At 71.8% G+C, this 57671-nt stretch carries 36 protein-coding genes (2 of these 36 cut by a window edge); 13 read left to right on the forward strand and 23 right to left on the reverse strand.

The window, feature by feature from the left end; translation table 11 throughout:
• The 23 genes from BLU82_RS15345 to BLU82_RS15455 form a co-directional block, all read right to left on the reverse strand.
• Positions 1-1271, reverse strand: partial view of an AAA domain-containing protein gene (locus tag BLU82_RS15345; RefSeq protein ID WP_157741006.1) — the 5' end (the start) only. It extends 2407 nt beyond the left edge of the window; 1271 of the gene's 3678 nt are visible here — the first part of the coding sequence; the start codon lies at positions 1269-1271; its stop codon lies beyond the left edge, outside the window.
• Positions 1243-5061 carry an AAA family ATPase gene (locus BLU82_RS15350; RefSeq protein WP_172885622.1) on the reverse strand — a complete coding sequence of 1273 codons (3819 nt, stop codon included), beginning with the start codon at positions 5059-5061 and terminating at the stop codon, positions 1243-1245. Before BLU82_RS15350 ends, BLU82_RS15345 begins: the two co-directional genes overlap by 29 nt.
• 29 nt (positions 5062-5090) lie before the next feature.
• A complete protein-coding gene (locus BLU82_RS15355) occupies positions 5091-6515 on the reverse strand; it encodes a triacylglycerol lipase (RefSeq protein WP_172885623.1) in 1425 nt (474 codons plus the stop codon).
• A 505-nt stretch (positions 6516-7020) separates the two neighbouring features.
• A complete protein-coding gene (locus BLU82_RS15360; protein WP_092621971.1) occupies positions 7021-7842 on the reverse strand; it encodes an IclR family transcriptional regulator in 822 nt (273 codons plus the stop codon).
• 16 nt (positions 7843-7858) lie between these two features.
• Complete coding sequence (locus BLU82_RS15365) at positions 7859-8626, reverse strand: SDR family NAD(P)-dependent oxidoreductase (RefSeq protein WP_092621973.1); 768 nt, start codon at positions 8624-8626, stop codon at positions 7859-7861.
• Positions 8623-10122, reverse strand: coding sequence for a M81 family metallopeptidase (locus BLU82_RS15370; RefSeq protein ID WP_092621975.1), 1500 nt, complete (start codon positions 10120-10122; stop codon positions 8623-8625). The genes BLU82_RS15365 and BLU82_RS15370 overlap by 4 nt, the downstream gene beginning before the upstream one ends.
• Positions 10122-11318, reverse strand: coding sequence for an aspartate aminotransferase family protein (locus BLU82_RS15375; RefSeq protein ID WP_197682969.1), 1197 nt, complete (start codon positions 11316-11318; stop codon positions 10122-10124). The genes BLU82_RS15370 and BLU82_RS15375 overlap by 1 nt, the downstream gene beginning before the upstream one ends.
• A gap of 227 nt (positions 11319-11545) precedes the next feature.
• Positions 11546-12229 carry an RraA family protein gene (locus BLU82_RS15380; protein WP_092621979.1) on the reverse strand — a complete coding sequence of 228 codons (684 nt, stop codon included), beginning with the start codon at positions 12227-12229 and terminating at the stop codon, positions 11546-11548.
• A 16-nt stretch (positions 12230-12245) separates the two neighbouring features.
• Positions 12246-13028: an IclR family transcriptional regulator gene (locus tag BLU82_RS15385; RefSeq protein WP_092621981.1), complete on the reverse strand. Its 783-nt coding sequence runs from the start codon at positions 13026-13028 to the stop codon at positions 12246-12248.
• Positions 13025-14005, reverse strand: a complete 981-nt coding sequence (locus BLU82_RS15390; RefSeq protein ID WP_092621983.1) for a succinylglutamate desuccinylase/aspartoacylase family protein — start codon at positions 14003-14005, stop codon at positions 13025-13027. Before BLU82_RS15390 ends, BLU82_RS15385 begins: the two co-directional genes overlap by 4 nt.
• Positions 14002-15087 (reverse strand): pyridoxal-phosphate dependent enzyme, encoded by a 1086-nt coding sequence (locus tag BLU82_RS15395; RefSeq protein ID WP_157741008.1) that lies wholly within the window; start codon positions 15085-15087, stop codon positions 14002-14004. Before BLU82_RS15395 ends, BLU82_RS15390 begins: the two co-directional genes overlap by 4 nt.
• Entirely contained in the window at positions 15084-16109 is a 1026-nt protein-coding gene (locus BLU82_RS15400) for an ABC transporter ATP-binding protein (protein WP_092621987.1), read from the reverse strand. The genes BLU82_RS15395 and BLU82_RS15400 overlap by 4 nt, the downstream gene beginning before the upstream one ends.
• Positions 16106-17098: an ABC transporter ATP-binding protein gene (locus BLU82_RS15405; RefSeq protein WP_092621989.1), complete on the reverse strand. Its 993-nt coding sequence runs from the start codon at positions 17096-17098 to the stop codon at positions 16106-16108. Before BLU82_RS15405 ends, BLU82_RS15400 begins: the two co-directional genes overlap by 4 nt.
• Positions 17095-17994 carry an ABC transporter permease gene (locus tag BLU82_RS15410; protein ID WP_092621991.1) on the reverse strand — a complete coding sequence of 300 codons (900 nt, stop codon included), beginning with the start codon at positions 17992-17994 and terminating at the stop codon, positions 17095-17097. The genes BLU82_RS15405 and BLU82_RS15410 overlap by 4 nt, the downstream gene beginning before the upstream one ends.
• Positions 17991-18962, reverse strand: coding sequence for an ABC transporter permease (locus BLU82_RS15415; protein WP_092621993.1), 972 nt, complete (start codon positions 18960-18962; stop codon positions 17991-17993). Before BLU82_RS15415 ends, BLU82_RS15410 begins: the two co-directional genes overlap by 4 nt.
• Before the next feature lies 1 nt (position 18963).
• The gene (locus tag BLU82_RS15420) at positions 18964-20595 is read right to left on the reverse strand and encodes an ABC transporter substrate-binding protein (protein ID WP_092621995.1); all 1632 of its coding nucleotides are present in this window, start codon (positions 20593-20595) and stop codon (positions 18964-18966) included.
• Between the two features lie 32 nt (positions 20596-20627).
• The gene (locus tag BLU82_RS15425) at positions 20628-22616 is read right to left on the reverse strand and encodes an exo-alpha-sialidase (RefSeq protein WP_092621997.1); all 1989 of its coding nucleotides are present in this window, start codon (positions 22614-22616) and stop codon (positions 20628-20630) included.
• Positions 22613-23773 (reverse strand): sialidase family protein, encoded by a 1161-nt coding sequence (locus BLU82_RS15430; protein ID WP_092621999.1) that lies wholly within the window; start codon positions 23771-23773, stop codon positions 22613-22615. The genes BLU82_RS15425 and BLU82_RS15430 overlap by 4 nt, the downstream gene beginning before the upstream one ends.
• Positions 23773-24696: a dihydrodipicolinate synthase family protein gene (locus tag BLU82_RS15435; protein WP_092622001.1), complete on the reverse strand. Its 924-nt coding sequence runs from the start codon at positions 24694-24696 to the stop codon at positions 23773-23775. The genes BLU82_RS15430 and BLU82_RS15435 overlap by 1 nt, the downstream gene beginning before the upstream one ends.
• A 150-nt stretch (positions 24697-24846) precedes the next feature.
• Entirely contained in the window at positions 24847-25236 is a 390-nt protein-coding gene (locus tag BLU82_RS34195; protein ID WP_157741010.1) for a RidA family protein, read from the reverse strand.
• Positions 25233-26324: a Gfo/Idh/MocA family protein gene (locus BLU82_RS15445; RefSeq protein ID WP_092622005.1), complete on the reverse strand. Its 1092-nt coding sequence runs from the start codon at positions 26322-26324 to the stop codon at positions 25233-25235. Before BLU82_RS15445 ends, BLU82_RS34195 begins: the two co-directional genes overlap by 4 nt.
• Positions 26317-27345 (reverse strand): Gfo/Idh/MocA family protein, encoded by a 1029-nt coding sequence (locus BLU82_RS15450; protein WP_197682970.1) that lies wholly within the window; start codon positions 27343-27345, stop codon positions 26317-26319. Before BLU82_RS15450 ends, BLU82_RS15445 begins: the two co-directional genes overlap by 8 nt.
• A complete protein-coding gene (locus tag BLU82_RS15455; RefSeq protein WP_197682971.1) occupies positions 27342-28121 on the reverse strand; it encodes an SDR family NAD(P)-dependent oxidoreductase in 780 nt (259 codons plus the stop codon). Before BLU82_RS15455 ends, BLU82_RS15450 begins: the two co-directional genes overlap by 4 nt.
• Positions 28122-28222: 101 nt before the next feature.
• Between BLU82_RS15455 and BLU82_RS15460 the strand changes: the two genes are divergently transcribed.
• The 13 genes from BLU82_RS15460 to BLU82_RS15520 all read left to right on the forward strand — a co-directional run.
• Positions 28223-29215 (forward strand): Gfo/Idh/MocA family protein, encoded by a 993-nt coding sequence (locus BLU82_RS15460; RefSeq protein WP_172885624.1) that lies wholly within the window; start codon positions 28223-28225, stop codon positions 29213-29215.
• A gap of 565 nt (positions 29216-29780) precedes the next feature.
• The gene (locus BLU82_RS15465) at positions 29781-32327 is read left to right on the forward strand and encodes an exo-alpha-sialidase (protein ID WP_092622009.1); all 2547 of its coding nucleotides are present in this window, start codon (positions 29781-29783) and stop codon (positions 32325-32327) included.
• Between the two features lie 217 nt (positions 32328-32544).
• On the forward strand, positions 32545-35157 hold the full coding sequence (locus BLU82_RS15470) for an exo-alpha-sialidase (RefSeq protein ID WP_092622011.1): 2613 nt from the start codon (positions 32545-32547) through the stop codon (positions 35155-35157).
• A gap of 236 nt (positions 35158-35393) precedes the next feature.
• Positions 35394-36263 carry a DUF5050 domain-containing protein gene (locus BLU82_RS15475; protein ID WP_157741012.1) on the forward strand — a complete coding sequence of 290 codons (870 nt, stop codon included), beginning with the start codon at positions 35394-35396 and terminating at the stop codon, positions 36261-36263.
• A 245-nt stretch (positions 36264-36508) separates the two neighbouring features.
• Entirely contained in the window at positions 36509-39352 is a 2844-nt protein-coding gene (locus BLU82_RS15480) for an exo-alpha-sialidase (protein ID WP_172885625.1), read from the forward strand.
• Between the two features lie 44 nt (positions 39353-39396).
• Positions 39397-42273 carry an exo-alpha-sialidase gene (locus BLU82_RS15485; protein WP_092622017.1) on the forward strand — a complete coding sequence of 959 codons (2877 nt, stop codon included), beginning with the start codon at positions 39397-39399 and terminating at the stop codon, positions 42271-42273.
• Positions 42270-44480: a discoidin domain-containing protein gene (locus BLU82_RS15490; RefSeq protein ID WP_157741014.1), complete on the forward strand. Its 2211-nt coding sequence runs from the start codon at positions 42270-42272 to the stop codon at positions 44478-44480. Before BLU82_RS15485 ends, BLU82_RS15490 begins: the two co-directional genes overlap by 4 nt.
• A 39-nt stretch (positions 44481-44519) precedes the next feature.
• Positions 44520-48038: a sialidase family protein gene (locus tag BLU82_RS15495; RefSeq protein ID WP_092622021.1), complete on the forward strand. Its 3519-nt coding sequence runs from the start codon at positions 44520-44522 to the stop codon at positions 48036-48038.
• Between the two features lie 28 nt (positions 48039-48066).
• Positions 48067-50334 carry a hypothetical protein gene (locus BLU82_RS15500; protein ID WP_092622023.1) on the forward strand — a complete coding sequence of 756 codons (2268 nt, stop codon included), beginning with the start codon at positions 48067-48069 and terminating at the stop codon, positions 50332-50334.
• A gap of 23 nt (positions 50335-50357) precedes the next feature.
• Positions 50358-53393 (forward strand): exo-alpha-sialidase, encoded by a 3036-nt coding sequence (locus BLU82_RS15505; RefSeq protein WP_092622025.1) that lies wholly within the window; start codon positions 50358-50360, stop codon positions 53391-53393.
• Between the two features lie 20 nt (positions 53394-53413).
• On the forward strand, positions 53414-56377 hold the full coding sequence (locus BLU82_RS15510) for an exo-alpha-sialidase (RefSeq protein WP_157741016.1): 2964 nt from the start codon (positions 53414-53416) through the stop codon (positions 56375-56377).
• Positions 56378-56384: 7 nt separating this feature from the next.
• Positions 56385-57491, forward strand: coding sequence for a zinc-binding dehydrogenase (locus BLU82_RS15515; RefSeq protein ID WP_092622027.1), 1107 nt, complete (start codon positions 56385-56387; stop codon positions 57489-57491).
• A gap of 66 nt (positions 57492-57557) precedes the next feature.
• Positions 57558-57671: the 5' portion of an SDR family NAD(P)-dependent oxidoreductase gene (locus tag BLU82_RS15520; RefSeq protein WP_092622029.1), read on the forward strand. It continues 672 nt past the right edge of the window; the window shows 114 of its 786 coding nt (coding positions 1-114); the start codon lies at positions 57558-57560; the stop codon falls past the right edge of the window.

Genomic DNA, 57671 nt, shown 5'->3' on the forward strand with positions numbered 1-57671 from the left:
GTGGCATAGCCCTCCGCACCCGTCAAGGAGTGCACGAGGTAGGCGTCCTGGAGTTCCTGCTCGTAGAAGGCCTTGAGCTCGTCCCGGCCGGCCGCATCGCGCGGGCTACGTGAGATCCAGCCTCGTTCCTTGTAGATGGTGTCCGCGGACTCGTCCGGCATGAAGGCGACCAGGTAGGGCCGGCTGGCCCTGCCCTCCCAGGCACTGCGGATGACGTCCCAGGACCGCTCGATCATGATCGCGAGGTCGTAGGACGACTCCCGGCCGTCCGGTTCTGCCGCGAGCATGTTGGCGAGCACCGCTTTGAGTTCGGCCGGGACGTCCGGCGAATCGCGCAACTTCCGGCGCATGGCCGCGTGCAGGTCGGCCAAGGCTCGGATCCGCTGGCCTGGTCGGGCGGCCGCGACAGCGGACAGTTCGTCCGGTAACTGTTGCGGGATCCCGCCACAGAACAGCTCCCATCCGAAGACGCCGAGGCCGAAGAGGTCGGTGCTCTCCCAGTCGCGGCGGCTCCGGTGGTTCTCGTCGAACAGAAAGGGATGGATCTCCGGTGCCAGGTAGGCGAGATGCCGTGCGCCGGCCTCCGAGTCGAGTGCGGCGTGATGGGCTGGGTCGAGGTAGAGCTTGCGCGTCACCCACCGGATCTCACCGGTGTCACCGGTCACGACGCGACGGATGAGGTTGCTGATCAGAGCACTCATCTCGAACCGGCTCAGCGACAACTGCGGCCCGGCGACGCCGTCATTCCGCCACCGGAGCGCCGTTGGAAGCATTAGGCGGTGCATCACACGCGCGCCGTGTAGCCGCTTGAGCGCATCGAGCAGCAGGCTGAACTGTTCGAACGCCTCGAGTGGTCTGTCCGCCGCCCAGTTCACGGCCTCGTTCAAGTCCAGTAGGCCGCCGAGCGATCGAGTGATGGTGAAGGCGATGCCCTCACCTGGTCGTTGCTTCGAGGCTTCGATGACCGGCAGGGCCGGATGATCAAGAGCCCGGAGCCGTAGCAGCGTATGGGCCGATCGTTCCCAGAGTTCGCCGGCGAAGCCCTCGACGCGATCGAAGATCGTGACGTCGTACTGCGCCGAGTGACGCTCCAACCGGGCGCGCGCCAGCACTCCACCCACGAGGACCTCGACGGGCGCCACCCGTTCGAATCCTGGGAAGGGCGAGGTCTCGTCGTGACAGAAGAGACGCTCGACGAGTTCGGTGTAGTCGCGAGTGTGCCCGACCGGCGTCATCGACGGTTCACGTGGCTGGTTGCCCGGACTGCCCACGTGGGTTCCCTCCCTTCGATCCGTAAAGGACGTCGTCCTCCATCTCGATCTCGATCGTCCCGCCGTCGAGCACCACGACGAACCGTCGGAGGTTTTCGGCCGGCGTCAAGCCCCGGATCGCACCGCCGAGGTGCAGCTGGTGCCGGATGCCACCCGACCATGGGTCCCAGAGGCAGATCAGGCCGTCGTCACCCCCGCTCACCAGAACGGCGTGGCCTTCGTCGAGCTGTAGCGTGAGCAGCGCACGGACCCAGTCCCGGTGCTGCCGCAACGGCGGCCCAGCCGCCTCACCGGTGTCGGCCCGCCAGGTGTGGATGTCGTTCGAACTGCTGGTGGCGATGGTCACCGCGCTCTCGCCGGTGATGACGGCGGCGCAGCGTAGCTTGTCCGCCTTCAGCGGCAGATCCGTGGCCGTGTTGGTCTCCAACCGGCACCTGAGCAGGCCGGAAGGGGCTCGCATGAGAGTGACCGCGCGACCATCGGACGTGGTGAGGTCCCAGCGCGCGGGAGATTCGCGGTGGTTAGCGCTGCCCGGCTGCCGTGCCGATGCGGGCTGAGCCACGACGACGGTCGTCCAGATCTTGACCTGCCCGTCGCGCGAACCGCTGGCCACCAGCGGTGCGCCGTCCGGTGAGCGAAGGGCGACCAGATCGGTGACGACGTCGTCGTGGCCCGTGAGATCCGGGCCCACGGATGCCCAGGTTGCGCCGTCCCAGAGGCGCACACGACGGTCGGCGCCGCCGCTGGCGACGATGATCCGACCGGCGTCGTCGGACAGCAGCGCCAGGGCACGGACCGGTCCGTCGTGAGCGGCGAACGACTCGACCACATCGAGGTCGGCATGGTTCCAGACCGTCACCACGCCAAGGGCGTCACCGGTCAGGATCAGCCCGGCCCTCTCGATCACCGCCACTGACCACAGCGGCGTGGACCAGATCTCCTTCTTGCGGCGCCGGCCATGCGGGAGACTCCACCGTCGGAGCGAGCCGTCGACACTGACGGAGACGAGCTCCCGTTCGCCACCGGCGTCGAACATGGCCAGACCGGTGATGCGCGCCGCATGCCCGGTGAGCGGCATTGGTTGCTGACCGGTGGCCCGATCAGGATTCACCAGCCGCAACCGGCCGCTGGTGGTGCCGATCGCGAGTAGTGACGTGCCATCGGCAGTCGGGCAGGCCTCGACCGCACAGCGGGTGCCGCCATCGCGCCCGCGTAGCTCGGACGCCTCGCCCTCGCCATCAAGTGGCCACAGCCTGGTCGGCTGTCTCGTGCCGACCGACGCGAGACTTGTCCCGTGGGATCCGCTCAGTGTGGCCAGGCCAAGGATCTCACCGCCCGTGCCGGTGGTGACGTCGGTCGTGCTGCCTTGCCAGGGGTTCCACAGCCGTATCTGACCGTGGTCATTGCCGTAGGCGACGACGACTGTGCCGTCGGCCGCCGCGCAGACGGCGAGGGAGTTGACCGGGATGGGTGGACTCGGCAAGTCCGTCTGGTACGACGGGTCGCGGACGATCTGGGCTGCGGCGACCTGCCAGGCGGCACCGGCCACCGGTTCGATGGTGGGCAGATAGTGACCGGCTGCCCTGGCCGCGCCCAGTTGCCTGTATCCGCATCGGTCGCCGTCCGTGCCGTCCAACGCGAGATGTGCGGTCCTGCGGACGTCCAGAACCGACGGGGGAAGGTCGGCCGCCGGTGATCGCCAGCTGTCCGCCACGAGCGTGGCCAGGTCCAGCCGGTCGAGTACCTCCGGTGCGCCCTCGAGGACGGACCACCCGTGGCGCCCGAGCGCGGCGGCGTGCCCGGAGAGGTGACGGCGCAGATAGGGTGGAGAATCAGGTGCCTCCAGCGTCAACCGGACGAGGGCCTCCAGCACGGCCGTCCGCGTCTGCCGGTCCAGCCGAGCCAGCAACTCCTCGGTGAAGGTCCGGTGAGCAAGACGGAAAACGCTGCGGCCGGCCTCGGCGTCCAGCATGACGTAGGGCCCCGCGACTCGGAGCACCTGGTCGATGTCGGCCTCGGTGAAGGTCTGACCCGGAGCGAGGACGCTCGCCACGGTGGCCCAGATCCGGTCGGCTCGCGGGAGCCCACGGCCCTGCGCGCAGGCGAGGGCGAGTAGGAGGGGCTCCACCTGCGGATGCGCGCCAGCCAGACGCTGCATGGCCCGGCGGAAGAGCGCGGACCGGCCGAGCGCCATCGTCCGGCGGCGCTCGGCGGTGAAGGCGCCGGTGAACAGTGCGGGCGTGGCCAGCAGTTCAGTTACCAGGAGCCGAACGTGAAGGAAGTCCCAGCCGGCGTCAGCGTCCGCGTCGGCCCCGCCCGCCAGCCGTTCGCTGAGATCCGCGAGCACGTCGCCCAGGTCTTCCTCAGCGGCGGCCAGACCGGCGGAGCGCAGCTGTGCCACAGCGAACTCCAGGGCCGCGGCCCGGTCGTCCTGGAGCGCCAGGACCGTGACGTCGAGACCGGAACCGAGCCCTGGGCCTTGCAATAGCTCAAGGAGCCCGGCGCCGTTGGGACCAGACCGCGGCCGGGTGGCCAGCACGATCCGCACCCCCGTGAGTTCGGCGAGCTGCCCCAGAAGTGCCGCGATGTCGGCGGGGTCGCGCGCCTCGTCCAGGGCGTCCGCGAACAAGGTCAGGGGCGCCTCCCGCTCGGCCAGCAGTCGCACGAGCTCCGTCACCTGCTCCGATGGAGGTCGATCGGCCGGCAGTTCGATCTCCGCGATGCGGGCGAGGCGGGTCACGACATCCGCGGTCGCCGCCCCCGTCAGGAGCAATGCTCCGTCGACGGGCGGGAGAAGACGCCCGCCGGCCCAGTCGTCAATCAACTGCGGAGCGTGCTCGAGCGCTCGGCGCAGAGACGGGACGGCGTGCAGCATGAGGTGCGCCAAGAGCGCCGACTTGCCGCTCCCCGGCCCGCCGGTCAGCACGAACATCCCCGTGCGGTGGGTCGCCAACCAGGTGGCGATGGCCGAGCGTTCGGCGACCCGCCCGAAGAGGCGGCCGCCGATCTCCAGCAGATCGGACCCGAGGCCTTTGCGGGCGAGCTGTACGAGCGTGGACTCGGGCAACTTGGTGAGAACGTCTCTGACGTTGGGATAGATGTCGACCGCCGTGGTCAGTGTCGGGGTCAGGTCGCGGCGCGGAGTCAGCGTGGACCGGCCGGATAGTCCCATCGCTCGCACGAAGCCAGGCTGGAGAACGTCCTCGAACCGGTTGGCGAGGTCCCTGATGCTGATCAGCTTGTCGTTCGACCAGTAGGCCGCGCAGATCTCCTCGAGCGCCCGCCGGAACGTCCCGAGGTAGCCCTCACCGCGATCCTCGCCGGAGCCGATCAGGAGCACGCCGTTTCGCACCCGGCGCCGAGCGAGCTCCGACTCCATCATCTCGGCGAATCGGATCCCGCCACATGCTTCGACCACGACGATCACCCAGTCGGGCTCGTCCCGCAGCCGGTGTTCGTCGGCGACGTACTTGGCCAGCTTCGCAGGTTCCAGGCCTACGTCGGTCGCACCGGCGGGCACGTGGAGCTCGACGTCATCCTCATTGCTGGAACCGTGACCGATCCACAGCAAGAGGGAACTGCGCGAGACGGCCGGCTGCGACCACGACTCCAGCCGTGCGAGTGCGGTCCCGACGTCCCGCTCGAGGGCGTCCACGTCCCAGGGGCGCAGGTCGCCGCCCCAAGGAGACAGGATGGCGGCCACGCGCTCGGCCTCGTCGTCCGCTGTCGGTAGATCGGGGTGGTTGTTGTAGTGGCTGATGACGATCGGGACGACGTCGAAGGCGTTCACAGAGGGCCTGGGCCCAGCACCGATCTCGCTCATCTGTCGCCGATGGGGTCGGCGCCGACCAGGACGAGCTTGGTGACCTCGGCGTTGCCGGCGGAGACCCGGACGCGGTACAACCCTGCGACCTCCAGATCGGTACGCACGATGAAGGCGCCCTCATCGCGCCGGCCACGGACGAGCGGGCGCCGGACCACGGCATCCCGCCGTGCGGTGTCCTCCACGGCACATGTGATGTCGGCCGGAGTGTGGTCGGAGCGAATCCGGATCTCCAGCGGTTGGTTCGGACGGATCTCGTCCTGGGTCTCAAGGCCGAGTGGTGTCTCGTTCAGGGCCTGCCCGAGCACGGTGTCCAGGTCCGTGGCGCCGGTGATCACCTTCTGCACGATGTGCAGAGACGCCCGGTTCACGGCGAGGGACTGGTGGTGCTGCGCCACCGGTATGCCTTCTGTGGCCGCCGTGCGGGCCGAGTACTGGAAGACCGTGCCGTCGCCGTCGAGGTTCTCGGCAACCAGCCGTCCGGACTCCCGGATCAGGTCGTCCTGGCTGTTCCGCCGGTATCCCCAGGCGTGGGTGACGACGTCGCTCCCCCTGAATTCCAGGCTCTGGGGCGTCTTTTGCCCGATGCCGACCACAGCTCGATGACCCGGCAGTTCGCCGGAAGCCGTACGGGCTCGGCGTTCGAACGCTTCCCGCACGAGCTGCGGTGCGCCGCCAAGACCAACGACGTCCGACCGGCCGAGCGCCACCACGTCGTCGCCCCGCAGCAGGCAGCGGTACCACGGCAGGAGGTCGTAGAGCCCGGGCATGGACCGGCAGGCCTGCCGCGTCGCGTCGGCGGGCATTCCACGCGGTCCGCCGTCGCCTGTCGCCAGCATCCCGATCGTCTTCACCGATCCTGCGAACGGCGTGCCCAGGGTCACCACGGCCCGGGTGTCCGGTTGCTCGACGGCAAGTCCGGACATCGCCCTGACCAGCAACCCGCCCATCGAGTGGGCGACGAAGACGAGGCGGGGCTCGCGGTCGTCATTGCGGCGCGAACGCACCTCGCTCAGTCGCTCGTGATCCCGCCACCGCTTGAGATGGGCGCACGCATCCCGGGCGAGGATCCTGGCGTTGTGCTCGACATCCAGTCGCCAGTCATAGGCGAAGGGAAGGACGGCGTCCGGATGCAGGACCGTTCGGGTGACGGCCTCGACCAGCCGTTTGTAAGGCTCCATGCCGCCAAATCCGGGCAGCCATTCCGGCAACATGAGCAGGCCCGTCGGCACCACCCTCCGGAGCTCGCCGCTCAACTCCGGATCCCGAACTCGAAGCGCGTCGATTCTCGACCCCGAACCGATCCGAGCAGCGTTCTTCAGTGCAGAAGAAATTCCCCAGATCTGACGGCCACCCGACTCGTGGACGAGACTCAGCGTACTTCCCATGATTCCCGGCACGATCACCACGGCGTCGAACACAGCGACGTTATCTGGCCGCCGATCAGATGAGCGAATCTCTCGCATCGTTCCCCTGGGTGCTCGACGGACGATCTCGAGTCGGCGTGGGTACGTGGGTGTCAGCCAGCGTACCCAACTTCCACCCATTTGCGGATCTTCTGATCAAGTCAAACCGGACGTACTTCACGAGGGTTTGGCGCTCCAGAGCCAGGCGCGTCCGACGACGTGGAGACGGCATGCCTCGAGAAGCCCTCGGTGCTCCCATGCCACCGCGCGCGGCCGCCGCCTGTCGCCGATGGCAATCGCCCATTCGGGGTTCTGACCCGTCACGATTCGGGGCCGGCGACAACCAGAAATGCTCTCACCCGTGTGGCGATACATGGGTGAGGGCCCGTCTCCTGGATCGCTGGAAGGTACGCATGCGGACGAACACGTCACGCTGGTCCTGGCGATGCCGCATCCAGCACTGAATTCACTGCTACGGCTACGTCGAGCACGCTCGGACCGGTCGCGGACTCTGGCGGCCTCAGCCCTCGTCGCGCTGGGCCGCCCGTGGATCGCTCATGAGCCGCTCGGCGGCGTAGGTCAGGGTCCTGGCGATCCTCGGGATGTCCTTGACGGGGAAGCGGCTGGCCGGGGCGCTCAGGCTCAGCGCGGCCGGGACCCGGGTGCCGGTGATGCCGACGGCGACGCAGCGGCCATCCTCCTCGTTCTCCTGGTCGTCGACGGCGCGGCCGCGCTGGCGGACCAGCTCGAGCTCCTCGAGGAACCGGTCGAGGGAGGTGATGGTGCTGGGGGTGCGCCGCGGCATCTCGACCTCGTGCAGCAGCTCGCGCACCCTGGCCTCGGGCAGCTGCGCCGCGATGGCCTTGCCCAGCGCGGTGCAGTAGAGCGGGTCGCGGGCGCCGGGCGCGCTCACCATGCGCACCTGACGCAGGCTCTCGGCGACCTCGACGTAGCGCACGGTGTTGCCGTCGAGGACGCCGAGGTTCACCGTCTCGCCGGTCTCGTCGCGCAGCTTCTCCAGCCACGGCCGGGCGCGCTCCTTCAGCATGTCCAGGTCGCGCGACTGCATGCCGACGAAGCCGAGGCCGAGGCGGTAGCGCCCGTGGGCGTCGCGCTCGACGTAGCGGTGCCGCTCCAGGGTCCACAGGTACCGGAAGGCCGTGGCCTTGGCCATGCCGATGGAGCGATGGACCTCGACCAGCGCCATCGGCTCCGGCGACTCCTGTAGCACGTTGAGCATCGAGACGACCCGCTCGACCGAACGGTTGTTGTACTTCCTGATCTGCTCCGGCGTCGCCGTCGCGGGATCGGGCGCGCCGGTGATGTCGATCTCGTCGCTCATGGTTCTCCCCCTGCCTTCATCGGAACACCCAGCCGCCGTCGACGGTGACGACCTGGCCGGTCACGAACGCGCTGTCGTCGCTGGCGAGATAGACGAAGGTCGGCGCGAGGTCGTCGGCGTAGCCGCGGCGGCGCAACGACTGCTGCGCCACCACCTCGTCGAAGAGCGCCCGCTCGTCCGCGAACAGCTCCGTCTCCTGCTCGGTCCGGATCGCTCCGGGCATGACGGCGTTGACGCGGATGCCGTCGGCCCCGAGCTCGCGGGCCAGCGCCCGGGTGATCCCGATGATGCCCGCCTTGCTCGCGGTGTAGTGCAGCGATCCGGGCTGCCCGGTCTCCGCCATGATGCTGGTGACGGTGACGATGGAGCCGTGCCCGGAGGCGGCCAGATCCGGATGCGCGGCCCGGGCCAGCAGCCACGTCGCGCGCAGGTTGACCGCCAGCACGTGGTCCCATTGCTCGACGGTGATGTCCTGCCAGTGCGCGTGCCCGCCGGCCGCGGCGTTCGCCACGACGATGTCGAGCGGACCCAGCGCGCGCCGCGCCTGTTCCACCAGGTCCGACGGCCCGCGCGGGTCGCCGAGGTCCGCCTCCGCCGTGACCACCCGCGCACCGCCGGCCGCGAGCTCGTCGGCCAGCTGGGCGGCCTCCGTCTTGCGGTCGACGCGTGGCTCGTGGGCCAGGACGACGGACGCGCCCTCGGCGGCGAAGGCTCGGGCCGCCGCGGCGCCGATGCCGCGCGACGCGCCGGTGACCAGTGCGACCCGGCCGGCCAGGCGGCTCATCGGACCGTCTCCGGGTCGAACCGGGCCTCGGGCTCGAACGGGTACATCGGCCGGCGGCGTTGGTGGAAGCCGAACACGGAGAGGTCGGCGCTGGTGGAGCCGGGGGTGTCGGCCCAGATCAACTGGCTGGCGATGGGCTCGAACGCCGCCCGCGGGGCATGGACGCCCTTGGCGACGACGATCGGCACGCCGGCCGGGTCGATGCCGAGGGTGCTGAACTGCATCCGGCTCCAGGTGCCTTCGGGCCGCGAGTGCAGCGCCAGCAGATAGCCGTCATCGGTGCGCACCCCTGCCGAGGTGCCCAGGTCGAAGACGCGGGCGCCGCCGTGGGTGGCCGACGGGTCCTCGAACCGGCCGTCGGTGACGGCGATGACCTCGCCACGGATCGGGAACGGGCTGCCGTGCCGGTCGTCGACCTTGCCGCCGACCGTGAGCTCGACCCGGGCGCCGACGCCGGCGGCCGCGCACGACAGCGCCACCGCGGGGTCGTAGACGCACTGCGCCACACCGGTGACGCCGAGCCGGCGGGCCGCGTGCAGCAGATGGGTGGAGTCGCCGGGGCTGCCGCCGCCGACGTTGTCGCCCATGTCGAGGACGACCACGGGGCCGCCGTCCGCGGCGCCGGCCTGCCGCATCGCCTCGTCCGTACCGGGCGCCGTTCCGACGAAGTCCGCGCGACGTTCCCAGGTCGCGGCCGCGACCGACCGGGCGGCGTCGGCGGCGAGCGCCGGGTCGCCGTCGGCGACGGCGACCACCGACATGCCCATCTCGGCGACGTCGGCGTACGGGAACCCCTCGACCAGGCTCACCGAGAGCACCCCGGGACGGCGTTCCTGCTCGCGGGCGCCGGCGAGCAGCCCGCGCATGGGCTCCTGACCCGTGCCCATACGCAGGATGCCGGCCGCTAGGGGCAGCTCGGCCAGCGCCATGACCGGCCGGATCTCGCCGCGGATCGTCCGGCCCAGCAGCCGGGCACAGGCCAGGCCCTGCTCACGCGCGTCGACGTGCGGGTTGGTCTGGTAGACGGTGATGACGTCGGCGTGGTCGACCAGCCGCCGCGAGACGTTCGCGTGCAGGTCGAGCGTGACGCCGATCGGGACGTCCGGGCCGACGGCCGCGCGCACCCGCCGCAGGAACTCGCCGTCGGCGTCGGGGTGGCCGTCCGCGACGGCCGCGCCGTGCTGCGGCAGCAGGACGCCGTCCCACGGTCCCTGCTCGCGCAGCCGCGCCAGCACGAGACCGGTCAGGTGCTCGAACGCCTCGGCCGTGCTGGCGCCGGTGGGCGTGATCCAGCTGTACACCAGCGGGACGACCTCGACGTCAGGTTCCTCGGCCGCGTAGGCGAAGTAGCCGGCGAGGATCGACTCCGACCGCTCGTGACGCTGCCGGATCGCCTCGCCCTCGAGGATGCCGGCCCGCTGCCACGCCGCCAGCGTCGCCGTCGACGGGGCGAACGTGTTCGCCTCGTGACCGAAGCCTGCCATCGCCAGACGCATCAAGCGGACACCTGTGCCGCGGCGGCGTCGAACCGCTCCAGCGTCGCCGCCATCTCCTTGTCCGCGTGCGCGGCCGAGACGTACCAGATGCCCCGGGCGGCGACCCAGACGCCGTGGTCGGCCAGCGTGTGCGAGAACGCCGCGTAGCGGTCGAGGTCGAGGCCGGCCAGGCCGGCGTAGTCGTGCACCGGCGCGGGGTCGCCGAAGGACACGTGGAAGGCCATCGGCAGGCCCTGCGCACGCAGCGGCAGACCGTGGTCGCGGCCGATCTCGACGATCGCGTCCATCAGCGAGTCGCCGTACTCCTCCAGCCGCGCGTACGGCGGGTCCTCGCGCAGCGCCTTCAGGCTGGCGATGACGGCGGCGCAGGCCGGCACGGAGCCGTTGAAGGTGCCCGCGTGGACGACGCCGTCGGCGAACCGGTCCATCAGCGCGGCGGAGCCCGCGAGCGCCGACACCGGCCAGCCGCCGGCCATCGCCTTGCCGTAGACGGCGAGGTCGGGCCGCACCCCGAACCGCTCGGCGGCGCCGCCCAGCGCGACCCGGAACCCGGTGATGACCTCGTCGAAGATGAGCACGACGCCGTGCGCGTCGCAGAGCCGGCGCACCTGCGCCAGGAACCCCTCGGCCGGCGGGATGGCGCCGTTGTTGAACATGACCGGCTCCACGATCACCGCCGCGATGTCGTCGTGCTCGGCCAGCGTCGCCTCCAGGGCGGCGGCGTCGTTGAACGGCAGCACGTACGCCTCGGTGACGCTGTGCGACAGCTGGCCGGCGCTGCCTGGGGCAGGCTTGCCGTCGACCATGGAGATCAGGACGTTGTCCAGCCAGCCGTGATACGTGCCGGCGAAGCGGACGAACCGGTTGCGGCCGGTGGCCGCGCGGGCCAGCCGCAGCGCCGCCTGGTCGGACTCGGTGCCGGTGACGCCGAAGCGCACCCGCTCGGCCCAGCCGACGGTGTCGAGGAACAGCTCCCCCGCCTCGTTCTCGAGGACGTGGTTGGCGCCGAACACCGATCCGCGCCGCGCCTCGGCCGCCACCGCGTCGTTCACCCGTGCCGGCGCGTGACCGAGAAAGTTGGGGCCCTGCCCGAGCAGGTAGTCCACGTAGTCATTGCCGTCGGCGTCGTAGAGCCAGGCGCCCTCGCCCCGCTCGAAGAAGATCGACGGCGCGCTCAGACGGACATTCGAATGCACCCCACCCGGCGTGAGCTCGCGGGCACGGCTGGAGAACGCAGCGGAGCGCTCGAGAACGGTGGACAACCTCGCCTCCCAGGCGGTGACGGGAAACCGAGCGGGCTGCCGGCGAATCGGCAGATGTTCCACTGACTGGAACGCTCGGTTCTAACTGTTGAATCATACGGGACGAAAACGGTCCTGCCTACCCGGCATCGCGGCGGGTGGGCAGGACCGTCGTCAGTCAGCTACTCGTAGGCGGCGAGGAAGTCGCCGAATCTCTCGACGTCGAGTCGTCCCTGCCTGACGTGGCCGATGATCTCCCGCTCGGTCGTCTCCACCGCGTGCGCCGCCGCGGCGACCTCCCCGGCGATCGCGCGTGGCACCTCGACGACGCCGTGCGCGTCGCCGTGCAGCAGCGCGCCGGGCTCGACGACCATCCCGCCGACCCGCACCGGCACCCCGACCTCGACCAGGTGCGCGTGGGCGTGCGACACCAGCACCGAGCTCGCGTAGAAGCGGAAGCCCAGGGAGCCGACCTCGTCGATGTCGCGGACGCCGCCGTTGGTGACGGCGCCGACGCAGCCGTGGGCGCGGTGGATGTACGCCATGACCTCGCCCCACAGCGCGCCGACCGGCCGCTCGTCGAGGTCCTCGACGACCACGACGCGCGGCTCCGGCAGCTCCGCGATGTGCCGCAGCAACTCGACCAGGGGCACGGCGTCGTCCGATCGCTGCGCCGACCGCATGCGCGCGGTGGCCGCGTACGCCGTCCACGGGCCCGGCCCGCCGGCGACGTGCCGCACGGTGGCGTCGAGGAAGCCTTCCGACCGCGGCCGGACGTCGAAGGTCTCGATCGCGTTGGCGATCGTCGGTGTCGAGTACCGCTCCATCTCGGCCAGCCAGCGCATCGGCACCGGTTCGACGCTCATCTGCCGTGTCCCTTCCCTAGGGCGTGTCTGCCTCGTCCGGCTCGGACTGGTCCCGCGGCCGGGTGGAGAGCGCCGAGAACTCGCGCGCCGCCTCCGTGAGCGCCTCGGCGACCAGCGGGACGTCGTCCATGCTGAGGCGGGACAGCGGCGCGGACAGGCTCATCGAGATCGGCAGCCGCAGGCCGTGCACCGGCACGGCCACGCAGCGGCTGTCCGGCTCGCCCTCGCGATCGTTGATGGCGTAGCCGCGCTCCCGGATCCGGGCCAGTTCGCGCAGGTAGTCCTCCGGATCGGTGATGGTGTGCTCGGTGTAGCGCGGCATGCCCTCGCGCTCCAGCAGGGCGCGCACCTCGCCGTCCGGGCGCCAGGCGGTGAACACCTTGCCGAACGCCGAGGCGTGGATCGGGTACCGCATGTTCGGCCGCTGCACCGTCCGGGTGGCCCGCTGGCTCTCGACGATCGCCAGGTAGTAGACGCCGCCGCGGTCGAACATGCCCAGGCTGACGGTCTCACCGAACTCGTCGCGGAGTTTCTCCAGGTACGGGCGGACCCGCTGGGTGAGGACGTCGAGCCGCTCGGAGTTCAGCGCCAGCCCGACGAGGAAGCGGCCGTCCTCGCCGCGCTCGACGTAGCCGCGCGCCTCGAGCGCGGTGAGGTAGCGGAACGCCGAGCTCTTCGGCAGCTTGGTGGCCTTGGTGACGTCGACCAGCGTCAGCCCGTCGGGCCGTTGCTGCACCAGGTCGAGGATGTCGCAGACGCGCTCGACAGCGCGGATCGGGTAGGAGGAGTCGTTGGTCATCTGAGTGCTCCAGACGGGACGAGCGCGTCGGACGGCAGTCCGAGCTGTGCCGGTCGGGCGGCGGCGATGCCGGCGACCGGGGTTCCGGGATGGACGTGCGCGGCACGTCGCAGGGTGACGACGTGACCGGACGCGGCGGCGTGCACGTGCTCGAGCACCTGCGCGCGAGTGTCGACGACCGTCCCGACCAGCTGGCCGGCCTCGACCCGGTCCATCAGTGCGACCTCCGCGTGGAACATCCCGCCGACGGCGACCTGAGAGAACATGTCGACGTCACCGTCGCCGTGCACCCATACCGGCACCGTAGCGCCCGGAGAGGTCTCATCGGGGAGCATCGCGAGATCGGCCAGTACCCGCCGCACACCGGACACGTACGCGTCGAGGTACCGCTCGTCGAGCACACCGCCCACCGGCGACTCCGCGTAGATCGCCGGGATGCCGAGCTCCTGGGCCACCGTCAGCGTGCGCCCGGGGCCCAGCGCGCCGTGCGTCCACACCACCGGCGCGCCGAACGCCAGCGCCAGCCGCACCGCGCGGTCCGCAGCGTCCGACCCGTCGTCGAGGCAGCCCGCGAAGAGCGGCATGTCCGTGTCGGGGCTGGACGTGTGCAGGTCGACCAGCACATCGGCGGTGCGCAGCAACTCCTCGGTCACCAGGTGCGCCAGCCGTTCCGTGGCCGACCCGCCGGCCCGCCCGGGGAACACCCGGGCCAGGTTGAGTCCGTCGCCGGGGCCCACCCGGGTGTCCGCCTCGTACGCCGCCTCGTGCGTGACGGGGACGACGCGCAACCGGCCGGCGCGCAGCGGCAGCGGCAGCCGGGTCAGCCGGGCCGCGGCCAGGATGCCGCCGACCTCGTTGCCGTGCACGCCGCCGAGGATCACGACGGCCGGCCCGGGTGCGCCGCTGTCCAGCTCGTGGACGTCGATCCCCGCTCCGCCCGGGCCCGTCAGCCGGTGCTCCCGCCACGCCGCGGTCATCGCGTCCGCCCGAGTAGCGCGTCGAGCCGGGCGGGAACGTCGCCGGCCGAGATCACCGGCGTGTCGTCGGCGGGGGCCATCCGCCGCAGCGCGTCGCGGTCCTTGTAGCCGGCGCCTGTGAGCACGATCGCCACCCGGTCGTCGCGCCGCAGCCGCCCGGCGCGGGCGTCGGCGAACAGCCCTGCCAGCGCGGTGGCACCGGCCGGCTCGACCAGCAGGCCGCACCGGGCCAGCTCCTCCTGCGCCTGCCAGATCGCCTCGTCACCGACCTCGACGGCGTGCCCGCCGGACTCGCGCACCGCGCCGACAGCGCCGTCGGTGTCGTAGAGCGCCGCCATCTGCAGTCCCGACACCGTCGTCCGCACCGTCCCGGCGATGCCGCCGGGGAAGCCGTCGAGGGCGCGGCGCAGCGCCGCGGACCCGGACGGCTGGACGCCGACCAGACGCGGGACGCGGCCGAGGTCGCGGTAGCCGCGGTGCACGCCGGTGAGCAGGCCGCCGCCGCCGACCGGCAGGTACAGCGCCGTCAGCTCCGGCGCCTGCTCGGCCAGCTCGAAGGCGATCGTCGACACCCCCTGCATGGCCTCGGGCGCGTAGTGGAACGCGGTCAGCATCGGTGCGAACCCGCGCTGCTCCGCCTGCTCGGCGATGGCGTCGGCGACGGCGCGGGTGGACGCGGCGTCGTGCCCGACGCCGGCCACGCGGTGCACCGTCGCGCCCATGACCAGGATCTCCCGCAGCTTCACCGGCGCGGTGTCCGTGAGCGTGAAGAGGATGGCCCGCGACCCGGCCGCCGCGGCGTAGGCGGCGGCCGCCGCGCCGCCGTTCCCCGAGGACGTCCCGACCGTCCCGGCCAGGCCGCGCTCGTTCACCAGCGAGTACGCGACCGATGCGATGCGCGCCTTGAACGAGCCGGTCGGATTGCGGTCCTCCGCCTTCGCCAGCACCGACGCCACGCCGAGCCGGCGGCCGAGCGCCTCGGTGAGGTCCAGCACCGGAGTGCCGCCCTCGCCCAGGGTGACGATGCTCTTGGGCGCGACGGCCGGCAGACGGTCCGCGTAGCGCCACATTCCCTCGGTCACGTCGCCGTCCTCCCGGCCGGTCCGCTGGTCAGCTCCGCCTCGGCGGCGAAGTGGCAGGCCGTGCCCGCACCGCCGGGCGTCCGGATCTCCAGCACCGGCCGCTCCGCCCGGCACCGGTCCTCGGCCTTCCAGCACCTGGTGTGGAACGGGCAGCCGGCCGGCGGGTCGGCCGGGCTCGGCAGGTCGCCGCTGAGCAGGATCCGGCGGTCGAGGTCGCGCAGCCGCGGGTCAGGCACCGGCACGGCGGACAGCAGCGCCTGGGTGTACGGGTGCGCCGGCCGGGTGAAGACGGTGCCGGCCTCGCCGTACTCGACGATGTGCCCGAGGTACATCACCGCCACCCGGTGCGCGAGGTGCTGGACCACGGCCAGGTCGTGCGCGATGAACAGGTACGCCACCCCGAGCTGACGCTGCAGCCGCGCCAGCAGGTTGATCACCTGGGCCTGGATCGACACGTCCAGCGCGGACACCGGCTCGTCCAGGATGAGCAGCCGCGGCTCCAGCGCCAGTGCGCGGGCGATGCCGACCCGCTGCCGCTGCCCGCCGGAGAACTCGTGCGGGTAGCGGTTGACGGAGTCGGCACCCAGGCCGACCAGCTCGAGCAGCTCGACGACCCGGGCCCGGCGCGACCGGCGGTCGCCCACCCCGTGGATCTCCAGCGGCTCGGCCAGGATGTCGCCGACCGGCATGCGGGCCGGCAGCGAGGCGAACGGGTCCTGGAAGACGAACTGGATGTCGCGGCGGACGGCACGCAGCTCGCGCGCCTTCATCGCGGCGAGGTCGCGGCCGTCGAACCGGACGGTGCCGGCCGTGGGCGGGTGGAACCGCATGATCGTCTTGCCCACGGTCGACTTGCCGCAGCCGGACTCGCCGACCAGGGCCAGCGTCTCGCCCCTCCCGATCTCGAACGACACGCCGTCGACCGCGCGGACGGTGGCGACCTGGCGCTGCAGGACCCCGCCGCGCACGGGGAAGTGCTTCACCAGCCCGTCGACCGCCAGCAGCGGATCGTTGCCGCTCATGCCACCTCCTCCGCCGCCAGCTCGCTGTGGAAGTGGCAGGCGCTGACGTGGCCGGCGGCGACCTCCGTCAGTGCCGGCTGGAACCCGCACTCCGCCCGTCCGCCGGACAGCTCGCAGCGCACCCGGAAGGCGCACCCGTCCGGCAGCCGGCGCGGGTCCGGCGGCTGCCCGCCGATGGCGGGCAGCTCGTCGCGCCGCTCCCCCAGCCGGGGCAGGCTGCGGAGCAGGCCCCGGGTGTACGGGTGCCGGGGACGATGGAAGATCGAGTCGACGTCGGCGGTCTCGACCACCCGGCCGGCGTACATGACCACCACCCGCTCGGTCATCTCGGCGATCACGCCGAGATCGTGCGTGATCATCACCAGCGCGGCGTCGTGCTCGCGCTGGACCCGCCGGAGCAGGTCCAGGATCTGCGCCTGGATGGTGACGTCCAGCGCCGTCGTCGGCTCGTCGGCGATGATCAGCCGGGGACGGTTCGCCATGGCCATCGCGATCATCGCCCGCTGGCGCATGCCGCCGGAGAACTGGTGCGGATACTGCCGCGCCCGCTCCTTCGGCGAGGGGATGCCGACCTCGGCGAGCAGCTCGGCCACCCGCGTGGCCGCCGCCCGCCGCGAGATCGGCGCGTGCCGGCGCAGGCTCTCGGCGATCTGCTCGCCGATGGTCATCACCGGGTTGAGCGCCGTCATCGGGTCCTGGAAGACCAGCCCGATGTCGCGGCCCCGGATCTGCTCGAGCTCGCGCTCGCGCAGCGCGAGCAGGTCGCGCCCGGCGAACCGGGCGGTCCCCGACACCACCCGGCCGGACGACGGCAGCAGGCCCAGCACGGACGCGACGGTCACGCTCTTGCCGGAGCCGGACTCCCCCACCACCCCGACGGTCTCGCCGGGCATGACCTGGTAGCCGGCGCCGTTGACGGCCGGGACGGTGCCGCCCTCCACCCGGAACTCGGTGACGAGGTTCTCGATCGACAGCAGCGGCTCGGTCATCGGGCCGCCCTCGGGTCGGCGGCGTCGCGCAGGCCGTCGCCGACGAAGTTCACGGCGAGGACGGTGAGCGCGATGGCGATGCCCGGCGGCAGCCAGAGCCACGGCATCGACTCCAGGATGGTCAGCGACTGTGCCTCGTTGAGCATGTTCCCCCAGCTCGCGGTCGGCGGCGGAACGCCGAGGCCGATGAACGACAGCGCCGCTTCCAGCAGGATGGCCTGCGCCACCTCCAGCGTCGCGACCACCGTGAGCGGCGCGACGACGGCGGGCACGACGTGCTTGCGCAGCACCCGCGCCGGTCCGGCGCCCAGCCCGGAGACCGCCTGGATGGAGTCCTGCTCGCGCAGCGACAGCGTCAGGCCGCGGACGATCCGGAACGCGACCGGCCAGTGGAACAGGCCGATGCCCAGGATCAGCGCCGTGACGCTGGGTCCGACGAAGGCCACCACGACGATGACGATGATCAGCGTCGGGAACGACAGGACGACGTCGGTGATGCGACTGAGCACGGCGTCGACCCAGCCGCGGAAGTACCCGGCGACCGCGCCCAGCACCAGCCCGATGGTCGTCGTCAGGGCGGCCACGCTCAGCCCGACCAGCAGCGACACCCGGCCACCGGCGACCAGCCGGGCCAGCACGTCGCGTCCGGCCGAGTCGGTGCCGAGCAGGTGCCCGTCACCGGGCCCCTGCCGGATCGCCGTCGGGTCCACCGCGTTCGGGTCGTCCAGGAAGAACGGCAGCACGATGGCGGCCAGGCCGAACAGGACCAGCACCACCAGCCCGGCCACCGCCACCTTGTGCCTCCGGAACCGCCGGACGGCCAGCTGTCCAGGCGACAGCGAGCCCTGCCCCTCCGGCGGCCCGGCCGACGTCGTCATGGTGTCCAGTGCGGTCATGCGCGTGCTCCAGACAGTCGGATGCGTGGATCGATGATCGCGTAGGCGATGTCGGCGATCAGGTTGCACAGCAGCACCAGCACCGCGACCGCCATCACGAACCCGAGCAGGATCGGGTAGTCGCGGGCGCGCACGGCGTCCAGCGCCATGCGGCCCATCCCCGGCCAGGCGAAGATCTGCTCGATGATCACGGCGCCCGCGAACAGCGTCGGGATCTGCACCGCGACGACGGTGACCAGCGGGATCAGCGCGTTGTGCAACGCGTGCCGGCCGATCACCCGCCGTCGCGCCAGGCCCTTGGAACGGGCCGTCGTCAGGTAGTCCTGGCCGAGGACCTCCAGCATCGCCGCCCGTGCGTAGCGCACGTACGGCCCGGCCAGCGCGAGCCCGAGGATCGCGGCCGGCAGCACCAGGTGCCGGACGGAGTCGGCGAACCCGCCGCCGCCGGCGCTGTTGATGCCGGCGGTCGGCAGCCAGCCCAGCTTCAGGCCGAACACGTAGATCCCGATGAGCGCGACGAAGAAGCTCGGGATCGAGATGGCGATGAGGCTGAGCACCGTCGCGCCGTAGTCGACGGCGGTGTTGCGCCGCATCGCCGCGAGAATGCCGACCGGGATGCCCACCAGCAGCGCGATGACCAGCCCGGTCCCCATCAGCCGGGCCGTCGGCCCGAACCGCTCCAGCATGATCTCGGTCACCGGCCGCTGGGTGCTGTAGGAGAAGCCGAGGTTGCCCTGGACGAACTCCCCGATCCAGCGGATGTACTGCACGAACAGGGACTGGTCCAGGCCCAGCTCCTCGCGCCGCTGCTGGACGGCCGCCGCCCGGTCGCCGCTGAAGCTGAAGGGATCGACCATCATCTCCGCCGGGTCCCCCGGCATCAGCTGCAACAGCACGAACAGCAGCACGCTGATGCCGGCGAGGACCACGACGGAGATCGCCAGGCGGCGGACGATGAAGGCGAGCACGTCAGCTGCTCACGGTCCAGTCGGCCGCGTTCCAGAAGGCGTCGACCACCGACGGGTTCAGCTCGAACCCCTGCAGCCGGTCGCTCGTGGCCGCGAGCGTGTTCGGCACGTAGAGCACGAAGATCGGCACCTCCTCGTTCACGATCTTCTGCGCCTGCGCGTAGATGGACTCGCGCTCGGCCTGGTCGGTGGTGGCGATGCCCTGCTGGAGCAGCGCGTCCAGCTCCTCGTTGCAGTACGCGGAGATGTTCGCGCCGCCGACCTGGGCGCACATCAGCCGGGCGTTCATCGACGCCGGGTCGATGGTGAACAGACCGTAGCCGGAGATGAGCAGGTCGAAATCGCGGTTGCCGATCGACTCGGACAGCTGTGCGGCCTCGTATGGCTGCACCTGGGCGTTGATGCCGACCTCCTGCAGCTGGGCGGCGACGATCGTCATCGTGGTGTCGCGGTCGCGCTGCCCGGGGACGATCTCGAGGCGGACCTGCGTCGCCGGGTCCCAGCCGGCCTCGGCCAGCAGCTCGCGCGCCTTGTCCGGGTCGTACCCGTAGTGCGTGAGGTCGTCGGGCATCGCCCACTCCGGCCCGTGCACCAGCGTGTCGACGACCTTGCCCTCACCGGCCAGCACCTCCTCGACCAGCGCCTCGCGGTCGATGGCGTACATGATCGCCTGGCGGACGCGGGGGTCGGCGAGCTTGCCGGAGTCCATGGCGGTGTGCAGCGCCAGCACGCCGGGGCCGTCGGCGCGGTGCAGCGTGACGCCGTCGAGTCCCTCGATCCGGGCAACGTCGGGCGCCGCCACCTGGGCGTAGTCGATCTCGCCGGTCTCCAGCTGGGCCGTCGCGACATCCGTGGTCACGTACTGCGTGAAGACGCGGTCCAGGCCCAGCTCGTCGCGGTACTCCGGGTTGGCCGCGAACTCGACCTGGTCGTCGGTGACCCAGCGCTGGAACACGTACGGCCCGAGGCCCACGGTGGGCTCGCGGAAGAACGGGTTGTCCGCGAGGCCCTCCAGCGGCAGCTCGCCGACCACGTGCTGCGGCAGGATGAACAGGATCGGCTGCACCAGTTCGTCCAGCAGCGCCACGTTCGGCGCGTCGAGCTGGATCACGAAGGTGTGCTCGTCCGGCGCCTGGAAGCCGGCGACGGCGTCGGCCGTGCCGTCGGCCAGCGCGGCGGCGCCGTTGACGGTGCTGAACTTGCCCGCGTAGGCGCTGCCGGTGGCCGGGTTGGCGTACACGTTGTAGGTGAACAGCACGTCCTCGGAGGTGAACGGCTCGCCGTCACTCCACAGCACGTCGTCGCGCAGGTGGAAGGTCCAGGTCGTGCCGTCTGGCGAGACCTCCCAGCTCTCGGCCAGGCGCGGGCCGTACTCGCCGTCGGCGGTCGCCGACACCAGCGAGTCCCAGTGCAGCTGCTCCATCAGGTGGTCCGGGCCGATCGACGCGAGCAGCGGACTGAACCCGCGCGGCGCCTGGTAGAGCTGGACCGTCACCTCGCGGTCGCCGGCGGGCGCGCCGGACTCACCGCCGGTCGAACCGGTGTCCTCGTCGGGACCGGAGCAGGCGGCCGCCGCCAGCAGGGCCAGGCCGGCCAGTGCTGCGGCGACCGACCGATTACGTCGTCCAATCACGGTAGTGCCCCTCCAATGTCGAGCCGGGCGCCTCAACGGCGCCGGCTGGCGAACTCCACGTTGACGTCAGCGCGCGCGTCGGCCAGCACGAAGCTGTACGACGTGGTCGTGTGCGGCTGATGGATCTTCAGGTAGCGGTCGGTCACCGCGAGGCCGTCGAACCGGTGCACCACCCGGCCGTCCTCCACGCGGGAGCTGAACGACCAGCCGGTGATCTCGGTGTAGGTCTCGTTGTCCGGGCTGCTGTACAGCCGGTAGTCCGCGCCGGTGAGCCGGGTCGCGGCATCCCGGTCGCGCAGTTCGACGGCGCTGATGCCGTGGGCGGCCGGGATGCGCACGTCCAGGCCGAGCGAGCGGGCCCGGTAGTCCAGCGCCAGTGACGCCGGCGCGCAGGCCCGGTCCCAGCCGTAGACGTGCCGGGTCTGCGGCGCGGTGTCCAGTTCGGCGAAGCCGACCCGCCACGGCCGGCTCGGCGGCGGCCCGCTCAGTCGCAGCACCGATCCGTGGCCGACCCCGGCCGCGGCCAGGGTGTCCGACCGGTCCAGGATCCGGCCGTCCAGGGTCAGCCGGAGGCCGGGGCCGGCGCAGGACAGCAGGCCGGCGTCCGCGTCGATCACCTCACCGACGGTGGTCGTCGCCGGGTGGTTGAGCTTGCGGCTGGCGAACGGCCAGGCCCACTGGTCGCGGTCCGCTCGGTCGACGAAGAACGTGGGTGACGTCTGCGCCGTCGCGGCCGCGGCGTCGGCCTGTGCCTGGCAGGTCGCGGCGTCCGAGGCGTCCTCGACGACGTTGGCGACGACCTTCGACGGCTGCCCGGGCAGGAAGACCTGGAACAGCACCAGCAGCCGGTCGTCGTCCAGACGCAGGAAGTCGGGCTCGCCGGTGGCGGCGCCCAGGTTCGCCGCACCGGACGGGTCGCGCAGCCGCACCTTGCCGGTCCACGTCACGCCGCCGTCGAAGGAGACGTGCAGGGCGGCCTGGCCGATCCGGGTGCCCGCGGCGTCGAGCTCGCGGTGACCCATGATCAGCTTGGCCTGGCCCTCGGCCAACCGGTCGGTGCACGGCGCGTACGTCAGCGACAGCGCCTCCGCCTGCTGGCCGGTGGCCACCGGGTCCGTCCAGGTCGCGCCGGCGTCGGCGGAGTAGGACAGGTACACCTGCGCCCGGTTCGGCCCGACCCCGGTGGCGTAGCGGATCACCGCGACGATGCGGCCGTCCGGCAGCTCGTGCAGGGCCAGCTCGTTCGCGCCGCTGGTGTACTTGGCGCTGTGGAACGGCGGGAACTGCGGCGGGTTGTTGGGGTCGTAGGCGATGGTCCGGTAGTCGGACCAGGTCTGACCGCCGTCGAACGAGCGCAGCACGCCGGAGCGCCAGCGCATCGGGTCGGTCTCCCAGCCGTCGACCAGCTCGAGCGCGCCCCAGATCGGCAGCAGCAGGGTGCCGTCCTCCAGCTCGAGGATCCGGCCGCCGCCGACGTGCGCCTCGCGGATCGGGATCGGCAGCTCGACCGGCTCGTCGCGCCCGGTCCAGGTCTGCCCGCTGTCGGTGGACCGGGCCACGAACAGCACCGACTCGCGGTTGTTGTAGTTCGTGTGGTTCACCGCGTCGTTGTACGGCAGCAGGATGGTGCCGTCGGACAGCGTGGCCATGCCGCGGGTGGCCGCGATGCTGCCGCGGTCGCCGAAGAGCCTCGGCTCGGCCACGACCTCCGACGGTCCCCACGTCCGGCCCTCGTCGGCAGACCTGATCATCCGCAGCTGACCGCCCGGGTGCGCGTCGCCGGAGGTGTTGAACGCGGCCAGCAGGTCGCCGTTGGGCGCGCGGGTGAGCGCCGGACGCTGGGCCGGCAGCGTCGCCTCGCCGGGGAAGGTCTCCGGGCCGGTCACGTTCCAGGCGTCGACGACGCGCAGCGCCGGGTCGGGCGCCTCGGCGGCGCCGGCGGCGATCGGAGCGGGCGCGACGCCGACGAGCGCGAGCGCCACGCCGGTCGCCAGAGCGAGGAGAGCGGGCGAACGCGTCATCGGGTTCCTCCCGGGTTCAGGGTGTTCCAGGCCAGGAACCGGCCTCGGCCGGGTGCGTAGCTGTAGAAGACGGTGAGCACGGAGCCGTCGGCGAGGTCGGCCATCGCCGGGTAGCCGCACTGGTACTCCGCGGTGTGCTGGTAGCCGTGCGGGTCGCGCAGCGGCAGCGGCGCGGACCAGGAACCGCCGCCGTCCTGACTGACCCGCACCTCCACGCCCGGCGGCGTCGGACCGCCCTCGGGCGCGAACCGGCGGGTGGCCAGCAGGATCGAGCCGTCCGCCGCGCGGTGCAGCAGCGGCGACATGCCGGCGAAGCCGATCAGCTCCGGCGTCGTCCAGGTGGCGCCGTCGTCGGCCGACTCCGAGCGGAACAGCTGCATGGTCTCGTCGCCCTCGACGCCCTGCTGGCGCAGCACGGCCAGCATCCGGCCGTCGCCGGTGGGGACGACCGTGGTCTCGGTGAACCCGTCGATCGGGCTGTGCGGGCGGAAGTCGGGGTCGGCCGTGCGTGCGACGTCCGGGTTCCCGTCGTCGCCGAGACCGCCCTCGGCCGGCGTCGCGTACGCGCCGGCCAGCCGGGCGTCCGGGTCGTAGCCGATGGTCGGGCCGACGGACCAGGCGTGGCCGCCGTCGGCGGACTCCAGCAGCGCCGACCGCCACCGCTCGTCGGCGCTGCGCTGACCCCAGACGGGCCAGAGCAGCCGGCCGCCGGGCAGCTCGATCAGCCGTCCGTAGACGCACGGCCCGTGGAAGCCGAGGTCGATCGGCGCGCCGCCGGTCCAGGTCCGGCCGCCGTCGGCCGAGCGCAGCAGGTGCAGGCTGATGACCCGGCCGCCCACGCCCGCGCCCGGCGTCCAGCGCACGCCGTTGTACGGCAGCAGGACGGTGCCGTCGCTCAGGGTCGTCATGCCGACGGCGTTGAGCACGGCGTCGAGGCCGCCGACCGGCTCCGCGACGGTGTGCGGCGCCGACCAGCTGCGGCCGCCGTCACCGGACCGGACGACGCCGACGGTGCCGCCCGGCCAGCCGTCGGGCACCGTGGAGTAGCTCGCCAGCAGCTCGTCGCCGGCCCAGGTGAGGCCCGGGAACATGGCCGGCACGGCGTCGACGACCACACCGCTCCCGGTGACCGCCCAGGCGGTGGTCAGCGTCGTCATCAATTCGTCCGCGACTGCTGGACGATGTCCGTCACCGCGGCCACGAACACGGCGTCGGGCTGCGTGAACGGCGCCGTCGTGCCGGGCGCCGGCAGGTCCAGGACGACCGCGGCGGCCACCTTGATCGCGGCGATCGCCCGGGCCGAGAACCCGGCGCCGTCCAGCGGCACGTCGAGGATGTCCAGCAGCCGCTGGTACGTGCGCTGGGCCTCGGCGGCGCGGGACGGGTCACCCGAGCGCGCGGCGTCGAACACCGCGACCGCGGACCCGGGCAGGATGTTCGCCAGCCCCGGCACGATGCCGTCGAAGCCGAGGTACGCCGCCAGGTCGAGGGTGATCTCCGACCCGAGGTAGGTGGCGAAGCCGTCGACGTGCTCGGTGGCCGCGCACAGCTGCCGGCCCGCCGTCAGGTTGCCCGACGAGTCCTTCAGGCCGCGCAGCACGCCCTCCTCGGCGAGTTCGCGCACGAGCGGCACCGGCAGCTTGCGCGGCGCCCGCGCCGGCACGTCGTAGGCCAGCACCGGAATGCCGATGGCCGCGGCGATCGTGCGGAAGTGCTCGGCCATCTCGGCGTCGCTGGTGTCGAAGAACAGCGGCGGCAGCACCAGTGCGGCGTCGGCGCCGTCGGCTTCGGCCTCCCGCGCGGCCGTCACGGCGTCGGCGGTGCCGAGCCCGGCGACCCCGGCCCAGACCGGCACCCGGCCGGCCGCCGTCTCGACCACGACGCGCAGCACGGCGGACCGCTCGGCCGGGGCCAGGTTGCCCAGCTCCCCGGTCGAGCCGTTGACCAGCAGGCCGCGGACGCCCGCCGCGATCTGGTGCTCGACCAGGGCCTTGGTGGCGGCGCGGTCCGGTGCGCCGTCCTCGGTGCGGAACACCACCAGCGGAGTCACGACGCCGGTCGGTAGGGCACGGTCGGTCATGTATCTCTCCACACGAAGATTCGGTCGGACGGGGACACTTCAGGTCTTGCGAAACCGACACCTGCGTTCCACCAATCAGAACGCGCTGTTTCAGTAGTCTGTCGACCCGGGCTCTGGTGTCAAGAGTTCCGGGCGCACGAAATTGGACCGTTACGTTTCGCTTACTGGAACCTCGTCGTCACCGACGTACGCGACGCACTCCAGCTCGACCTGGAGGAAGTCGAATCCCATCGACGACGTCGTCCGCGCCGGCCGCGGGTGCTTGAACGTCTCGCGGTACAGCTCGTTGTAGCGGGGCAGGCTCGCCTCGTCGCGGACGAAGGCCGCGATCTTCACGATCTGGTCCTCCCTCCCGCCGGCCTGCGCCAGCACGCGGCGCAGATTCTCCACGCTGCGCATGAACTCCTCCTCGAAGGTGCCCGGGATGAACGCACCGGTCTCCGGATCGGTCGACGCCTGGCCGGAGATGAACAGCCAGCCGCCCGCCCGTACCGCCGGCGAGTACGACGCGTCGGGATCCGGCGCGAAATGCTCAATCAAGGTGGTCCATCCTCTCTCGTGGGTGGCGAGACGTTCGCCACCGGACTCGGTGCCCTCCCGGTGTCCACCCGGGCCGGCGCGCCGCTGGCCAGCGAGCGGTAGACGGCGTCGATGGTCGCCACCGCGATCGCCGCGTCGGCGCAGTCGTAGCCGAGCCGGCGCCCGGTGAGGATGCCGGCCAGCAGGTCGTCCAGGACCGCCACGACGGGCGGCCGGTCGATCGGGATCGGCTCGGCGCCGGAGCCGGAGTACAGCCGCACGGCCGGCTCGCCGACGTCGACCTCGGCGTGGCCGTGCGAGCCGATCACCCGCAGGGTGTACGTGCCCGGCCCCGGACCCGGCGCCACGGGCACCCGGCCCACCACGATCGACGCGGCCAGGCCGTGGGTGAACCGCGCCGAGACGACGGCGACGTCCTCCACGCCGTGCGACCGGTGCGTGTCCCAGAACAGCGACCCGGCCTCGGCGAACACCTCGACCGGCTCACAGCCGGTGACGGCGCGGATGTCGTCGACGGGGTAGCCGAGGACGTTCATCACCTCGCCGCCGCCGGACAACCGCGGGTCGGTCAGCAGTTCGGGCCGCTCGACCGAGGCGGAGAAGTGCGTCCCGCTGGACAGGAACTCGGCGTCGACGCTGCGCGGCAACCCGAGCCGGCCATCGTCGACCCAGGCGCGCAGCCGGCGCACGGGCGGCGCCAGCGCGCGGGTCACCACGGCGCAGTGGCGTCCGGCCGCGCGGGCCGCCTCGACCACGCGCCGGGCCGCGGCGACGTCGGTGGCCAGCGGTTTGTCAACGAGGACGTGCAGGCCGAGCCCGAGCATCCGTTCGGCCAGGACGGCGTGCCGCGTGGGTTCGGAGCAGATCACCGCGACGTCGGCGTGATCCGCCCCGACGTCCTCCAGCCGCCACAGCGGCACCGACGTCGCGGTGGCGAGGGCCCGGGCGTCGGCCAGCGCGTCCGCACCGGCGTCGTCGCTCTCCGCGACGCCGGCGAGGGCGTAGCCGGGATGGGAGGCCAGCAGCTCGGCGTAGCCGGCGGCGTGCCGGACCGCGCTCACCAGCACGGTCCGCAGCGGTTCAGGCATCGAGGTCGCCTCCCCCGGGCTCGACGTCGACCGGCCACCCGGTCTCCAGCGACCGCTGGGCCGCGATCGCCGCCGCCAACGCCCACCGGGAGTGCCGCAGGGCGACGATCGGCTCGGCGTGCCCGGCGACGACGGCGGCCGCGTGCTCGGCCTGGCGCTGGACGGCGTCCCCGACCGAGGCGAGCGGAACCGGCGGCCCGCCACCCGACGGCGCGGCGTCGTCGGCGGTGTGGTGGGCCAGCGTGCCCTCGGTGCCGCAGAGCACCATCCGGCGCAGCACGTCGCCGGGCTCGCGCAGCCCGTAGGAGACCTCGATCATGGCCAGGCCGCCGCCGGCGAAGCGGACGGTCAGGTGGAAGCTGTCCGGCGTCGGCAGGTCGGGAGCGTGGGTGCACCAGCCGCGGGTGAAGACCCGCTCCGGCCGGGTCCCGAGCAGCCAGATCGCCAGGTCCAGCGGGTGCATGCCGTTGTGGACGAGGTGCCCGCCGGACTGCCGCGGGTCCAGCTGCCAGCTGCGCCACGCGCCCGGCCAGACGTGCCCGACGTACCAGTTCAGGTGCAGCAGCCGCGGGTCGCCGACGCGCCCGGACCGGCTGGCCGCCTCCAGCGTCGCGACGACCGGCTGGAACCGGACCGTCTGCCCGACCATCAGCCGGACGCCGGCCGACCGGGCGGCCCGCACCATGGCGTCGAAGTCGGCGACGTCGCGGGCCGGCGGCTTCTCCACGACGACGTGCTTGCCCGCAGCGACGGCGGCCAGCGTGCGGCCGGGATGGTCCTCGGTCCGCCCGCACACGTACACGCCGTGGGTGTCCGGGTCGGCCAGGACGTCGTCCAGCACGGTGGCGGCGCGGGCGCCGGGCGCCAGCGCAGCGACCTCGGCCGCGCGGGCCGGGTCGGAGCCGAGCACGTGGGTGACGCGTACCCCCGGCACACGGCCGAGCGCGGCGACGTGCGCGCGGGCGATGCCGCCCGACCCGAGCACCGCGATCCCGGCCGGCCCCGGGTCCGGCCCGGTCACCGGGCCGTCCAACCGCCGTCGACCGGCAGCGTCACCCCGGTGACGTAGGCCGACGCGTCGGACGCCAGGAACACCAGCGCGCCGGTGACGTCGTCCTCGGCGGCCATCCGGCCCAGCGGGACACGGGCGGAGTAGGCGTCGACGAAGGCCTGGCCCTGCCCGCTGTACAGCCCGCCCGGGCACAGGCAGTTGACCCGCACCCCGGACCGGCCGAGCGCCGAGGCGAGGTACCGGGTCAGGCCGACCATGCCGGCCTTGTCGTAGGCGTAGAACAGCGGCGAGGTGATCTCGGTGCCCTCGTACATCGGGAAGTCCGGGCCCACCAGTCCGTAGATGGAGCCGATGTTGACGATGGACCCGGAGCGCCGGGCGGCCATCGTCTCGGCGACCGCCTGAGTCAGCAGGAACAGCCCGCGCGAGTTGACCGCGGAGGTCGCGTCCCAGTCCGCCGCCGTCGTGCCGGCCAGATCGCCGCCGGCGCGGTGCACGGCGTTGTTGACCAGCACGTCGATCCGGCCGTGCACGTCGACGACGCGGCGGTGGAACGCCTCGACGGAGGCGGGGTCGGCGAGGTCCAGGGGCAGGCCGCTGGCCGACCAGCCGCGGTCGCGCAGGTCACCGGCCGTCTTCTCGGCGGTCTCGGCCTGCCGCGACGTCACGACCACGTGCGCGCCGGCCTCGGCCAGCGCGGCGGCGAAGGGCTGCCCGTAGAGTCCGGACCCACCGGTCACCACGGCGACCCTGCCCGTCAGCCGGAACCGCTCCAGCACGCTCATCCGCCGTCCACCTCTCGTTGACGTGGCAATGGCGGGATGGTAGCAGTGAGTTCCAACAGTCAGTATGGATGGTTTCATTCGCTGGAACTTGGAGGCGGCAGATGCCGGTGGCACGGGTGGCGGTCAGCGGGCTTGGATCCATCGGACGGCAGCACGTCGACGTTCTCCTGGCACGCCCCGGCGTCCGGGTCGTCGCCTTCGACCCCGACCCTGAGCTGCGCGAACGCGCGAACGACCGGGGCGTCGAGCGCACCGTCGACGACTTCGGCGCGCTGCTCGACCTGCGCCCGGACGCGCTGGTCATCGCCGCGCCGGACCGCTTCCACCTCCCCCAGCTCGAGACGGCCACCGGCCGCGGCATCCCCACCCTGGTGGAGAAGCCACTGGCGCCGCGCGCGGCCGAGGCCGCCGCCGCGGCGGAGCGCATCCGCGCGACCGGGACACCGGTGCTCGTCGGCTACGTCCTGCGGCACCGGCCGGTCGTGCGGGCGGTGCGGGCGGCGCTGGACGACGGCCTGGTCGGCACGCCGACGTCGTTCCAGGTCATGCTCGGCGCCTACACGACGATCACCGCCGCGGTCTCGCGGTTCGCGACCCCGGAGCCGGACCGCCTGTACCGCGACTACTCGCACGAGTGGGACTACCTGCGCTGGTTCTTCGGCCCGGTCGCACGCTGTCTCGCCGTCGCCCGCACCGTGACCGGCGTGCCGCACGTCGAGGAGCCGAACGTCGTCGACGGCCTGCTGGTCCACGCCGCCGGCGTGACGGGAGCGTTCCACCTCGACTACGTCGAACCGCGGGGCACCCGGACGATCCACGTCCTGGGCACCGGCGGATCGCTGCTGGCCGACGTGGGCCGCGGCACCCTGACGCTGCGCCGCGCCGGCGACGACTTCGACCGGCGGCAGAGCTTCACCGAACCGCCCGCCGCCGCGCTGGGCCGCCAGCTCGACCACCTGCTCGAGGTGGCCGCCGGCACCGCCACACCCGTCGTCGGACTGGACGACGGCGTGGCCGCGCTCGCCGTGTCCGACGCCCTCCGTCGGTCGGCGGCGACCGGCGACTGGACCACCGTGGAGCCGGACCGGAGCTGACGGCGCGGGAGCAGCGCGGCGGCTGCCGCCGATCCCCACATCCCGACGATGGCGCCGACGCGCTTCGACCACTTTCGGCGGCGTCCACAGACAGTCCCACACGCATGGTCGACCGTCTCGCGACAGGACCCACGGGTCCAACCGGAGCCTTGACAATCCTCGTGGTTCCGTCCATGCTCACCCACAGTGAAACACCTAGTTCCACTGTATGGAACTCAGCTCAGTCGGGTGAGAACGGCCTACAAGCGTCTGACACCTTGACGGCCTCTGGCCCCCATCGGCACATCGCGTTCACGCAGTGCGGCGGCGCTACGCACGCCCTACCGGATTGACGAACGCGACAAGCACTGGCGAACACAGGCGATCTTGTTCCAGTCCATGAACCCGGGCGACGCGCGGAGGTCTGATGTTTCTGTCTCGGATGCGATGGTGGAGAAGTGGTCGGCGCATCGCCGGCGGCGGTGTCGCACTCGCCGCATCGGCGGCCCTGACACTCACAGCGCTGGCAGGACTACCGAGCGCCGCAGCACAAGACGACCCCACCGACGAAGAACGCCTCACCACCATGGTCGGCTGGCTCGGCGCCGACACCGACCCCGCCACCGGCCCACTCGCCCAGATCGGCGGCACCGGCGGCTTCGCCCTCGACCGCGACCGCCGCAGCGTCGGCGCCTTCCTCGCCACACCCGCCCGGATCAACCGCCTGGAACTGACCGCATCCGGCAGCACCAGCACCCGACTGGCCGAACAGGACTACACCCTGTGGACCAGCGACGACAACATCACCTACCAACAACTCACCGGATGGTCCTTCCAGGCGTCAACAACCGACGGCCACCCCGTCCACACCTTCACCAACCTCGACACCACCACCCGCTACATCAAAATCAACACCCGATACACCGACACCGCACACACCTTCGTCATGACCAACCGCGCCGCCGACCTCGCCGTCTACGGCACCCCCGACGACCCCTCCCAACCCGACGAAGGCCTCACCGTCACCGACAGAGGCGTCGCCTACGCGGACCCCGCGGGGGCGGCGTACCGGCCGGCGATCACCCGCGCGCCCAACGGCGACATCCTGGCCACCTTCAACACGACCAGCGATGTCAATCCGGGCGGGACGATCAACCTCATCCGGTCCACGGACGACGGCAGGACATGGGGTCCGGCGGTCGTCCTCAAGGAGGCGTCGGAGTGGGAGAACGGTTCGATCTACTCCAGCCGCGGTATGACCACGCTCTCAGACGGCACGATCCTGTTGCCGTTCAACGAGGGCGTGAACCACTCGCCGTTCAACAACCGTGAGAGCAAGTTGTTCGTGGCCCGTTCCACGGACTCCGGGCACACGTGGGAAGGGCTCGACACGCCGATCGAGATGCCGGTGGAGACCCGTGAGCATTGGGCGTGCTGCTCCCGCATCCTGGAGCTGGACGATGGTTCGCTCCTGCTGCCTCTCTGGGGGACCAAGGACCTCGTTCCCGACTGGGAAGCCGACCCGCAGCGATGGCGCGCCGCACTGGTCAAGTCGTACGACGGCGGCCGCACCTGGACCGACTACTCCACCATCGCCTACGACCCCAACAACCCGGCGCGCGCCAACGGCGCATGGCCCGACGGATTCAACGAACCGAGCATCGCGCAGCTGCCCGACGGGCGATTGGTCGCGATGTTGCGCTACGAGTCGATCACCCCGGACCTCAGCTCGCCCGACCGGTTCCGGGTGTACGTCTCGCATTCCTCGGATCGTGGAGCGACCTGGTCACCGGTCAAGGTGACGTCACTGCTGGGCGCCACCCCGTCGGTGGCCATCGCGCCGTGCACGAATGAGCTCGGTGGTGAAGGGACCAAGCTCGTCTTCGGCTATCGGGACCGGTCCACGATTCCCGGCACGTCGACGCTGCTCAATGCTCCGGCGGTGAGCGTGTCCTTCGACGAGGGACTCACGTGGACCGGGCACATGCTGCTCCAGCCGCCCGACGGCGGCGCACCGGAGAGCTCGTTGGGCAGCGAGATGGACTTCCTCCCGCTCGACGGCTCGCGGCTGTTGACGCTGTTCCAGTACCGGTCCGCCGACGGTGGCGCGTACAAGCTGGGCTACAACGTGCTCCAGGACGCGACCGGCGGCGAGTGTCGAACCCAGCTCGAGCAGGCGCGCGAGACGGCCGAGAAGAACCTGACGCTCTTCGTCGAGCGCGGCGACCGCGACGACTGGCCGATGCGCCTCGCGGTCGGGCAGCTGACGTTCCCCCCATCGACGCTGGTCGGCGAGGTCGTGTCGGCGGCGGCGGATGCGGTGTCCTGCTCGTCGAGGGACGGAGCGTACGTCGTCGACGAGGAGGGCCGGCGACTGGACGCGACCACCTCGTTGACCGATGCGGGAGTGGGCCACGGCGACGTCCTGACGGTGTACTCGGATGATCAGGCGAACTCGCACCTCACCGCGGGCCACGCCGAGCAGGACGGGTTTCCGCAGACGCGGCATGTGTACGCATGGAGCGACACCTGTGACTACCGGCTCCCGCTGGACTCCGCATCGCGCAGCCTCGGCCTGCACGTCGAGATACCCGACGGCCAAGCCATCAGATCGGTGAGCCTGCGCGACACCGACGACACCTCACGCCTCACCAGCGACAACTACACCCTGTGGGCCAGCCAGGACAACGACGACTACCACCAGATCACCGACTGGTCCCTGACCACCGACGTCATCGACGGCCGACTGGTACACACCTTCACCGGACTGTCCGTGTCCGAGCCCTACCTGAAGATCCACCAATCCCACGCCACCGGCACCGAGACCTTCGTCATCGACAGCATGCGCGACGACGTCGACGTCAGCTTCGACGCCTGCCCCGACGGACACTCCACGGAAACCACCATCGCCTTCGGCGCCGCCGACTCCGGCGTCCCCAACTACGACCAAGGCGACGGCTGCACCTTCCTCGACCAACTCTGGGCCCAAGCACCATTCGCCGACCACGCCACCTTCGTCCGCGCCGTGCGCGACCTCACCGTGACCTGGCGAACCGACGACCTCCTCACCCGCTACGAGACCGCCCAGGTACTCGCAGCAGCCGCCCGATCCGGCACACCCCCACAGCATTAGCCCACCCCGAAGCACCGATGTCCTGGTCCGGTCCCGCCCCGAACCCCATGGAGGTTTGATGTTTCTGTCTCGGATGCGATGGTGGAGAAGTGGTCGGCGCATCGCCGGCGGCGGTGTCGCACTCGCCGCATCGGCGGCCCTGACACTCACAGCGCTGGCAGGACTACCGAGCGCCGCAGCACAAGACGACCCCACCGACGAAGAACGCCTCACCACCATGGTCGGCTGGCTCGGCGCCGACACCGACCCCGCCACCGGCCCACTCGCCCAGATCGGCGGCACCGGCGGCTTCGCCCTCGACCGCGACCGCCGCAGCGTCGGCGCCTTCCTCGCCACACCCGCCCGGATCAACCGCCTGGAACTGACCGCATCCGGCAGCACCAGCACCCGACTGGCCGAACAGGACTACACCCTGTGGACCAGCGACGACAACATCACCTACCAACAACTCACCGGATGGTCCTTCCAGGCGTCAACAACCGACGGCCACCCCGTCCACACCTTCACCAACCTCGACACCACCACCCGCTACATCAAAATCAACACCCGATACACCGACACCGCACACACCTTCGTCATGACCAACCGCGCCGCCGACCTCGCCGTCTACGGCACCCCCGACGACCCCTCCCAACCCGACGAAGGCCTCACCGTCACCGACAGAGGCGTCGTCTACGACGCGAGTGATTCGGGCACCGACACCGCGTTCTCGCCGGCGATCACCCGTGCGCCCAACGGCGACATCCTGGTCGCTTTCAAGACCACTGGCGACGTGCAGCCAGACGGTGTGATCAAGCTGGTCCGCTCGACCGACGGCGGGCAGACCTGGAGCCCGCCGGAAACGCTGGTGGAGCCGCAGATCTTCGACGGCGGCGCCATGTACGTCAGCGGTGGCAACCTCGTCACGCTGCGCGACGGCACGATCCTGCTCGTCTTCAACGAGGGCGTGAACTATTCGCCTTACAACAACCGAGACAGCAAGATGTTCGTGGCGAGGTCGACCGACAACGGCCACACCTGGGTCGGCCTCGACGAGCCGGTCCAGCTTCCCGCCGAGATCCAGCGCGAGCACTGGGCCTGCTGTTCACGCGTCAGCGAGCTCGACGACGGCACGCTCATGATGAGCCTGTGGGGGACCCTGGAACTGGCCGACGACTGGGAGCTCGACCCGCAGCGGTGGCGCGCCGCACTGGTCAAGTCGTACGACGGCGGCCGCACCTGGACCGACTACTCCACCATCGCCTACGACCCGCACATCCCTGCCGGCAACAGGGGCAACGGGTCCCGCGGTGGCGGTGTCAACGAGTCCAGTGTGGTTCAGCTGCGCGACGGACGGCTCATGGCCGTCATTCGATACGAGGGCCCGGTCGCGCTGCGCCCCGGAGCAGACCCGTTCTGGCTCTACGTGTCGTACTCCGAGGACGTGGGGCGGACCTGGTCGGAGCCGGTCGTCAGCGAGATCCGCGGCCAGGCCATCCTCATGGGCGAGGCGCCTTGCAGCGCGTCGTTGCCCGAGGACCAGACCAAGGTGATGCTGGGCCACCGCATCATGAGCTCGGCGGGACGCAGTCCTACGCCGGACGAGCCCTATGCCGACCTCGCCGGCGTCAGCGTCTCGTTCGACGGCGGCGCCACCTGGCCCAACCGCGTCGTGCTTCAGCATCCCGCGGGCCTCGCACCGGGCGAGTACCGAGCCGCCCAGACCGATTTCCTCCAGCTCGACGGCAACCGCGTGCTCACCGTGTTCCAGTACCAGGACCAGAAGGTCGGGCCCTACAGCCTGGCGTTCAACGTGCTGCAGGACGGAACCGGCGACGAGTGTGTGCAGGAATGGCAGAACGCCCAGGAGGACAGCCAGTCCACGCTCAGCCTGCACGTCCAGCGGATCGGCCTCGCCGACTGGCCCTACCCGCTCGCCCGCATCCACGTTCGCCTCGACCCGTCGACGCCCGTGGACACACTGCTCGAGCAGGCGGCCGGCCTCATGACCTGCCGGCAGGAGCAGGCCCGGCTGACGGTCCGCCGCAACGGGGAGGACCAGCCGATCGCCTCCGGCCAGACGTTGGAACAGGCCGGGCTGCGGACCGGCGACGTGATCACCGTGAACGGCACCGAGCAGGCCGACGGTCCACTGGTCACCGGCCATGTCGAGTACGACCTGTTTCCGCAGACGCGGCATGTGTACGCATGGAGCGACACCTGTGACTACCGGCTCCCGCTGGACTCCGCATCGCGCAGCCTCGGCCTGCACGTCGAGATACCCGACGGCCAAGCCATCAGATCGGTGAGCCTGCGCGACACCGACGACACCTCACGCCTCACCAGCGACAACTACACCCTGTGGGCCAGCCAGGACAACGACGACTACCACCAGATCACCGACTGGTCCCTGACCACCGACGTCATCGACGGCCGACTGGTACACACCTTCACCGGACTGTCCGTGTCCGAGCCCTACCTGAAGATCCACCAATCCCACGCCACCGGCACCGAGACCTTCGTCATCGACAGCATGCGCGACGACGTCGACGTCAGCTTCGACGCCTGCCCCGACGGACACTCCACGGAAACCACCATCGCCTTCGGCGCCGCCGACTCCGGCGTCCCCAACTACGACCGAGGCGACGGCTGCACCTTCCTCGACCAACTCTGGGCCCAAGCACCATTCGCCGACCACGCCACCTTCGTCCGCGCCGTGCGCGACCTCACCGTGACCTGGCGAACCGACGACCTCCTCACCCGCTACGAGGCCGCCCAGGTACTCGCAGCGGCCGCCCAGTCCGACATCACACACGCCCCCTCAGCACAGCAGGAAGCCGTACCGCGGTAGCGCATCGAGGGCGACGCGAACCACCGGCGGGTGCCGCCGATCCTTCGGCGGCACCCGCCGGATCAACGCCCCACACGCAGGGCGGACGCCACCGCAAGTTGCAGCAGACACCCCTCGAGGGAAGGAGACACCACATGGCTACTCCTGCACACCCGCATGGTCTCGCCGCTCGTGCTCCGGCTCTGAGCCGAACACGCCGCGCGGCGTCGATCGGCATCGTCGGGGCGACGCTGGCGTTGGCGCTGGCCCCGGCGCCGCCGGTCCGGGCGGGCACGTTTCCCGGCGTCAACGGCCCGATCGCGTTCCAGACGGACCGCGACGGCGACTACGAGATCTACGTCATGAACCCGGACGGCACCGGCCAGACCAACCTGACCAACGATGCGGCCATCGACGCATGGCCGAGTTGGTCACCCGACGGCAGCAAGATCGCGTTCTACACCTTGCGCGATGGCGACTACGAGATCTACGTCATGAACTCCGATGGCAGCGGGCCGGCCAATCTCACCAACACCCCAGGAGCGAACGACGGCTATCCGAGCTGGTCGGCGGACGGCAGCAAGATCGCATTCGGCTCCAACCGGGACGGCAATTTCGAGATCTACACGATGAACGCCGACGGTTCCGGGCAACTCCGGCTGACCGACAACGCAGCGATCGACGCCTACCCCAGCTGGTCGTCCGACGGCAGCAAGATCGCCTTCGTGTCGGTGCGCGACGGCAACTACGAGATCTACGCCATGAATCCCGACGGTTCCGGCCAGACGAACCTGACCAACAGCGCGGCGATCGAGACCATACCGAACTGGTCTCCTGACGGCAGCAAGATCGCTTTCGTCACCAACCGCGACGGCAACAACGAGGTCTACGTCATGAACGCTGACGGCACCGGGCAGGTCAACCTCACGAACCACGCGTCGAGCGACTCGTGGCCGAGCTGGTCTCCCGACGGCACCCAGATCGCGTTCCGCTCCATGCGCGACGGCAACGGTGAGGCCTACGTCGTCGACAGCGACGGCACCGGGCTGACGCGACTGACCACCAACCCAGGCGATGACCTGAGCCTGGCCTGGGGACCGCAGGACGTCAGCCGCTCTCGGCAATGACGATGTGCGCGTCGGTGGGGCGTGCGGGCGACCGGCGGCCAGACCGCCGCCTGGCGCCGGATCCCCACGGATCTTGACAACTCGGCACGCCGCATCCCATTCTCGTCCCCACACGTGAAACCTCCTGTTCCAGTGACTGAAACATGGCTGTCCGACAGAGAGGGAACCAGATGATCTCGCCCGTTCGGCGCGTTGTCGCCGCAGGGACGGCAGCGGCCCTTCTCTGGGGTGCCGCCGCCGTCGCCATGTCCGTCGCGGCGGCGGAGCCCGCCGTCCAGGTCGCCGACGAAGCAGAACGCCTCGATTCCGGGGGCGGCCTGCTCAACGCCGACTCCGACCCGGCGACCGGCAGAGTCCCCGCCTTCGGCGGCAGCGGATCGGTGGCGCTGGACTACCAGCGCCGCAGCGTCGCCGCCGACACCGCGGCTCAGCACCGGATCGAGGGCGCGGAACTCGTCCTGAGCGCCTCAGGCAGCGCCCCGATCCGGCTGTCGGCGGCTGACTACACGCTGTGGATCAGCGACGACAACATCACCTACCAGCCGGTCCTCGGATGGTCCTTCGAGTCCCGATCCGAGGACGGCCGGACCATCCACGCCTTCGACGGCTTCGAGGCGACCGGGCGATACCTCAAGATCAACACGCGCTACCAGGACACGGCGTTCACGGCGGTGCTCCGGAACCTCAGCGCGGACGTTCGCGTCTTCGGCCTGTCCGAGCCGCCGCCCGAGGTGGTGAACGACACCGGCTTGGAGGTCGTGGACCGCGGCGTGGCCTACGCCGACGACAGCGAGTCCGCGTTCCGGCCGGCGGCGGTGCGCGCCCCCAACGGCGACATCCTCGCCGTCTTCAACACCACCGGAGACGTTCAGGCCGGCGGGCTGATCCGGCTGATCCGGTCCACGGACGACGGGAGGACGTGGGGCGATCCCGTCACGCTGAAGGCGCCGAGCCTCTTCGAGAACGGGTCCGTGTGGTCGAGCCGCGGAATGACCACTCTGAGCGACGGGACGATCCTGCTGCCCTTCAACGAGGGCGTGAACTACTCGCCGTACAACAACCGGGACAGCGTGCTGTACGTGGCCAGGTCGACCGACTCGGGGCAGACCTGGGACGGGCTTGACGAGCCTGTCGAGCTCCCAGCACAGACCAGGGAGCACTGGGCCTGCTGCTCGCGCGTCCTGGAGCTCGACGACGGCTCGCTGCTCATGTCGATGTGGGGAACCGAGCGTCTCGTCGAGGACTGGCAGACCGACCCCATGCGCTGGCGGGCGGCCGTCATGCGCTCGCACGACGGCGGTCGCACCTGGACCGACTACTCGACCATCGCCTACGACCCGCACACGCCACCCGGCCCCCTCGGCAACGGCTCTCGCGGGGGCGGTGTCAACGAGGTGGCGATGACGCAGCTGCCGGACGGGCGCCTGATGGCCGTGATCCGGTACGACCTGACGGGGGTACAGTCGCCGAACCCCTTCTGGATGTACCTGTCGTACTCCGAGGACCTCGGACGCACCTGGTCCGACCCCGTCGCCACCCCCGTCATGGCGACGACGCCGTCGCTGGCGGCCGCGCCGTGCACCGCCGAGCTCCCGCCGGGCGAGACCAAGCTCATGTTCGGCTACCGCACGCACAGCGAGAACGGCCGGAACCCCACACCGCTCGAGCCGCATCCGGACCTGGCCGCCGTGAGCGTCACCTTCGACGCCGGGGCGACCTGGCGGCACCGCCTGCTGCTGGAGTCGCCCACCGGCGAGTCGTTCCAGGACTTCCGATCGGCCGAGCCGGAGTTCGTGCGACTCGACGACGGCAGCATCCTCACGCTGTTCCAGTACCAGCCCGGCAAGACCGGCACGTACCGGATCGGGTACAACGTCGTCGAGGATCTGACCGGCGACGAGTGCGCCGCGGAGTGGGAGGCCGCGCAGGCGGCCGCCGGCGACGCCGTGAGCGTCCACGTGCAGCGCGGCAACGCGGGCGAGTGGCCCTACCCGTTCGCCCGCCATCAGCTGACGGTCGACCCGGCCACCACGATCGAGGAGCTGGCGGCCGCGGCCGCGCCGACGGTGACCTGCGCCGCCGGAGGCGCCCGGCTGTCGCACGACGGCCGGGTGCTCCCCGCACGCGCCACGGTGGACGACCTCGGCCTGCACGACGGCGATGTCCTGACCGTCTCCGGGCCGCCCGGCCGGCGACCGGCCGACGGCGTCCGCGTCGGGCACGTGGAGTTCGACCAGGCCCCGCAGACGCGGCCCGTCTACGGCTGGACCGGTGACTGCGACTACGGTCTGGCCTGGGACATCCGGGCACAGAGCCTGGGGCTGGACTTCGGGCCCTGGCCGGGACGACAGGTGCGGGCCGTGAGCGTGCGCGACACCGACGGCGACACCGCGCGAACGGCCGCGTCGTACAGCATCTGGGCCAGCGACGACAACGACACCTTCCGGGAGGTCACCGGCTGGTCCTTCGAGGAGAGCACCGACGCACAGGGCCGGGTGGTCCATCGGTTCGGCGACCTCGCCGTCACCGAGCGCTACCTCAAGATCCAGCAGGACTCGGCCACGATCCCGGAAACCGGCGCGACGTTCACGATCGACAGCATGATCGACGACGTCGACGTCGAATTCGCCGGCCGTGCCTGCGACACCACGGTCAGCGGCCCGGCGTTCGGACCGCTGACGGCGGGAGCCGGCGTCACCTGCCTGGACGGAGCGACTCTCTACGGCTCGATGACCGTGCGGAACGGCGCCGTCCTGCTCGTGCGGGACTCCACGGTGGCCGGGCCGCTGCTGTCCGAGGGCGCGGCAGCGGTCGCCGTCTGCGACGCCCGGATCGCCGGCCCTGTGACCATCACCGGGACCACCGGCACCGTGCTGATCGGCGCGGGCGGTGACCCGGACGGCACCGACTGCGGTGGCAACGCCGTGACCGGCCCGGTGCAGCTCGCCGGGAACACAGGAGGCGTCTGGATCGGCGGCAACGTCGTCCGCGGCTCCCTCGACTGCACGGAGAACGACCCCGCGCCGCGGAACACCGGCACCCGCAACGTGGTCACCGCCCCGGTGCCGGGCCAGTGCGCCGGCCTGTGACAGCTCGGCCGATCATCCGTCGCCCACCTCGACGAGGAGCCCGCATGCCGCAACGGACCCGCCCGCTCCCCCGCCGCCGGCTCGCCGCCGTCCTGGCCGCCGCCGCGATGGCACTGGCCTGCCTGGCGCCGGCCGCCGGCGCCGAGCCCGAAACGAGCACCGCCGAGACCGCCGATCCGGTGCCGGCCGCCGACCCGGCCATCCCGTCGGCCGCCGGACTGCTGGCCTCGGACCCCACCCCCGCCACCGGTGCCGTGCCCGGCTTCGGCGCCTCCGGCTCGGTCGCCCTCGACTACCGCCGGCGCAGCGTCGGTGCCGACCTGTTCGGGCCGGCGACCGTCCGCCGGATCGAGCTGGTCGACAGCGACGCGACCACTCGCCTGCTGGCGTCCGACTACACGCTGTGGACCAGCGACGACAACGTCACCTACGAACCGCTGACCGGCTGGACGATGACCGCCGGCACCGAGGGCGGGCGCCTCGTGCACACCTTCGCCGGCTTCGAGGTGACGACACGCTACGTCAAGATCAACACGCGGTACGACGACACCGCCTTCACGTTCGTTCTGAGCAACCTCACGGCCGACGTCCGTCTCTACGGGGACCCGCCCGCGTCCGGGCAGGACAACCACACGGGACTGACGGTCGTGGACAGCGGCACGGTGTACGCCGACGCCGTGACGCCCTCGTACCGGCCGGCCATCACCAGGGCTCCGAACGGCGACCTGCTGGTCGCCTTCAACACCAGCAGCGACCTGCGTCCCGGCGGCGAGATCCAGTTGGTGCGGTCCACGGACGGCGGCGCGACCTGGGGCGAGCCGGTCACGGTGGCGTCGCCCCGGTACTTCGAGAACGGCGCGATCCACGCCAGCCGCGGCATGACGACCCTCAGCGACGGCACCGTCCTGCTGCCGTTCAACGACGGCGTGAACTACGCGCCGTTCAACCACCGAGACAGCGTGCTGTTCGTCGCGCGCTCGGACGACTCGGGTCTGACCTGGGACGGCGTCGACGAGCCGGTGCAGCTGCCGGTGGAGACGCAGGAACACTGGGCCGGTTCCCGAATCCTGGAGCTGGACGACGGCTCGCTGATCATGGGCCTGTGGGGCACGCTCGACCTGGTCGACGACTGGGAGACCGACCCGATGCGCTGGCGGGCGGCCACCGTCAGGTCGTACGACGGCGGGCGCACCTGGACCGACTACGCGACCATCGGGTACGACCCGAACACGCCGCCGGACTTCCCCCGTCCGGGGACACTGCAGCCCTACGGCATCAACGAACAGAGCCTGGTCGAGCTCGGGAACGGCCGGCTCATGGCGATCATGCGGTTCAACGGTTCGCTGCGTCAGCCCGAGCCGTTCCGCACCTACGTGTCGTACTCCGGCGACGGCGGCCGCACCTGGTCCGACCCGGTATCCGTGCCGCTCGAGGTGGAGACGCCGTCGCTGACGGCCGCCCCCTGCACAACCCACCTGGGGGACGGGCGGAGCAAGCTGCTGTACGGCTACCGCGACCGCGCGGACTACCCGTCCGGTATAGCGGCGGCGAGCGTGTCGTTCGACAACGGCACGACCTGGGAGGGCCAGCTCGTCTTCGAGGACCCCAGCGGCCGCCCGCCCGGCGTGTTCACGTCGGCCGAGCCGGACTTCCTGCAGCTCGACGGCGACCGCATGCTGGTGGTCTTCCAGTCCAGGGTGGCGCCGGCGCCGTTCGGCCTGGCGTTCAACATCGTCCAGGACGAGAGCCCCGACGAGTGCCGCGAGCACGCCGAGCGGGCCCAGGCGGCGACCGAGGCCGCGCCGGCCCTACAGGTCGAGCGCGCGGACCGGGCCGGCTGGCCGTTCGGCTACGGGGTGACGCAGCGCGCGTACGACGCCGGCACGCCGATCGGGGAGGTCGCCACGGATGCCGCACAGTCCGTGTGGTGCTCCGCCGACGAGCCCGTGCTGTACGCCGGTGACCGCCCGCTCGACCCGGAGGCGACGCTGGCCGAGGCCGGCGTCCGCAATGGCGACGTCGTGCGGGTGCGCTCCGCCCGGCCGGATCACCGATGGTGGCGGGTCGGGTTCGCCGACCTCGACGTCTTCCCCGAGACCCGGCACCTGTACGCCTGGGACGACGCGTGCCCGCACCGGCCGCTCACGCTGGACCATCAGTCGCGCAGCCTCGGCCTGAGCATCAGCATCCCCGCGGGTCAGCAGGTCGGCGCCGTCGAACTGGCCGACGACGACGCCGGCTCACGCCTGACCGCGTCCGACTACCGGCTGTTCGCCGGCCCGGACAACGAGACCTTCCGGGAGCTGACCGGCTGGACGCTGTCGACACGGGTCGACGACGGGCGTCTGGTGCACCGGTTCGACGGCCTGGCCATGACCGACCGCTACCTGAAGATCCACCAGGTCCGCGACGACGACGCCGGCACCTTCGTGCTGGCAGACCCGTCCGGCGACGACGTCTCGATCGAGCTGAGCCCGCGGGACTGCGACACCACGATCACCGGCACCCGGAACGGACCGCTGACCGTCGACGACGGCCTGACCTGCCTGGTGGACGCCACCCAGGTCGGCGCGGTGACGGTCTCCGCCGGAGCGCAGCTGGCGGTCCGCGATTCCTCGATCATCGGCCCGGTGCTGTCCACGCGGGCCGCGGGCCTGACCCTCTGTGACACCCGGGTGGTGGGCACGGTCGCCGTCACCGGGACGACAACCCTCGCGCTCGTCGGCGACGCCGGCATGGGCTGCGAGCCGAACACCGTCATCGGCGCGGTGTCGTTCACCGGCAACACCGGCGGCGTCCGGGTGGGCGGCAACGAGGTGACCGGACGGCTGTGGTGCGACGGGAACGATCCGGCACCGGTGAACGGCGGCGTTCCCAACGTGGTGTCCGGGTCGCGGGCGGGACAGTGCGCCGGGCTGTGAAGGCGGTGGCCGTCGCCGTGGCGGTGGTGCTCGTCACCACCGCCACGGCGCACGGCGGTGCCGCTCCGGCCGCCTCGACCACGTCGGTCTCGGGGTCGTCCCCGGTGGCCGGCCTGCTCACCGACGACACCGACCCGGCCACCGGCTCGGTCACGTCCTGGGGCGGAACCGGCGGAGTCGCGGTCGACTACCTGCGACGCAGCGTGGCCCTGGACTTCTCCGCCCCGCAGCGGCTGCGCTCGGTCGTGCTGCGTGACCGTGACGCCACGTCCAGGGCCGGCGCCGACGACTACACGCTCTGGTACAGCGACGACAACGTCACGTACCAGCAACTCACGGGCTGGCACCTCGACGAGGCCGTCGTCGACGGCCGGCTGACCCACACCTTCATCGGTTTCGACGTCACCGCTCGCTACCTCAAGATCAACACCGGGTTCACCGACACCGCTTACACCTTCTCCCTGCTCGGTCTCCAGGCCGATCTGGTCTCGGCGCCCTTCACGGCGCCCGACTTCGGGGTGATGCTCCATTCGGACGGCGACCGGCTGTTCCCGCCGGGCGATCTGAACTGCGTGGAGAACTCGACGCCGTGCGGCGTCGACGCCCTCTCGGCTCGCGACACGATCCAGTCCGAGGTCGACGCCATCGCGGCTGCCGGGTTCGGGACGCTCAAGATCGGGCTGGGCACCGACGTCCTGAACTGGGACTCACAGGTGGGCAGCGGGCGGGACTGGCGCCTCGACGATCCGGACTGGGCGCTGCCCGCCGGCGCCTGGGCCACGTACAAGGACCTGCGGGGCCGCGCGCACACGGCGCGGAACCTGTTCCAGGCGGGGGTCGACCCGGTCCCGGTGGCCGCCGAACGGGCCAGGGCCCTGGGCCTGAAGGTCTTCCTCTCCTACCGCGTGGCCGACACCCACTTCACGGCGAATCCGGCCGGCTACCCGTTGACCAGCGAGTTCTACCTCACCAGTGAGGCGAGCGCGGATCCGGCCGACCAGGTGGCCATCAGCCATTCCGGCGCCTCACCGGTCCCCGGCTACCCACGGTTCGACCGGCTGATGAATCTGAACCGGCCGCGGGTACGGCAGGACCGCCTCGCCGTCATCGAGGAGGCTCTGGGCCGCTACGACGACGTCATCGACGGCTTCGAGGCCGATTTCAGCCGGTCCGTGGCGCTGTTCCCGCTGAACCAGGGCAGTGCGAACACGGCCGTGGTGACACAGTTCCTGCAGGACGTGCGGACCGCGGCCGGTCCGCTGCCGCTGTCGATCCGCGTCCCGGGCAGCCAGGACGTTGCCGTCCAGCAAGGCCTGGACGTCACCGAGCTGATCCGCAGCCGGACGGTGGACGTCGTCGTCCCGACGAACGTCATGACCGTCGCCCACGACATGGACATCCGGCCGTGGCTGGCCGCGGCCGTGCCCACCGGCGCCGGCGACCAGGGCGTCGCCGTCCATGCGGGCCTTCCCGCCAGGAAGCCCAGCGGCTGGAGCTTCCCCGAGACCTACACCGACCCGGGCACCTACGCGCTCAGCACCAGCGCCGAGAACGAGCAACTCCTGGGAGCGACGCTCGGCTACAGGTCGATGGGCGCGGCGGGTGTGGAGCTGTACAACTTCGCCGGGCTGGTCGCCAGCCCGGCAGGCAGGACGAGACTGGCGTGGCTGGTGGCACATCTCGCCGCCGGCGCGTCCATCGACGGCCTCGACCGGGTCTTCGCCGTCACACCGATGTACGCCAAGCCGTACGAGGGCCGCTTCGAGCACGTCAAGTCGCTGCCCGCACAGTTCCACCAAAACGGGTCCGCGTGGAGCAACTCCACCGACGGCGCGTGGGCCGCTCTGCCCGGCAACGTGCACAGCTCATCGATCCACGTCGATGGCCGTGCGGACGCGGCGACCGAGACCTGGCTGCTCAGAATCGGCATCCGGGCGATCGCCGGGCAGCCGCTGGACCTGACGGCGCTCAGCCTGCGCATCACCGTCAACGGGACCGGCGTCCTGTGGGACGGCCCGGTCCAGGTGAGCCCGCCCGCGGGTCTCACCGCGCCGGCGCCCGCTCCCACCCACTACGTCACCATCCCGATCGCGCCGGGAGCGCCCTTGGCCGACGGCGTCAACGACATCGAGATCCGGCAGAACCCGACGCCGGCCGGGCTGTTCGGCGTCGCCGTCCAGGAGATCCAGATCGGCGTGTTCGCGTAAGGCCGGCCACAGCGTCAACCGACCGAATCGAGGGGCACCATGGCACAGTCGTCGCATCAGCTCAGCCGCCGCACGTTCCTGGCGCTCTCCGCGTCCGTCGGCGCGGGGACACTCCTGCCGGTGACCGGCGCCGCGGCCACTGGCGCGGGGTCGTCCGGAACCGCCACCGCGTTGGACGCCGTCATCGGGTTCGCCGAGGCCGACCACGCCGCTCCGTCGTCGCCGCTGGGCCGCTGGGGTGAGCACCTGAAGATCGCGCTCGACCACAACCGGCGCAGCGTCGGAGCCGACCTGGGCTCCGTCCAGGATCTCAACGCCATCGAGCTCGCGAGGGACCTCGCCGGCGACGACACCCGGCTGCCGGCCGCGATCGGCGTGCTCACCAACGACGCCGCACCGGCGACCGGGGCCTTCGCCAACTTCGCCGTGACCACCGCAGCCGCGCTGGACTTCCAGCGGCGCAGCCTCGGGGTGGACACCTTCGGCGCGGCCACCATCCGGCGCGTCGAGCTGGTCGCCAGGGACGCCACCACCCGGCTGGCCGAGGCCGACTACACCCTGTGGACCAGCCAGGACAACGTCACCTACCAGCAACTGACCGGCTGGACCTTCGCCGCGAGCAGCGAGGGCGGACGTGTCGTGCACACCTTCGGCGGGTTCGAGGTGCAGGCCCGCTACCTCAAGGTGAACACGCGCTTCGCCGACTCCGCGTTCACCTTCGTGCTGCAGGACCCGCGCGCCGACGTCCGGGTCCACGTCGCCGCCGCTCCCCCGGCGCCCGGCCCGGCGCACCGCCTCGGCAGCCGCGACCTGTCGGTCTACGTCAGCGACGACAACGCGACCTGGACGAAGGTCGGCGGCGTCGAGCTGGTCGACGCCGGCGCCGCCCTCTGGCTGTACGGCTTCCGGGCTCGTGGCCGCTACGTCAAGGTGCACTGCCACCGCGCCGAGGTCACCGGCTGGACCTTCACCCTGACCGACCTGCAGACCGCCGTGCGGGTGCACCATCTCCCGGCGCACACCTTCGTCGGCGCCGGCGGCGGCGCCTGGAGCCACCGCACGCAGATCCTCATCCGCAACCCGCACCACCGGGCGCTGCGCGACCGTGCCGCTCACGTCAGCTTCGCCGACCTCGGCACCGAGGCGCTGATCGCGGCCGGACGGCTCCAGCCGGACCTGCGCGACCTCCGCTTCGCCACCCGCGACGGCGCCGAGCTGCACGCCTACGCCGACGCCACGGGCGTCCACATCCGGGTGCCGGAGATCAGCGCCCGGCGCACCGTGCTGGTCTACGCCTACAGCGGCAACCCGGCGGCCGCCAACCGGGTGATCCACGACGGCGGCGCGCTGCAGGTCGAGTACGGGCGGCGGACCCTGCTGGAACAGCAGGGCATCACCCACCCGGACGGCCCGGCCTGGGGCGAGGGCGTCAAGGTCGTGCGGCTGCCGAACGGCACCATGATGGCGGCGGCCGCGGCCGGGTCCGCCCTGAGCATCCACGCCCGCTTCAGCACCGACGGCGGCTGGACGTGGTCGGAGCTGGAACGCGTCCTGCCGGCGCCCGACGTGCCCAAGGCTCGGCTGGCCGGTCCCGGCGGCTTCATCGTCGACCCGCGGACCGGCGTGCTCAGCTTCTTCTTCCTGGTCGCCACCGCGTACACCCCGACCGGCGACTTCATGGACCCGGAACAGAACGAGGTCCAGCAATGGATCGCCCAGGCGGAGACTTACACCGGCGACGGCCGCCCCGTCTTCGGCGCGCCCCGCCGCATCCCACTGCGCACCGTCGGCACCGACCAGCCGGTGAGCTGGGGGCTGTCCTACGCCAACGGCATCGTCACGCGCGCGGGCAGCCACCTGTACCCGATGTCTTACATGATCCGCTCCGACGGGACGTTCGCCAGCAACGTCATCCGCTCCACCGACGGTGGCCGCTCCTGGGCGCAGAGCACCAGCGAGCTGACTCTGCCGGACACGTTCGGCTTCGAGAAGGGCGTCACCGAGGTCGCGATCAGCGAGCTCGGCGACGGCCGGATCCTGCTGCTCGCCCGGCAGCAGGCGCCGCAGCGGCACTACCTGACCGCCAGCTGGTCCGCCGACGACGGGCGGACGTGGACGCCGGTCACCGACAGCGCGATCCTGTCCAGCAACACCGCGGCGGGGCTCTTCCCCGACTCCCGCGGCGGCCAGGTGCTCACCTGGTCCGGGCACAACGCCTTCGGGCAGACCAGCTACTACCGGAACAACCTCACCGCCGCCTACACCGACGACGACGGCGCGAACTGGCACGGCTACCAGGACCTGCTGGCCGGATCGGCGCTGTCCACGCCGGGATGGGCGCACATCAGCGAGGTCCGCACCGCCGTCAACGCGGACTCCTGGGCCGCCGCCGGGACCGACCGGGTGTTCGCCTGGACCCGCCCCTCGAAGCCGGCCCAGCTCATGCTGATCGAGGACTTCGACGCCTTCGTGCGCGACACCCACGGTGCGCTGGACGTCATCGCGCACGGCGACACCGCCGGCGCCGCCAACGGCACCGAGCTGGCCGCGCACCGGTGGTGGCGCACCACCCGGACCGGGACGCTGGATCTTGCCGCCGGCGCCCGTGCGCACCGCCAGGCCATCCGGCTGCGGGCCGCGCCGCAGGGCGAGGCCGCGGCGTCCCGGCTGTTCCCGGCGGTGCGGCAGGCCCGCATCAGCTTCGGGCTGCGCAGCTCGCAGCTGGCCGGGGGGCTGCACCTGTGCCTGCAGGAGGGGTTCGCCGCGCACCACAACGCCCGCGGCACGGTGCTGTCGCTGCTGCTCGGGCCGGACGGCGAGCTGCAGGCCACCACCGACGACGTCTTCGGGACGTTCCCCGACATCGGGCACGCCAATCTCGACACCGACCCGGCCGCCGGCAACCTGACCGCGCTGGGGTTGCACCAGCTCGTCGCGATGGACTTCCAGAACCGCAGCGTCGGCGCGGACCTGTTCGAGGTCCGCGAGATCACCGGCGTCCAGCTGGTCGACAACGACCTGATCGGCACGGGTGCCGGGAACCGGGTGCGGCCGGAGGATCTGAGCGTCTGGACCTCCGACACCAACCGCGGCGACTGGCAGCGGGTCGCGGGCTGGACCGGCCGCAAGGACGGCGCCGTCATCACCCTCTCCGGCCCGGCCGTGCACGCCCGCTACGTGAAGGTCGCGCACCCGTACGCGGACAACGCCTTCACCCTCGCCAACGACGAGCAGCGCATCATGCGCGTGCTCCCGGACGGCAACGACGAGCAGGTCTTCCGGCCGCTGGAGGTCCCGACCCGGCTCACCCCCGGCGAGTGGCACGGCGTCGTCATCGATCTCGACCTGCCGGCCGGCACCGTCACCGTCGAGGTCGACGGCAGCCGCCGGGCCCGGCTGCCCCGCCTGCACGCCGCCGAGGTCGTCACCCATCTGCTGCTCAGCACCGGCGCCGCGGCGGCCGGCGAGATCAGGCTGGACGAACTGATCGTCCAGGACACCGCCCTCGGCCTGCCCGAGCCGGCCGGCGTCGGCGCCACCACGCCCATCCCCCGTTGAGATCCCGCACTACCGATCGGAGGAACCCATGACCGACGTCTCCCGCCGCGGACTGCTGCGGGCGGCCGGCGCGCTCGGCGCCGGCGCCGTGCTCCCCGTCACGGCCGCCGGCACCGCAGCCGCCGCCGTCTCGGCGAATCCGGCGACGGCCACGCACCGCGGCCCCGGACGCGCCGGCCGCCCGGCCGACCTCGGCGACCGGCTGGAGCTCATGGCCGGCACCGCCGTCGTCGAGCACCTGGACGGAGCCGCGTTCCGGCTGCACCAGCCGGTGCGCCGGGAGGTGGTGATGACCACCGACCGGCCGTGGGAGGGCAGCGCCTGCCACTACCGGCACGTCTTCCGCGACGGCGACACCTACCGGATGTACTACACCGCGCTCGACTACGACGTGCGCGGCGGCAAGGTCGAGATCCCGCACCCCGGGCGCATCGCGCTGGCGCAGAGCGCCGACGGCATCACCTGGACGCGGCCCAGCCTGGGCCTGGTGGACTTCGACGGCAGCACGGACAACAACCTCGTCGCCGGCGCCGGCGAGTCGCACACCTTCGTGTTCAAGGACACCAACCCCGCCGCGCCGGCGGACGCGAGGTACAAGGCCATCGAGCTGGCCGACAACGCCACCGCGATCTACCCGCTGAAGTCCGCCGACGGTCTCACCTTCAGCCGCATCAGCGACACCCCGATGATGGTCTGGGGACCGAAGACCGGGCACGGCCTGGTGAACATGGCCTTCGACACCCTCAACGTGGCGTTCTGGGACCCGGCGATCGAACGGTACCGCCTGTACATCCGGTACTGGCCCGACCTCGACGACGGCGGCACGTACCGCGCGATCATGGTGTCGACGTCGGCCGACTTCCTCACCTGGTCCGTCCCCGAACTGCTCGAGTACCCCGGCTCGCCGGTGCCGGAGGAGAACCTCTACACGAACAACGTCGTCCGCTACCACCGGGCGCCGCACACCCTGCTCGGCTTCCCGATGCGCTACGTCCAGCCGGCCGGTTGGATGGTGTCGCACCTGCATCTCCCCAACGTCGAGCACCGGCAGGAGCGGTCGCGGGCCAGCGAGCGCTACGGCACCGCCATGACCGACACGCTGTTCATGAGCAGCCGCGACGGCACCGTCTTCGACCGCTGGGACGAGGCCTACATCGCGCCCGGGCCCGGCGCCGAGAACTGGAAGTACGCCGACAACAGCGTCGGCTGCGGGATCGTCGTGACCCCGTCGCAGGTCGGCGGAGCGCCGGACGAGCTGTCCATCTACGCGACCGAGGGCTACTGGACCGGCGACGAGCTCGACGTCGTCCGCTACTCCATGCGCGTCGACGGGTTCGTCTCGCTGCACGCGCCCCGCTCCGGTGGCGAGGCGATCACCGCGCCGATCCGCGTCAGCGGTGAGCACCTCGTGCTCAACCTGGCGACGTCCGCCGCCGGGCGGGTGCGGGTGGAGGTCCAGAACCCGGCCGGCCGGCCGATCGACGGCTTCAGCCTCGAGGAGGCCGATCCGCTGTTCGGCGACGACCTCGCCCGGGTGGTCACCTGGCGCCGCGGCGACCCCGACCTCGGCTCCCTCATGGGCCGGCCGGTCCGGCTGCGGTTCGTCCTCGACGACGCCGACGTCTACTCGCTGCGGTTCCGGGCCGCCATCACGTTCGACGGCACCGAGGCGATGATCGAGGGCTATCACGACGACGGCACGCTGACGGCCGCCCAGCGGCAGGCGATGCTGGCCGAGCTGGCGGCGGCCCGGACCGCGGCCGCCGAAGGCCGCACCGACGACGCCGCGGCCGCGCTGGACCGGTTCCTCGCCGCCGCCGGCGCCGTGTCCGGCGACGACGCCCGCGACACCCTGCGCGAGGCGGGCGAGGAGCTGACGCGGCAGGTCGCCGATCCGTGGCCCACCCTCTACGGCTGGCTGGGCGGCGACGTCGAGCCGGAGACCGGGAACCTGGAGAACCTCGGGCTCTCCAGCGCGCTGGTCGCGCTGGACTACCGGAACCGGAGCGTCGGCGCGGCGTTCTGGGAGCCGGTGACCATCACCGGGCTGACGCTGCGCGACGCCGACGGCACCACCCGGCTCACCCCGGGCGACCTCTCGGTCTACGTCAGCGACACCAACGACGGCGACTGGCGCCGCGTCGAGGGCGTCCAGGTCGCCCGCGTCGCCAACGGCTTCACCTTCACCGGGCTCGACGTGACCGCCCGCTACGTCAAGGTCGTGCAGCCGTACTCCGACGACGCGTTCACCTTCACCCACCAGCTCTCCACGATGCTCGAGGTCACCACCGCCTAGACGCCGCCGAAACGAGGTGGACCATGTCCGAGCCGATCCCCCGGCGCACCTTCCTCGCCCTGTCCGCCACCACGATGGCCACGGTGGCGCTGCCCGCCGTCGCCCCCGGCCGAGCCGCCGCCGCACCCACGGCGCTGGCCAGCAGCAACGGCTGGACCGCCGCTGACGCGAGCCCGTTCGCGTCGGCGCTGACCGACCTGGGCCGCACCACCCCGCTGGCCCTGGACTACGACTACCGCAGCGTCGGCGCCGACCTCGGCGGCGTCCGGTCGTTCACCGCCGTCGAGATCGTCCAGGCGAGCAGTCTCTCCCGGCTGAACAGCCGCGACCTCGCGCTCTACGTCAGCGACGACAACGCCGCCTGGCAACGGGTCGACGACGCCGAGCACGTCGAGCTCGGCAGCACGACGTGGCTCTACCTCGGCGCGGGCCGGAACGCGCGCTATGTGAAGGTCCACTCGCACCGCGGCGACACCTCGGGCTACACCTGCGTGATCAACAACCTGGCCGCCGACCTGCGCGTGTACGACTTCGGCCCGCACGAGTTCGTCGGCGGCAACGGCGGCGGCTGGGCGTACCGCACCCCCGTCGTCATCACGAACGCGAACGCCGTGACGCTGCGCGACCGGGCCGCCTTCCTGTCCTTCCAGACGCTCGGCACGGCCGCGCTGATCGCCGCCGGCAAGCTCGCGCCGGACCTGCGGGACCTGCGCCTCGCCGACGCCTCCGGGCGCGAGCTGCACGCCTACTCGAACTCGTACGGGGTGTACGTCCGGGTCCCGCAGATCGCCGCGAGCTCCTCGATCACCGTCTACGCGTACTCCGGCAACCCCGGCGCCACCAACCGGATCGACCGGGACACCGGCGCCCTGCAGGTGCAGTACGGACACCGGGTCCTCCGGCGGCTGCCGGCCTCGGCCGACGCGATCAAGGTCGCCCAGCTCCCCGGCGGCCGGATGATCACGGTCTCGACCGCCCCGAGCCTCGGCGGGATCAACGCCCGGTACAGCGCTGACGGCGGCCGGAGCTGGGGCGCGCTGGAGACGTTCAAGGCGTTCACCGGGGTGCCCGGCGCGAAGGGCGAAGGGCCGGAAGGGCTGCTCTGGGACCCGGTCCGCGGCGTGCTCACCTTCTTCTTCCGGATCTCCTTCGCCTATACCGAGGACGGCGACTTCACCGACCCGGCGCAGAACAACATCCTGACCTACGTCATCCAGGCCGGCTCGTTCACCGCGACCGGCCGCCCGGTCTGGGACGCCGCCGGCCCGCGGCACGTGCCGCTGACCAACCGCACCACCGGGAACCCGGCCTCGTGGGCGCTGTCCCACACCAACCCGATCCGCACCTCGTCCGGCGCGTACCTGCACGTGATGTCCTACATCGTCCGACCGGACGGGACCTTCGTCAGCAGCGTCATCCGGTCCACCGACGGCGGGCTCACCTGGACCCAGAGCATGGACGAGCTGACGCTGCCCGGCCAGTTCGGCTTCGAGAAGGGCATCACCGAGGCGGGCATCGCCGAGCTCGGCGACGGCTCGATCGCGATCCTGGCCCGCCAGCAGCTCGGACAGAAGACCTTCCTGGCGGCCAGCCGCTCCACCGACGACGGCGTCACCTGGTCCGCGGCCACCGACAGCACCGTGCTGTCCAGCAACACGCAACCGGCGATGTTCCCCGGCGCCGCACCGGGCAGCCTGATGCTCACCTGGTCCGGGCACAACGGCTTCAGCCAGACCAGCTACTACCGCAACAACCTCACCGCGGCGTACAGCGACGACGACGGCGGCAGCTGGCACGGCTACCAGGACCTGCTCGGCGCCACCGAGCTGTCCGCTCCCGGCTGGGCGACCGTCACCGACCTGCGCCAGGCGCAGAACGCGGACTCCGCGCCGTCAGGCACCGGCGACCGGCTGTTCGGCTGGATCACGCCCGGCGACACCCCGAAGACCCTGCTCGTGGAGCAGTTCGACCGCTACGTCCGCGACAGCCAGGGCGCGCTGGACACCGTCAACTTCCGCAAGGCCGCCGGCACCGCCAACGGCACCGAACTGGCCGACTGGCGCTGGTGGCGCTCCAGCCGCACCGGCACCCTGGACTTCATCACCGGGCAGCGCGCCACCCGCCGCGCGGTCCGGCTGCGGTCGTCGGCCGACGCCGGCGCGAGCGCGTCCCGGCTGTTCCCGGCGATCCGCCGCGGCTACGTCAGGGCCGCCGTCCGGCTGACGGCCACCGGCGGCGGCCTGCGGCTGTGCCTGCAGGAGGGTTTCTCCGACTCGTACAACGCACCCGGCACGGCGCTGTCGCTGCTGGTCACGCCGTCCGGCGAGGTCCGCGCCACGACGTCGGACACGTTCGTCACCACCGCGGACATCGGGCACCAGAACGACGACACCACGCCGGCCGACGGGCGGGTCATCGCCCTCGGCCAGTACGGCGCCGTCGGGTTCGACTACCAGAACCGCAGCCTGGGCGCGGACCTCTACACGACCCGGACGGTCTCGTCGATCGAGGTGGTCGACAACGACCTCGTCGGGCCGGCCGGGAACCGCCTCGATCCCGGCCAGCTGCGCCTCTGGCGGTCCTCGGACAACGCGGCCTGGACCGAGGTGACCGGCTGGACGGGCGTCGAGGCCGGCTCGGTGATCACGCTCTCCGGGCCGTCGTTCAGCGCACGCTACGTGAAGGTGTCGCAGCCGTACGCCGACACCGCGTTCACCTTCGCCAACGACCGTCCACGCATCCTGCGGGTGCTGCCAGACCTCGGCAGCCCGCAGGTGTTCGCGCCGCTGAGCACCCCGACCACCCTGACCACGGGCAGCTGGCACCAGCTGTTCGTCGACATCGACCTCCCGGGCGGCGCGATCGCCGTCTCCGTCGACGGCACCCCGCGGGCCACGCTCGCCCTCGTCCACGCCGCCCAGGTGGTCAGCCACCTGTTCCTCGCGTTCGACCCGGCGGCGACGGCCGGTGACGTGGCCGTCGACGAGCTGATCGTGCAGGACACCGCCGGCGGGATGCCCGCGGTCACCAGCGTCGGCACCACCGTCCCCGTCCCCTGAACGGCAGGAGTGAGACACCCATGACCACGCTCCTACGACCGCGCTCGATCACGGCGCTGCTCCTCGCCGCGCTCACCCTGCTGGCCGCCGTCGCCGTGACGGCCCCGGCGTCCGGTGCGGCCGGCGCCGAGGACGAGCGGCTGACGGCGAGCTTCGCCCTCCTCGGCCCGGACCCCTACCCCGCGACCGGCCGGGTCGGCGGCGCGTTCTCCACGACCGGCGCGGTCGCCCTGGACTACCTGCGGCGCAGCCTGGTGGCCGACCTGGGCACGGTCTCGGCGGTCGGCCGGGTCGAACTCGTCGACCGCGACGCCACCAGCCGCCTCACCGCGTCGGACTACACGCTGTGGAGCAGCCGCGACAACCAGTCCTACCAGCGGCTGGACGACTGGACGCTGCGGACGCGGCAGCAGGACGGCCGGCTCGTGCACGAGTTCACCGGGTTGTCCGCCGAGGCCCGCTACGTCAAGATCACCACCCGGTACGACGACACCGCGTTCACCTTCGTCGTAGACAAGCCGGCCGAGGACGTCCGCCTCTTCGGCACGGCGGGTGAACCGGACCCCGGCGCGGCCCTGGACGTGGTCGACTCCTGGAAGGTGACCAGCGAGGCCACCTACCCGGACGTCGAGCGCCCGGACACGATGTCGGCCTTCCGCCCGGCCATCACGGAGGCGCCCAACGGGGATTTCCTGATCATCTTCAACACCTCCACCGACGCCAACCCCGGCGGTGAGGTCCGGCTGATCCGCTCCACCGACCGAGGCCGCACCTGGGGACCGTCGGAGATCATCGCCGCACCGAGCGGCCGGTACGAGGGCGGCAGCATCGCGTCGTCGCGGGGCATGACCACGCTGCGCGACGGCACGATCGTCATGACCTACGGCGAGGCCGTCAACCACACCCGGTTCAACAACCGCGAGGGCGTGAAGTTCGTCGCCCGTTCCACCGACAACGGCCACACCTGGGAGGGCACCGATGAGCCGATCGACTTCCCGGTGCCGTTCCGCGAGCAGTTCGACGCCGGCGGCCGGATGATCGAGACCGCGGACGGCACGCTGCTGCTGCCGGTCTGGGGCACCCGGGAGCTCGCCGACGACTGGGAGACCAACCCGCGGCGCAGCGAGTCAGGGGTGCTGCGTTCCTTCGACGGCGGCAGGACCTGGCCGGAGTTCGAGGTCATCGGCTACGACCCGCACGACCCGGTGCACTCGCCGCCGTTCTACCCGTACGTGTTCGGGGCCAGCTCGACCGAGTTCGCCATGCAGCAGCTGCCGAGCGGCCGCATCGTCGCCGAGATCCGCTACGAGAACGTCGTGGACCCGGTGCGCTGGCAGCTCTACCGCTCCTACTCCGACGACGACGGCGCCACCTGGTCCACCCCGGAGCCGGTCGGCTACGTCGCACCGGCCTACTCGTTCGCGTTCGCGCCGTGCACCGACGAGCTGGCCGGCGGGCAGAGCAAGCTGGTGCTCGGCGCCAGAGGCATCACCCAGCTCGGCAAGGCCATCATGGCGGTGTCCTTCGACGAGGGCGTGACCTGGCAGGACCCGTTCCCCCTCGAGCACCCCGACGGCAACGACTTCTACGGCACCCTCGGCGGCGAGCCCGACTTCCTGCGGCTGGACGACCGCCGGGTGCTGGTGGTCTTCCAGGCCTCCGACGACGACCGGCCGTACATCCCGCCGGGCGACCCCGGCAAGCCGTGGCACATCATGGCCAACGTCCTCGAGGACGCCGCGCCCGACGAGTGCCGGGCCCAGGCCGCCGCGGCCGGCGAGCGGCAGGCGAGCACGCCGAACGTCTTCGTCCACCGGGCCGACCGCGCGGAATGGACCTGGGCGCTGTCCGCGAAGAACGCCGTGCACCCGGCCGGCACGACCGTCGGCGAGTTCGTCGCGACCCAGGCGCCGGCGTTGAGCTGCCGCGCCGACCAGCCGCTGCGGCTGCGCGACGAGGACGGCCGCGCCCTGGATCCCGGCGACACGCTGGCCGAGGCGGGCGTGCGCAACGGCGACTCCGTCGAGCTGAGCACCGCGCAACCCATGGCCCGGCCGTTCCGCATCGGCGCGGCCGAGCTGGACGTGTCACCGGCCACCCGGCACCTCGCGAACTGGGACGACGCCTGCGCGCCCACGCCGATCGCGCTGGACTACCGGTCCCGCGGCCTCGGCCTGGACGTGGCGGTCCCGGCCGGCGAAGTCCTGTCCGCGGTGCAGCTGCGCGACAGCGCGGGGAACACCCGGCTGAAGCAGTCCGACTACCGGCTGTGGACGAGCCCCGACAACGTGCACTTCACCGAGGTGACCGGCTGGTCGTTCGCGTCCGGCGTCGATGACGGCCGGATCGTGCACCGGTTCGGCGACCTCGCCGTCGCCGACCGATACCTCAAGGTGACGCACCCGTACACCGACGCGGCGTACACGTTCGTCCTGGACGACCCGCGCGAGGACATCTCGCTCGAGTTCGCCGCGCGGGCCTGCGACAGCGTCGTCACCGGGCCCGTCACCGGGCCGCTCACCATCGACGGCGACGGCACCACCTGCGTCACCGGCGCCACCATCGCCGGGCCGGTCACCGTCGAGGCCGGCGCGTCCGTGTCGGTGCGGGACAGCCGCATCACCGGTCCGCTGACCTCCAGCGGCGCCACCGCGATCTCCGTCTGCGACTCGACCCTGACCGGACGGGTCGCGGTGAGCGGCAGCACCGGCCCGGTGTTGATCGGCGAGGCCGACGGGCACGACTGCGGGCCGAACACGATCACCGGCCCACTGAGCCTGGACGCGAACACGTCGACGATCCGGGTGGCGGGTAACCGGATCGCCGGAGCGGTCACGCTGACCGCCAACACGTTCGCGTCCTCGGCCTACCTCGGCGGCAACCGGATCATCGGGCCGCTGCGCTGCACCGGCAACACACCGGAGATCGACGGCGGCGGCAACGACGTCACCGGCCGTGTGAGTGGCCAGTGCGCCGGATTGTGAGCCTGCGATGAGGATCACGGGCGCCGTGCTGGAGGAGCCCGGTCGTGGGCGCCCCTACGGGTCGACCCGGCCGCTGACCGTGGCCGGGCTCGACCTCGCCCCGCCCGGCCCGGGCGAGGTGCTGGTCGAGATCGAGGCCGCCGGAGTGTGCCACTCCGATCTGTCCGTGGTCGACGGCCAGCGTCCCCGCCCCACGCCGATGCTGCTCGGGCACGAGGCGGCCGGACGGGTCGTCGATGCCGGCGACGGCGTCGACGACCTGGAGGCGGGCCGGCGGGTGGTGCTGGTGTTCCTGCCGGCCTGTGGCGGGTGTGCCGGATGCCGGTCCGGCGGGCGGATCCCGTGCGAGCCGGGGTCGGCCGCCAACGCGGCGGGGACGCTGATCGGCGGCGGCACGCGGCTGTCCCGGGGCGGCCGCCCCGTGCTCCACCACCTCGGCGTCTCGGCGTTCGCCACGCACGCGGTGGTGGACCGCGGCTCGGTCGTCCCCGTCGACGATGACGTGCCGGCCCCGGTCGCCGCGCTCCTCGGCTGCGCGGTGCTGACCGGCGGCGGCGCGGTGGTCAACGCGGGCGCGATGCGTTCCGGCGAGAGCGTGGCCGTCGTCGGGCTCGGCGGAGTGGGGCTGGCCGCGGTGCTGGTCGCCGCCGCGGCCGGCGCCTCCCGCCTCGTCGCCGTCGACCCCGTCGAGCACAAGCGCGAGCTCGCGCTGCGGCTCGGCGCCACCGAGGCGATGACGCCCGATCAGGCAGCCGGCGCCGGCCGGCTCGCCGACCTGGTCGTCGACGCGACCGGGTCGGTGCCGGCGTTCGAGGCGGCGCTGGCGGCCACCGCCCCGGGCGGGCGCACGGTGACCGTCGGGCTGCCGCCGCCGGACCGGCAGGCCCGGATCTCCCCACTCGCCCTGGTGGCCGAGGCGCGCAGCGTGATCGGCAGCTATCTCGGCTCCTCCGTCCCGTCGCACGACGTCCCGATGTACGTCGACTGGTGGCGCGACGGCCGCCTGCCGGTCGAACGCCTCGCGACGTCGGAGCTCTCCCTCGACGACATCAACGATGCGATGGACGCGCTCGCCGACGGCCAGGCCGTCCGTCAGGTGATCAGACCTTCGTGACCAGCCGCACGACCACCCCGACGTTCCGCGACGCTAGGGTCGTCCCGACCGAGGGTGGGAGTGCGCATGGGCGAGTTCACCGGGCGGGTTGCGCTGATCACCGGCGCCGGGTCGGGCATCGGCGCCCGGCTGGCGGAGCTGTTCGCCCATGAGGGCGCGACCGTCGTCGTCGCCGACCGC

It is taken from the genome of Jiangella sp. DSM 45060 (assembly GCF_900105175.1).
In the GTDB taxonomy this organism is placed as follows: domain Bacteria; phylum Actinomycetota; class Actinomycetes; order Jiangellales; family Jiangellaceae; genus Jiangella.

Coding starts and splice junctions, on each gene's coding strand:
- BLU82_RS15360 (WP_092621971.1), bottom strand. CDS start 7,842: ATGAGCGACGAGATCGACATCACCGGCGCGCCCGATCCCGCGACGGCG.
- BLU82_RS15365 (WP_092621973.1), bottom strand. CDS start 8,626: ATGAGCCGCCTGGCCGGCCGGGTCGCACTGGTCACCGGCGCGTCGCGC.
- BLU82_RS15370 (WP_092621975.1), bottom strand. CDS start 10,122: ATGCGTCTGGCGATGGCAGGCTTCGGTCACGAGGCGAACACGTTCGCC.
- BLU82_RS15380 (WP_092621979.1), bottom strand. CDS start 12,229: ATGAGCGTCGAACCGGTGCCGATGCGCTGGCTGGCCGAGATGGAGCGG.
- BLU82_RS15385 (WP_092621981.1), bottom strand. CDS start 13,028: ATGACCAACGACTCCTCCTACCCGATCCGCGCTGTCGAGCGCGTCTGC.
- BLU82_RS15390 (WP_092621983.1), bottom strand. CDS start 14,005: ATGACCGCGGCGTGGCGGGAGCACCGGCTGACGGGCCCGGGCGGAGCG.
- BLU82_RS15400 (WP_092621987.1), bottom strand. CDS start 16,109: ATGAGCGGCAACGATCCGCTGCTGGCGGTCGACGGGCTGGTGAAGCAC.
- BLU82_RS15405 (WP_092621989.1), bottom strand. CDS start 17,098: ATGACCGAGCCGCTGCTGTCGATCGAGAACCTCGTCACCGAGTTCCGG.
- BLU82_RS15410 (WP_092621991.1), bottom strand. CDS start 17,994: ATGACCGCACTGGACACCATGACGACGTCGGCCGGGCCGCCGGAGGGG.
- BLU82_RS15425 (WP_092621997.1), bottom strand. CDS start 22,616: ATGACGCGTTCGCCCGCTCTCCTCGCTCTGGCGACCGGCGTGGCGCTC.
- BLU82_RS15430 (WP_092621999.1), bottom strand. CDS start 23,773: ATGACGACGCTGACCACCGCCTGGGCGGTCACCGGGAGCGGTGTGGTC.
- BLU82_RS15435 (WP_092622001.1), bottom strand. CDS start 24,696: ATGACCGACCGTGCCCTACCGACCGGCGTCGTGACTCCGCTGGTGGTG.
- BLU82_RS15445 (WP_092622005.1), bottom strand. CDS start 26,324: ATGCCTGAACCGCTGCGGACCGTGCTGGTGAGCGCGGTCCGGCACGCC.
- BLU82_RS15455 (WP_197682971.1), bottom strand. CDS start 28,121: ATGAGCGTGCTGGAGCGGTTCCGGCTGACGGGCAGGGTCGCCGTGGTG.
- BLU82_RS15460 (WP_172885624.1), top strand. CDS start 28,223: ATGCCGGTGGCACGGGTGGCGGTCAGCGGGCTTGGATCCATCGGACGG.
- BLU82_RS15465 (WP_092622009.1), top strand. CDS start 29,781: ATGGTCGGCTGGCTCGGCGCCGACACCGACCCCGCCACCGGCCCACTC.
- BLU82_RS15470 (WP_092622011.1), top strand. CDS start 32,545: ATGGTCGGCTGGCTCGGCGCCGACACCGACCCCGCCACCGGCCCACTC.
- BLU82_RS15480 (WP_172885625.1), top strand. CDS start 36,509: ATGTCCGTCGCGGCGGCGGAGCCCGCCGTCCAGGTCGCCGACGAAGCA.
- BLU82_RS15485 (WP_092622017.1), top strand. CDS start 39,397: ATGCCGCAACGGACCCGCCCGCTCCCCCGCCGCCGGCTCGCCGCCGTC.
- BLU82_RS15495 (WP_092622021.1), top strand. CDS start 44,520: ATGGCACAGTCGTCGCATCAGCTCAGCCGCCGCACGTTCCTGGCGCTC.
- BLU82_RS15500 (WP_092622023.1), top strand. CDS start 48,067: ATGACCGACGTCTCCCGCCGCGGACTGCTGCGGGCGGCCGGCGCGCTC.
- BLU82_RS15505 (WP_092622025.1), top strand. CDS start 50,358: ATGTCCGAGCCGATCCCCCGGCGCACCTTCCTCGCCCTGTCCGCCACC.
- BLU82_RS15510 (WP_157741016.1), top strand. CDS start 53,414: ATGACCACGCTCCTACGACCGCGCTCGATCACGGCGCTGCTCCTCGCC.
- BLU82_RS15515 (WP_092622027.1), top strand. CDS start 56,385: ATGAGGATCACGGGCGCCGTGCTGGAGGAGCCCGGTCGTGGGCGCCCC.